This window comes from Kitasatospora kazusensis (assembly GCF_039529945.1).
GTDB lineage: Bacteria > Actinomycetota > Actinomycetes > Streptomycetales > Streptomycetaceae > Kitasatospora > Kitasatospora kazusensis.
Genome location: NZ_BAAANT010000040.1, coordinates 1 through 55,899, shown reverse-complemented (window position 1 = coordinate 55,899; position 55,899 = coordinate 1). Strand labels below are relative to the sequence as shown.

The following is a 55,899-nucleotide window of genomic DNA, read 5'->3' as shown; positions in this document are numbered from 1 at the left end:
CCCACCCATTGCCCCAGCGGCTGGTAGAAGAGGCCGGCGAGGACCGCGACGATCACCGCCACGCCGATCAGCGGAAGAGTGATGTGGAAGTGCTGGTCGCGGCCGGCCTGGTTGAGGTGTGCGTGCTCGCTCGCGCTGGCGTCGAGGCGGAAGCTGACGGTGTCGTCCTGCCAGTGGTCCGGTTCCTGGTCGGGCTGTGGGGGCATCGCTCACCGCCCTGTGATGTGGATGTCCCCGGCGGCCTGGTTGATCCGGCCGTGGCCGGAGGCGCGTGCATTCATCACGACCGACGGGGCCTGGCCCGCTGTCGAGGCGGATGCTGTCAGGGCCTCTACCAGCTGCCGGAGCTGGCCAGCCGCACCGGGGTCGGCCGCGAGCAGCCGTCGCAGTCGGTTCGTCCACTCGTCGAGGACGGCTTGTTCGCTCCGGCCGTCGGACTGCCGGCGGGCCTCGGCGACTTCTTGCCGGGCTTCGTCGAGTTCGGCGAGCACCGTCTCGGCCCGCTCGGGGTGACGGCGACGCCAGAGGTCGCCGACCGTGCTGCGGATCTGTTCCCAGGCACTGGTGGTCAGCTGCTGGACTACCGCCGCGGCAGCGACTCCGGCCAGCGTGCTCAGTTCTGTGTCCACGGTGTTCTCCCCGTTGATGTGGCCCGTGTCGACTCCCCGCGCGGGCCCCCGCATAGCACTTGCTGCGACAGTATGGCCATGCCAGCACCTAAGTGCTTTGCAAGCATACAAAGTTGACGGAAATTCAGGGTGTTTCAAGGGGGGCCAGGGGCAAGCTGCGAGCCCACGATGGTTCCCGAGTCGGTCCGCATGATCCATCCGTCGGTCAGCTCGCCAGCCGCCCACCTCACTCTCGCTGCTCTTCTACCGGGCCGGAAAGGCCGCAGCCATTCAGGCTTCGCGTCTGACAGATCACCGCGCTCGTACGGGTGTCTCCTGAGCGCGAATGATGCGGTGTGCCTCAGCTCCATCCATGCATCGTATGGTGAGGCAACTCGCCAAGGACAACAAGGGAGTTGAGTACTTCTTGAGGTTCCCGAATAAAGGGCGCGCGGCTGTCTGCTCCGGAGCGGCGGCCTCCGCCTCGATGGTGACGGGCCGAATATGCAGACGGGCAATCCAGTTCCTCTGGTTCTGTGGGTCAGTACCGGGTCTCCTGTGGGGCGCTGACGCCGGCACGCCGTAAGATCGGGTGTGCGTGGCGCGGGGCTGCGATCCTGAGGAGTACCCGTGTCCGTCCCGCCGACCGCTGAGCCCACCCTGTGGGAGCTCCAGCGGGCCCTGTCGCAGCTCCGCGAGGACCAGCGCACGGGGATCGCCGGGCTCCGTGAGGACCTCCGTGGTGATCTCCAGGCTCTGGCCGCTCGTTTCGAACAGGTCGTCACCAAGGATGTCTACCAGGCCGACCAGCGGCTTATGACGCAGCGGGTGGCGGTGGTCGAACGGGACCTGGCCGCCGAAGCCCGTGCCCGCCAGGACGCCGAGGCGAAGGCCCTGGCGGGGCGACGGTTGATGGTCGGCGCGTTCCTCGCCCCCTTGGCCGTCACCGCCGTTCAGCTCTGGCTCCTGTCCAAGGGCGCGGGCCCGTAACAACCCTATGAAGTGCAAGAGTTCATACCGCAAGGCGCGGGGGAGAAGCAGGACGCGCCCATGCAGCTCGTCACCCGTGCTCAGCTCGGCTGGCCGGATTCCGCCGCACCCGACCAGCCCACCACCCGGGGCGTCAAGGTGCACTATGAGGGGACCTTCGTCTCCCCGGCCCTCGCCGGTGACCACTCCCTGTGCGTACAGGAGGTCAAGGACATCCGGGCGAGCCACCTCGCCAACAAGACCGAGAACTACTCCGACATCGCATACTCCTACCTCGCATGCGTCCACGGCTACCTCTTCGAAGGCCGGGGCATCGGCAAGCGCACTGCCGCCAACGGCGACCAGCCGCTGAACCGGGCGCACTACGCGGTGTGCGGCCTCATCGGCTCCGAAGGCCTGACAGAGCCGACCGACGCCCTTCTCGGCGCCATCCGCGACGGCATCGACCTCCTCCAGCAGCACGGAGCCGGACCGGAGATCCTCGGGCACTGCGACGGCTACGCCACCGAATGCCCCGGCGGACCGCTGCTCGCCTGGGTGCGGCGCGGAGCACCGCGCCCGGGCGGCGGCTCCGTGCCCGCCCCGCCGCCGACGCAGTCCGCCGGCCCCGCCTGGCCGGGCCAGTACCTGCGCGACTACACCGAGAGCGACGCCGCCCGGACCTGGCAGCAGAAGATGGCCGACCGCGGCTGGAGCATCACCGCCGACGGCGAGTACGGCCCCAAGTCCGCCGCCGTCTGCGCCCAGTTCCAGCGCGAGAAGGGCCTCGACGGGGACGGCGTGGTCGGGCCGCTCACCTGGGCCGCCACCTGGAACACCCCCGTCACCTGACCCGCGCCCACCTTCCCGGAGCCCGGCCCGCGGCTGCCCCGGCTGCTCCGGGAGTCGTGCTACACCGGATCGCGGCCGCCCCGCCGACGGCCGGCAGCCCACCCCTGAACCCCAACTACCCCGCCACCAAGAGGAGATCGTGAACATCTACCTGTCCCTGCTGAGGACCGGCGTGCCCGCACTGGTCGGCTGGCTGGCCGCCCTGGCGGCCCGGTACGGTCTCGACCTCGACCCGTCCGCCCTGTCCGGCGTCCTCGTCCCGCTCGCCGGCTTCGCCTACTACGCACTGTTCCGGTTCGCCGAGGAGAACGTCAGCCCGACGTTTGGCTGGCTCCTCGGCTACGCCCGCCCGCCTCAGTACCCGGGCGGGAAGGCTGAGCTTCCCGCGCGTTGATCGTCCGTACGCGCCGGGCATGCCCGCCGTCATGGCGGCGGCGTTCCGGTTCGGACGGATGTGATGGCTACGTCGCCCATGAGTAACCGGCCCTCCTTCGAGAGGGCGAGCCGAAAGGGGCCGTAAGCATGTAGCTGCCACCGCGCAAAAGGGTGAGGCCCCCACTCATGGAGTGGGGGCCTGACCTCTTGGAGGACTTCAGGCTATCAGCCCGCTCGCCCACCCGCACCAACATCCGTGCGCATAGAATCAAGCCGTAGCCTTGCCGTGTTGACGATGGGATGGTGTTCAGGGTGAAGAAGCCTCTCCTGGCCGGGAAGAGCGAGTTCGGAGCTGTCTACGGGGTGACGGCAGCCCGGGTCTCGGAGTGGGTGACCCGCGGGAACCTGGACTACTCCTACGCCCGCGTGATCTCGGGCTCTCCGTACTGGCTGCTCGACTTCGTGCGCAGGTTCGGTGAGCTGACCACCCGGTCGAAGGCTGTCGACGAAGCCGCTCTCCAGGCGATCGTGGAAGCACAGCAGCCGGCGGCCTGGGTCGCCGCCGTGGGGGAGCTCCCGGTGATCGTAGGCCAGCAGGAGGTCATGCAGATCTTCGGCCTGGAGCACGGCACGTTGGTCGAGCAGGCGCAGAAGCGCGGTGCGTGGCCGGCGGGCGACTGGAGCCTCTCCGGTTCCCATCTGTGGCTGCTGGACACCGTCCTGGAGGCGGCCGCACTCGTGGCGAAGGACCCGACTGCCCGGCCGTGGGCTCCGGCCGAAGCCGAGCGGGTACGGCACCGGGCAGTGGCCCGGATCTGGATGCCCGACGATGAGGTGGTGGACGCGCTGCGTGAGGGTTCGTACGACGGCCCCGGATCGAAGATCCTGCCGCGCGGCCGGGCTGCGAAGAAGGCTGTACCGGCCGAGTAGGCGTTGGACACAACAGCAAAACGCGTATAGAATTAAGTCGTAAAGCGGGAGGGTCCCGCTCGCTGGAGGCGGCTATGCGCATCAACGTCAGGCCGGCCATGGGGCCGGTCGCAACGATCAGGGGGAGGGATCTGCGCGTCGTCATCGACGCGCTCGGCACCCACGTCCGGGGGGGTGGAGGGTTGCACCGTCGCGCCTCCGTCCTCCTGGGTGAACTGCGCGAGGTGGAGCACCGCATCCCGGTCCAGCTGTGCGGCTGCGGCGCCGAGCACCACCCTGCAGACTGCCCCGACGCTGCCCGCCGACGTGGCGCCGGCGCCGATGCGCCTTGATCAATCCCATCCTTTAGGTCAAAGATAGGTGACAACTTAACGCAAGGTTGCCTATCTTCTGAGGGGGGATTCGTCATGCCCAGCGCCCAGCCGCGCCTTCCGGGCCTGGAGGACATCGAGCAACTCGTCTTCCCGGACCACGAGCCGAACGCCTCGATCCAAATCCGGTTCGAAGCCTTCCACGAGCTGAACCCCTGGGTTCTCCGCGAGCTCGAACGCCGAACCGCCGAGTGCGTCAGCGGCGGCTGGAAGCGCATCGGCATCGGGATGCTCTTCGAGCTCCTGCGCTACCGGTACGGCCAGGCCACCAGGGGCGACGAGTTCCGCCTCAACAACAACTGGCGCTCCCGCTACGTCCGGCTGCTCCTTGAGCGCCACCCGGAATGGGAGCCGCTGTTCGAGGTCCGCGCCCTACGCGCGGCCTGACCCACCGACACGACCTCTTGGAGAGAGAACCGTGCCACCCAAGATCAAAAGCCGGAAGCCCACCGGCATCGTGCCCTTCCCCCTCGTCCTCATCGAGGGCGAGGAGGGCGCCGGAAAGACCTATAGCGCCGCCCAGTTCAGCGCCTCCAAGCTCATCGGCCAGATGTACTGGATCGACCTCGCAGAGGGATCCGCCGACGAGTACGCCGCTCTGCCCGGCACCCAGTACGAGATCATCGAGCACGACGGCACGTACCGGGACATCCGGGAACAGATCGAGGCTGTCTACTACGAAGCCCGCACGGCAGCGCAGGCCGGACAGCCCCCGGTGGTGCTGACGATCGACTCGGTCAGCGCCCTGTGGCGGATGCTGACCACCTGGACCCAGGAGCGCGCCCGGCGGACCAAGAAGAACTCCAAGGCCCTCGCCCAGGACCCGGACGCCGACGTCGACGTGCCTATGTTCCTGTGGAACGACGCGGTCGACCGCTGGAACGACGTCATGCACTTCCTGAAGACCTTCCCAGGCATCGTCGTTGTCCTCGCCCGCGGCAAGCAGGTCAGCAGCGTCGACGACAACGGAAACCCCATCACCGGCCGTTGGGAGTGGAAGGTCGTCGGGCACAAGGACCTGGCGTTCGACTGCTCGGTGTGGGTACGAATGCGCCGAGGCCAGGAGGTGGAGGTCGTCAAAGTCCGCTCGCTGCGGATGGCGGTCCCCGACCGGAAGCCTCTCCAGATCCCCGACTTCACCATCGAGGACCTGGTCTTCAACCGAATGGGCTGCTCCGTCAAGTCCCAGCCGCGCGTGATGCCGGAGCTGGCCGCCGACCGGACAAGGCCGTGGCTCGCCCGCGTCGAGGCCGCGATGGACAAGGCCACGCTCAGGAGGCTCTGGGACGCCGCGCACCCCCGGCAGTCCGGCCTCGGCGAACAGGAAGGCGACATCGTCGCCGTCGCCATCCGCCGACGCCTCAGCAAGCTCACCGAGCCGCAGCGCGACATGGACGACGAGCCGCTGACCGAGGCCGAGAAGCTACGCGCCGCCGCTGCCAAGGAGGACGCCGACGCGGAGAAGCTGCGCGCGGCCGCCGCCGCGCTGCAGGACGCCGACGCGGAGTTCGCCGGCGACGAGCCTCCGGCCGAGAGCTGACACCCGCCGGGCCGCCCAAGCGGGCGGCCCGGTCTTCATGACCTCTTGGAGAAGAGACCCCATGTCCACAGCAGTCATACCCAGCTCGCCGTCCATCTGGGCAGCCGTCGAGGCGGCGGACGGCCGCCGGCCCCGCTCCCTGCAAACCCAGCTCGGTGCGAGCGACACCGTGTGCGAGCGCCGAGCCGCCTACATCCTCCACGGACACCCCAAGACCGACACCGTGTTCAGCCGGTCCGCCGCGCTCGGCACCATGGCCCACGAGGGCCTGACCAAGGCCGCGAAGGCGGAGTTCGGCTGGCTCATCGAGCGCAAGGTCGCCGACCCCGCCATCCGGGGAAGCATCGACATCGTCCAGCTCGACGAGGCCACAGCCAAGCGCCTGCCCGCCCGGCTGCGACCCAAGGTGACCGCCGACGTGGTCACCGTCGAGGACATCAAGACCAAGACCGTCTGGAAGTGGGACGACGTCCTGCGCTACGGCCCGACGGAGGCCGAGCTACGGCAAGTCCACCTCTACGCCGACCTGCTGCGGACGGAGGGCTTCGAAGACCGTACGGGGCAGCGCGTCCTGGCCCGGCTCGGACCCGTCGGCGTTCAGCAGATCCGGCTTCGTTACGTGTGCAGGGACAACGGCGACGAGCACGTGTACGAGATCCCTTTCGACCCGCAGCGGGCCGAGGAGGCACGGTGGTGGCTCACCCGGGTTGCTGAGACCAAGAGTCCGGAGGACGGCCGCCGTGACTTCATGGGGCCCAACTTGGACGCCGTGTGCGACTTCTGCCCGTTCGCCACGGCTTGCTGGGGCATACCGGCGCCGGGCCGCCCTGCGCAGACAACGCTGATCCACGACGACAAGGACGTGGAGCAGGCGCTGATCGACTACGTCGAAGCTCACAAGCCCTTCGCCGAGGCCAAGCGGGTCAAGGACTTCGCCCGTAAGAAGCTCGACGGATCCAAGGCCGGCCGGTACGGGCCGAACGTCCTGAAGTGGGGCGGGGAGAACCCCCTGGAGGAACCCGACCTGGCGAAGATGATCGAGCTCTTCGACGACGCCGGCCTGAAGGTCCCGCAGACCGAGGACCTGGCCAGGATGGTCAAGATCCTCAAGGCCGCCGGCCTGCCCGTGCCGATGCGCGACACCGGCAGGTCATCCGCGAGGACCATCCGCATCGTGCCGTACCGGGAGTGATCCCCCATCCGGTCCAGCGCGCACGCCCGAGCACCACCGAGGGGAACCCGCAGTGTCCATCCACCTGATGATCCTGGCCAGCTACCTGCCGAAGGACCTGGTCAACCCGACGCAGAAGCTCATGATGCAGAAGCTCGCCGACTCCGCCGATGACGAGACCCGCCTGTCGCGGCCGGGCATGAACCGGATGGTCGCGTGGGTAGGCGTCGGCGAGAAGCGGTGCACGACGATCATCACCGAGCTGGTCGCCAAGGGCCTGGTGGAGCGGGTCGAGGTCGGGCGCCCGGGAAGGGCAGCGGTGTACCGGGTCTTCCCGCTGGCGGTGCCGGAGATGCCGAAGGCCGACGACCTGAGGGCGCAGCGGCTGGTGGCGAACAAGGCGCCGAAGAACCCGAATCTCGCCCGGAAGGGAGTGAAGAGGGCCGCACCGTCGAAGGCGGCGCGCACCTACCTGGACCTGATGGGCAAGGAGACGCCGGCCGAGATGGTCTCTGCAGCGGATGGGTTCCCCCAGGGGAACCCAGTGCCGGAGGGAGAACAGGTTCCCCCGGGGGAACCCATCAGGTTCCCGCAGGGGAACCCAGCAGGTTCCCCTGCGGGAACCCCTTCCTTTCCTTCCCCTGCCTCTTCCTTTCCTTTCCCCCCTACCCCCGTGGCTGGCGCCACAGGGGGGCCCGCTCCCGCAGCTGGAGATGACGATCCGTCGTCCGCTGCGCAGCTGGAGGGCTGCCCGGCGCACCGAAAGGCCGCGGGGAACTGCCGGGCGTGCGGCACCAGCCCGAGGGCTCAGCTCGCGAAGCAGGACGTGGCGCGGAAGGAGGCTGCACGGGCTCAGGAGGGCCAGTTCTGGCAGGACTGGCACTCGGAGGCGGAGCAGCGTCGCAACCAGGCGCAGAGGGGTGCTCAGGCACTCCAGGCGGCTCGGCAGGAGGCGCGCGCGGTGGTCGCAAAGGCCCGCGGCAGGCTCCAAAAGTAGGTAGCAACTTTATGACGTTCTAGGAGAAGGTGGATCGGATGATCTTAAGCGTATAGAATTAAGACATAAGCGAGAGGGTCTCGCTCGGAAGATCGGAGGAAGCGCATGACGTACCTGCCAACGCTCGGGAGCGGCGTGGGCGGAGTTCTGACACTGGGCCACACTGGCGAGCTCGTACCCTTCCTCCTCGACCTCGCCGAGCGGCTCGACGATGACGAGGCTGTGGGCGAGGCCCTCGCCGAGATCGCCGACCTGCGCGACCGGGTCCGAAGGGAATGCGACCTCGACGACCTCGGGCATGCCGAACGCGCGCTGGACGACAGAGCCGTCCGGCTCATCGAATCGCTCGGCCACGGCGTCACGACGCTCGACAGCCGCCAAGGCGTCCACGCCATCCAGCAGGCCCGCCGGATCGCCGCCGAAGCCCACCGGATCGCCGAGGTCGCCACCGCCTACGCCGACCGCCTCGCCGCCGGCGCCCACCGGGCCGCATAGCACCACCGGGCCGGGCGTACCCGACCCGCCCGACCAAAAGTAGGCGACAACCTAACGCAAGTTGCACCCAGACCGACCTTTTGGAGACCACCGTGAGCCTCGCACCCATGCCCGACCACCGCCGGATCAACGACCCCTACTGGCTCCGCCTGTTCGAGAACTACAGCCACATCATCCGACCCCTGCGCGAGCGCGGCTTCGTCACCGACTTCGAAACCTGCGGTGGCGCGTACTACATCCACGCCGCCCTACCGGACGGCAGCCACCTGTCCATCGCCAGCGACGAGGCTCTGCCCAGCAACCCCCACGACGTGAAGGGCTGGCGCGTCTGCCGCCACCACGACGACAACCCGACCATCTCCGACCTCATCTACGACTCGACGTTCGCCGGCAGCGACCTGCTCAACAGCCAGCTCCGCTCACCGCTCTTCGCCGCCGTCGACGCCTACCTCCTCGCCCGCGGCCTGACGGAGCCGTGGCGCGCCGCCTTCCAGCCGGTCGCGCTCAGGTTCCAGCACATCACGGCCGACGGGACCCCCCGCTCCCCGGTACTGCGCCCGTACGTCGAGCGCGAGTACGCGGCGCAGGCCTACGACGTGCACCACCAGAGCCTGCCCGAGGACGGCTGGCACCGGATCTACATCCACCCCAGCCGCGAGTGGCCCAGGAGCGTCTGGATGCGCGGCGACGCCCTGCTGCACCTCGGTGTGACCGCCGCCGAGTTCGCAACCAGCACGGACACCGACCGTGGCTGACCCCACGACCCCGGCCCGCCGCTGCCACTGCGTGATCGCCCACCCGACCACCGACGCGGAGCGCGCGGAGATCGTGGACGCCATCACCGAAGCGCGCCGCATCAACGACTCGCGCGGCCTGCTGATCAACCTGGCCCGCCTCACCGGCGCCCGGACCTGCCCGGCGAACGCGAGGCGGCCGTGACCGCCGACCTCGCCTTACTCGGCCTTGCCGGACTCGGCGCACTCATCTGGGCGGCACTGGCCATCGACGACTTCCTGACGGAGCGCCGACGCCGCCGAACAGGCCGCCACCGCTGAAACACCCCGCCCGACCCACCACCCGGGCCGGGCACCCCCGACCTCTTGGAGAGAGATCACCACCATGGCCCTGAAAGTCATCGACTTCCTCTGCGGCGCCGGAGGCAGCAGCACCGGCCTCGTCGAGTCCGGGATGGAGCTGCTCCTCGGCGTGAATCACTGGAGCCTCGCCCTCCAGACCCACGCCGCCAACCACCCCAACGCCGACCACCTGCTCAGCGATGTCGCCGACATGCGGATGCGCTACCTGCCGAAGGCCGACGGCCTATGGGCCAGCCCCATCTGCACCGAACTCAGCCCGGCCGGCGGCAACGCCACCGAGCCGCCGGACAACCAGCTTGGACTGTGGGACGAGGACGACGACGGGATCAAGCACCTCCCGAAGGAGGCGTTCGAGAAGACCCGCGTCACAGCCTGGTGCACCGTCAGGGCCGTCGAGGCCCGCGCCGGGAGCTTCAAGTTCGTCGTCATCGAGAACGTGCCGGACTTCGTCACCAGGTGGCCCCTGTTCCGCGCCTACGTCTCCGCAATGGCCGACCTCGGCCTCCAGCACCAGATCGTCAGCCTCAACTCGGCCCACATCGGCGATGACCACAACGCGCCCGCGCCGCAATGGCGCGACCGGGTCTACGTGGTCTTCACTCCCAAGGGAGCCCGCAAACCCGACCTCGCTCCACGCCCGTGGGCCTGGTGCTTCCAGTGCGACAAGAACATCAGGGCCCGCCAGAGCTGGCGCGACCCGAAGACGAAGGCCGGACGCTACGGCGTCCAGTACGACTACCGATGCCCCAACAGCCGGTGCCGGCGGGCGATCGTCGAACCCTACGTGCGCCCAGCCGCCGCAGTCATCAACTGGAACGACATCGGCACCCGGATCGGAGAACGGAGCAGGCCCCTGGCCTCCACCACAACGGCCCGCATCCAGGCCGGACTAGAGATGTACCCCCACCAGCCGAGCGCCCTGACCATCACCCACGGCAAGGACGGCGACGCGCGGGCCTTCGACCCCACCGCTCGCCCCCTACCGACCCGCTCGACCAAGCAGGGAGAAGCCCTGCTGGTGCCAGCCGGCGGCAGCTGGAACACCGACACGGCCCGCACCGACGCTCCGTTCCGCGCGCGGACCACCCGCGAGAGCGAAGCCCTCGTGGCAATGCCCGAGCCGTACATCGTGGAGTACCGCAACCACTCCACCGCAAGCCGGATCAGCTCGCCCCTCGCCAGCGTCACCGCACAGGGCAACCACCACGGCCTGGTCGTGCCAGGGCAGCGGATCGCAGCCCCCTACCGGAACACCCTCGTGATCCCCTACCGCAAGGCGGCCACCCGAACCGCCGGACACCCCTTCCACACGCTGAGCACGAAGGCCTCGGCCGCCGTAGTCCGCTCGGCGCCCGCCATAGAAGACTGCCACTTCCGCATGCTGCAACCCCGTGAACAGCTCCTCGGACAGCGGTTCCCGGCGAACTACATCGTCTTCGGCGACTCAGCGGCCCAGACCATGCAGGCCGGCAACGCCGTCAGTGTGAACGTCGCCCGCTTCATCGGCGAACGCCTCCAGGCGGTGCTGTGATGACCTTCCCCCACATCCTCCGCCGGGCCCAACTGCTGCGGCGGCTGCGCATCGTCACCCTGGACGACCCGCAGCCCGTGCTCATCGTCACCGACAGCCCGGACCGGCACTGCCGACGGTGCCACGGCGACGGCGGATGGCTCAGCGGCTACCACTGGGACGCCTGGACACCGTGCGGCTGCTGGAACCCCGACTGGCACATCCGGCTGGTCCCGCTGCCCCGCCGCCTGGCCGACCGCCGCCACCCGCTCGACCGCCGCTCGCGCCGCTGACATCCCCGCCCGCCCCGCCGAACCTGCGGGGCGGGCCCGAAAGGACCTGATCCATGGCGTACTCCGCGCTGCCTGCCACCGAAGCCTTCATGCCGGTCTGCTACCGCAACCTCGCCTTCGCACCGAGTGAGCGCCGGTACTCGGACCGCAGCAGCCTCCTGAAGCTCTGCCTGAACCTGCTGCCCACCTGCGGGCCCTGCCCGGTCCGTGCCCGCTGCATCTACCAAGTGCGGCCCAGGCCATCGAAGTTCGACGGCGTGGCCGGCGGCCGGATCTGGTTCGGCGGGGATGTCATCGCCACCGTCGACGGTGCCGACGACCGGGAGCTGCCGCTACCACTGAACGCCCGTGACATCTGCGGCACTTCGCGAGGCATCGACGAGCACTACACCCGCGGAGAGCGGTACTGCGACGACTGCCGCGCGCTCAAGAACAGCGGCACCGAGCCCGTCCAACTCCAGCTCACCGCATCAACCTTGACCACCGAAGGATGAGCTTGACCCCACCGCCACTCGAAAGGCCCACCGTGCAGCAGGCCACGCTCAACCGCCCCCTCCCGGACCACCACCACCGAGCCGTCGCAACCCTCCTCACCGCCCACCCCTACCGGACCGCCCCCCGCGATCAAGCCGAATACCTCGTCAACAGCGCCACCATCACGGCCTGGGCCCTGCGCCCCGACGAACTCAACGCCTTCACCCTCACCCAATACGCCGACCTCGTCATGCACGCCTGCTACCCCCTCGCCCTCAAGCACGCGCTCCTCCACCACGGCGACCGCCGCCACCTCCGAACCGTCGCCAACGAGATCACCCGCCGCATCAACCGCCACTTCACCTGACCAAACCCGCCCGGCCGCCACTCGGCGGCCGCGCCCCCCCAACGCACAGGAGCACCAATGCGCCTCCCGATCCGATCCGTCGTCGCCCACCCCACCCCAGACGGCTACACCGGCCGCTACGTCCACTTCGACGGGCTGCCCGTCCTGCGAATCCCCGACCTCATGCACCTCGTCCGCACCACCCACCAAGGCGACGTAGGGGCAGTCACCGACCACCTCATCGACAGCCACCCGGGCGGCTGGCTGACCATCCCCTCCGCCAAGGGAGACCAGGGCGAATGCCTCTGCCACCAGAGCGACATGCCCGCCGAGACCATCACCCACCGCAGCGCCGACCCCGCGCTCCACCCGTGGATCTACATCCTCAACCCCACCCACCTCACCCTCCTCGGCACAGACGGCGACCACTACATCCACAAGGCCGACTACGCCTGGGCCCTTGAGCCAGCCGACGCCGGCGCAGGCCCTCTCCGCACCTGGCGCGTCGTCTACCGAGACCGCGACGCCTCCCCGCTGCTCCTGCTCGCCGCCGTGCCGGAAGAGGAGGAGCAGCCCGAACTCGAAGCGGACATGTGGGCCAGCGGCTTCTTCGATGTGACCGTCGAGTCGCCAACCCTGACCGGGGCACTCCTCACCGCCCGCGCGCTCCTCGCAACCGGAGGTCAGGGGGGAGACAGCTGATGCAGTTCGACCTGTTCAACCAGCCGCCGGAGAATCGGCCGTCCCTCAACATCCGCAAGCGCGTGAAACCGCCAAAGGCCACCCCCGAAGCCGCCACGGCCGACGCCGGCGAATCGGCGCACGCCAACGGAGCAGCCAATGCCCCGCGCACCCCCGGCCGACGCCGCTACATCCACCCCCCGGCAAACCCACACGCCGCAGCCTTGAGACTTGCCGAGGCGGTCACCTCCGCCTGGTGGAAGGCAGGCGGCACCAACCGGTTCGAGATCGCCATCGGAGCCGTCGCAGGCGTCGCCTTGTGGCCTGCGAAGGGCAGCACCGTCGCCCCGTATGTCGCCGACTGGTGGCGTACCCTCAGCGGCACCGACACCCTCAAGGCGCTTGAGGAATCCTTCGCTCGCTCCTGGATCTCCCGCCCCGACCTGATCGAATGCGCACGCCCCGTTCATGAGTGGCTGACCGACGAGAAGACCAGCGGCGACCACGCCACCCCGGTCAGGGCTGTCGTCCGAGCCGCCCTCAATGCCGGACTGCTCGACCTGCTGGGCGACGAAGATCCGTACTTCCGCTCCACCACCGACGTGTTCGGCTTTCTCCTGACCGCCTTCCGCTCCCCAGGTCAGAGCGAAAACCTGGCCGAAATCCACACGCCGCCGGAGCTGGCCGAGCTCATGGCCCGCATGGTGCTCGACGGCACTGACTGGCAGCCGGGCCGGTCCATCGACGACCCGGCAGCAGGCTCCGGCGGCCTGCACCGCGCGGTGGCCCAGGCTCTCCGGGATGCCGGCCGCAGCCCCGCCGACTTCCTCTGGTCCATGACCGACGTCGACCCGATCGCCGCCTCGCTGTGTGCCGTCAACGCCATCGTGTGGGACCTCGGGCCGAACGTCCTGGTCTGGTGCGGCGACACTCTCGCCGAGGGTGACGGCCCCCAACGTGCCGCCAAGCGGCGCGCCCAGGTGATCGAGCATCGGAACCAGTACGTCCGGATAGCGAAGATGGGCGCGGCCATTCAAGGTTTGCAGCGGCAGTCGATCGCTGCTTAGGGGATCTGGCCTGCGGAAACTCTCCGGAGCGAGCGGACCCTTATCCAGAATGCGTATAGAATTAAGTCATAAAGAGTCCCTTTGCGCCCCCGGGCCCGGCGTTGGATCGCCGGGCCCACCCCCGGACCTCTTTGGAGAACAGATGAAGATCCACGCTACCGACCTCCCCGCCCTCTCCCAAGCCACGGCCGCCCTCCTCGGCGACCACTGGACCGTCAACGCAAACCTCGGCACCAACGGCGTCACGCTCAGCGGGCCTGACGGCCGCCGTGCCGGCATCCTCACCCGCACCCACGGCCTCACCCTCCAGCTCTGGGTCACCGGATTCCCCGCCCCCGAACTCCCCGACGACGCCAACCAGGCCGCCCACAACGAACACGCCCAGCACCTCGCCCAGCGCCTCCAAGAAGACCACCACTACCACGCCGTCCTGCGCCTCAACGAGATCACCAATGACGTACCGGCCGCGATCATCGCCCTGCTCGACGAAGCCCTCTTCCCGGCCTGCCACCACAAGCCACTCGCCGTCGGACACCGCCCCTGGCTCGACGCCGCCGAGGCAGCAGAGCAGCCGGGCCCCGAAGCCACGGTCCAGCCAGAAGCCCCCATCACGCTCAACCCCGAAGCGCCGACCGAACCCAACACCCCGGCCGCGCCGAAGAAGCCCGCCCGATCGCCGCGCCAGCGCACGACGAAACCGACAGCAGACGCCACCCCGGCGCCAGCCGAGACCAACCAGGCCCACAAGGCAGCCACCGCGAAGGCCGACCCGCCCAAGCCCAGCGCCAAGCGCACCAAGCAGGCGCCCGCCACCACCTGACAGCACCGCCGGGGCCGCCAGCCGCGTCCCCGGCCCGCCCAAGCGCCGGGCTCATCAGTAGGGCACTAGCGAGCGGTCTCAGGTAGCAGGGCTGTCCAGCGAGGCCACCTGATCGGTACTCTGAAGCCAGACATCGACCCGCCGGTTGCGGGAAGCGGCTCCGTCCCCGAGTAGTGGGGACGGAGCCGCTTTCGTTGGGAAGGGAAATCCCTGTGCCCTACTTCCGCGACATCGCAGAGGCCCAGGTCACGGCCCCGAAAGTGCTTCGGCGCACCTCAAGATGCCGTCTGGTGGAAACGTCAGGTAAACGACGGGGTGGTGCAACCCGGCGCAAGGGGGTGCAGCATGAATCAGCTATCACTCAGCTGACCTGCGGCGGAGTGCAATTCGGTGCAGCCTGAAGCACAGTAGGGCGGGTGACTTGATGACTCATAATCCCTGGGTCGTGGGTTCGAGTCCCACCCGCCCCACTCCGCAGAACAAGGGCCCACCTGCTGAAAACTCTAGAGCAGGCAGCGCCCGGCGAACCGCTGACAGGCCGAGATTCACCCGGATGGGAACGCCCGGTGAACCGGCTGACGGTGCACCGGCCCCAGGGCAGCGCCCGACGCTTCCCGACTCCCGGCCGGACCGAATGCAGGTCCCCGGCCGTCCTCGCGCGACATCCATGCGCCCGTGGCGCCGCAGACCCGCCGGATCGCGGGTCGGATCACTTCCTCCGTCGGCCGCTCCCCGGTGACGACACGTCAGAACACGGCGCCCGAGGCGAATTCCCCCTCATGGGGCGGTGTGCTCGCTCAGCCGGGAAACAGGGGCGCCAGGGCCGCGCGGAGGTCTTCGGGGCCCCGGTAGTGGACGGCGGTCATGCCGGTCTCGCGGGCGGCCGTGACGTTGGCGGGGGTGTCGTCGACGAAGAGGCAGCGCCCGGGGTCGGCTCCGACCAGCTGGGCGGCGGTCAGGTAGGCGCGGGGGTCGGGTTTGGCGACGCCGATCCGGGCGGTGTTCACGACGGTGTGGGCGAGGGTGTCCAGTCCCTGTGCGGCGAGGTCCCGTTCCAGCCGGGTGGTCCCGTTGGAGAGCAGCCCGACCGTGACCGTCGCGCGGGCCAGGGTGAGCAGGCCGGCCGCCTCCGGGTCGACCCGGGGGAGGACCTCGGACCAGGCGGCGACGAGGGCGGCCGCCCGGTCGGCGGACCCGTGCGCGGCGGCGAGGTCCGCCGCCACCCCCGCGCGCCACTCCTCGTCGGCGACCGCGCCGGTGACCGCCGGGAGCAGCCGGGCCGGTGCGAAGGCCGCCGCCGCGAGCGCGCCCGGGTCGAAGCCGTGGGCCTGTTCGATCGCGTCGACGGCGGGCCAGTGCCGCAGCACGCCGTCGATGTCGCAGAGCACGGCGTCGAAGGGGAGGGCTTTGCCCGATGAGTCGTCAGCGGGCCGGCTTGCCGGGGGGACCAGGGGCGTCATCGGAACTCCTCGGCGGAACGGGCACGGAATGTTCGCAGGCCCGCCATCCTCTCTCCGGACAGAAGTGTTGACAAGATCCATTGCCCTGTGGACCCTGTGGGCGGGAGTCAACCCCGCGATCGCAGGTGATCGCCCGGACATGAAATCGAGTCGGGGGCATGAGCACAAACGAACCGTATGGTCAGGGGCAGTCGGACGGCCCGCAGCAGAATCCTTACGGCCAGGCGCCGCAAGGCTCGTACGGTCAGCCGGGCTACGGGCCACCGCCGCCGCAGAGCCCGTACGACCAGCCCTTCCAGCAGCAGCCTCCTCACCAGCAGCAGCCCCCCTACGGGCAGCAGCCCCCGTACGCCCCGCCGCAGCAGCCGCTGCCGCCGTGGCTCGCCCCGGCGTCCCCCTACGGCGGCCCGCCCGCGCCGGGGAGCCGGGTGCTGGCCTCGCCCGGTGACCGGTTCCTGGCCAGGCTGATCGACACCGCGGTGCTGCTGATACCGCTCATCGTGGTCGGCTCGGTCGTCATGGCGGTCAACCCGTTCCTGTACTACGTGGTGGTGGCCGTGCTGATCCTCGGTTACGAGGCCGGCATGACGATCACGCAGAACGGCCAGACCATCGGCAAGAAGGCGATGAAGATCCGGGTCGTCGCGCTCGGCAACGGCGGCCGGCCCACCGACGCGGAGTACTGGACCCGCGCGGCGGTCTTCGCCGGGCCGCAGGCCCTCTACCTGGTGGGCAGCCTGTTCTCGCTGGTCGACGTCCTGTGGCAGCTGTGGGACAAGCCGCTGCAGCAGTGCCTGCACGACAAGGCGGGCAAGACCGTGGTCGTCAAGGAGAGCTGACACCTCGACGACCCGGCACCCGGGACCGCATCAACCGATCGGTTGATCTCCCCTCCACCGCAGTGGCCCGCGACCGTGACCGACCGGTCGATCCCGGGCCCCTGGGCTGGAGGGGAGTCTTGTCTCACGGCGGAAGAAGCCGTGGCAGGCAAGCGGCAAGCGGGCAGGGGAGTCGGTCGAAGTGGTCACACCGGTCATCGAGGTAGCGGATCTGCGGAAGGCGTACGGGCGGCGGAGCGTCCTGGAGGGCGTGTCGTTCCAGGTCGCGGAGGGCGAGATCTTCGGGCTGCTCGGGCCGAACGGCGCCGGGAAGACCACCACCGTCGAGTGCTGCGAGGGGCTGCGGCGGGCCGACGGCGGAAGCGTCCGGGTGCTGGGCCTGGACCCGGTGCGGCAGGCGGCCCAACTGCGGTCGCGGATCGGCGTCCAGCTCCAGCAGGCGCAGTTGCAGGACGCGCTGCGGGTCGGCGAGGCGCTGGAGCTGTACGCCTCCTTCTACCCCCGGCCGTGTGACCGGCGGGAGTTGCTGGCCCAGTGGGGCCTGGCCGACCACCGGGAGACGCCGTTCGGCAAGCTGTCCGGCGGCCTGCGCCAGCGGCTGTTCATCGCCCTCGCCCTGGTGGGCAACCCCGAGGTGGCCTTCCTGGACGAGCTGACCACCGGGCTGGACCCGCAGGGCCGCCGGGACACCTGGGAGCTGGTCCGCCAGGTGCGCGACAGCGGGGTGACGGTCGTCCTGGTCTCGCACTTCATGGACGAGGTCGAGGCGCTCTGCGACCGGGCGGCCGTGCTGGACGGCGGCCGGATCGTCGCCTCGGGTACGCCGCGCGAGCTGATCGCCCGCTCCGGGATCGGCGGCACGCTCAGCTTCCGCCCCGGCGGCCCGCTGGACCCGGCCGAGTTGGCGGGCCTGCCGGGCGTCACCGGCGTCGAGGAGTCCGACGGACGCGTCGTGGTGTCGGGCACCGGCGGCTACGCGGACGAGGTCACCGGGCTGCTGGCCCGCCGGGGGATGGTCGTCACCGGCCTGCGGATCAAGGAACACAGCCTGGACGACGCCTACGTCGCGCTGACCGGCCACCGGAACTGACCGCGGCTCCGCGCCGGGGACCACAGGGACCACAGGGACCACAGGGACCACAGAGACCATGGGAAAAGGAACAGTTGAGATGAGTACGTCCCGCAACGCCCTGCGCCGGCTGACCGCGACCGAGGCGAAGCTCTTCCTGCGCGACCCCGTGACGGCGTTTTTCAGCCTGGCCTTCCCGGTCGTGCTGATGGGGATCCTCGGTTCGATCCCCGCGCTGCGCAGGACCTCGGCCGCCCTGCACGGGCTCAGCACCATCGACCTCTACGCGCCGATCATGGCCGTCTTCACCCTGCTGATGCTGGCGATGAACGGCCTGCCGCCGGTGCTGGCCGGCTACCGGGAGAAGGGGGTGCTGCGGCGGTTGTCGGCGAGCCCGGTGCGGCCGGTGCTGCTGCTCGGGGCGCTGCTGCCGCTCTACCTCGCCGTCGCGGTGGTGTCGCTGCTGCTGGTCGGGGTGGCCGGGGTGCTCTGCGGGGTGTCACTGCCGAAGCAGGTGGCGGGCTTCGTGGTGGCCTTCGCGTTCTCGGCGGCCGCGCTCTTCGCCCTCGGCCTGCTGGTCGCCGCCCTCGCGCCGTCGGCCAAGGCGGGCAACGCGATCGGTGCGACGCTGTTCTTCCCGCTGATGTTCTTCTCGGGCGTCTGGATCCCGCGCGACATGATGCCCGGGATGCTGCGCCGGATCGGTGACTTCACTCCCAGCGGAGCGGCCGTGCAGTCCGTGCAGGACGCCTGGACGGGTCACTTCCCGCACGGAGTGGATCTTGTCACACTGGCGGTGTTCGCCCTGGTCGCCGGGGGAGCCGCTGCCAAGCTGTTCCGGTGGGAGTGACCCGAGGGGCTGATGTGACGGGTGTGACGGAAGTGACCGGTGCCGACGCAGGGGAGGGGACGGCCGTGGACGGGGAGACCAGCCTCGGTGACTGGCAGGACCGGCTGGACCGCGCGCTCGGCCCGATCGGCTACGCCGCACTGCTGGTCTCGCTGGCCCTCGCGCTGCTGATCCCCTCCCCGGCCGCCCGGCCGCCCGCCGTCATCCTGCCCGCCGCTGCCGCCGCCCTGGTCTGCCTGCTGCTGCGCACCGCCCTCGACCGGCGGCCGGCCGCCGCCGAGCGGCCGCTGTACTGCGTGCCGCTGTTCGCGGCGCTGCTGGCCCTGATCACGCTGCTGGTGCTGTGCGACCCGTGGTTCGGCTTCTTCGCCTTCTCCGGCTACCTCCAGGCCGCCCGCCATCTCCGCGGATTCGTCCGGGTGCTGGGCGTGGCGGCGCCCGCCGTGCCGAGTTCGCTCTCGCAGATCGGCGGGGTGCTGCCGACCACCGGGCGGCAGATCGCCAGCTTCCTCACCATCCTCGCCTTCAACCTGCTGGTGGTCGGTGTGATCATCACGCTGAGCGAGGTCACCGACCGGCTGAGCCGCCGCCGCCAGCAGGCCAACGCCGAACTCGCCGAGGCGAACGCCAAGTTGACCGCCACCCTGGCCGAGAACGCCGGGCTGCACGCCCAACTGCTGGTCCAGGCCCGGGAGGCGGGCGTCGCCGACGAACGCCGGCGGATGGCCCGGGAGATGCACGACACCGTCGCCCAGGGCCTCGCCGGCATCGTCACCCAGCTCCAGGCGGCCGACCAGGCCCGCGAGCAGCGGGAGCCCGCCGAGGTCTGGCACCGCCACCTGGACAGCGCCGCCCGACTGGCCCGGGAGAGCCTGGACCAGGCCCGCCGGGCCGTCCACGCGCTGCGCCCGGAGGAGTTGGAGCGGGCCGGCCTGCCGGACGCCCTCGCCGAGGTGCTCACGCAGTGGCAGGAGCGGCACACCCGGGACGGCGCCCCGGCCGCCGCGCTCACCGTCACCGGGGACGCCCGCCCGCTGCACCCCGAGGTCGAGGTCACCCTGCTGCGCACGGCCCAGGAGTCGCTGGCCAACGTGGCCAAGCACGCGGCGGCCTCCCGGGTCGGGCTCACCCTCTCGTACATGACCGACCTGGTGACCCTGGACGTCCGCGACGACGGGGTCGGCTTCGACCCCGACCGGGAGCCCGAGTCGCGCGGTACGGGCGGGGGTTACGGTCTCTCGGTGATGCGGCAGCGCGTCCAGCGGCTGTCCGGCCGGCTGGAGATCGAGACCGAGCCCGGCGTGGGAACGACCGTGTCGGCCGCCGTCCCGGCGATCGGCCGGGGCGCGTGACGGTGCCGGGGCGCACGACGAAGGAGGAATCCGTGGCGGACCTGATCAGACTGCTCATCGTGGACGACCACCCGGTGGTCCGGGACGGGCTGCGCGGGATGTTCGCCGCCGCCCCGGGCTTCGAGGTGGTGGGCGAGGCCGGGGACGGGGCCGAGGCCCTGGTGCTGGCCGAGTCGCTGCGGCCCGACGTGGTGCTGATGGACCTCCGGATGCCCCGGATGGACGGGGTCTCGGCGATCCGGGCGATGGCCGAACGGGGCCTGCCCTGCCGGGTGTTGGTGCTCACCACGTACGACACGGACGGCGACGTGCTGCCGGCCGTGAAGGCGGGGGCCACCGGCTACCTGCTCAAGGACACCGCCCGCGAGGAGCTGTTCCACGCGGTGCGCTCGGCGGCGGCCGGGGCGTCGGTGATCTCGCCGACGGTGGCCGCCCGGCTGCTCGGCCAGGTCCGCAAGCCTGCCGAGGAGCCGCTCAGCCAACGGGAGTTGGAGGTGCTGGGGCTGGTGGCGAGCGGCGCCACCAACCGGGAGGCGGCCGCCCGGCTGTTCATCAGCGAGGCCACCGTGAAGACGCACCTCCTGCACATCTACGCCAAGTTGGAGGCCAAGGACCGGGCCTCGGCGGTCGCCGCCGGCTACGAGCTGGGGCTGCTCACCCCGGGCGGCCGTAGGTAGTGCGCGCCGGTGCGCGGTGAGCAGCCCCGGCCGGGCGGTTCACCGGGGCGCGGTGAACAGGTAGCCGTCGTCGATCAGTACCGGCAGGTAGGCGCGCATGGCCGCGATGGTCTGCGAGCGGTCGCCGCCGCCGTCGTGGTTGAGGACGATCGAACCCGGCCGGACGGCCTTCAGCACCCGGCTGGTGATCTTGGAGGTGCCCGGGCGGGCCCAGTCCCGGGGGTCGACCGACCAGCCCATCGGCCGCATGCCCAGCTCGCTGCACGTCCGCAGCGCCACGTTCGACCAGTCCCCGCCGGGGGCGCGGAACCAGGTCGGCGGTTTGCCGGAGGCCTTCTGCAGGACGTCGGAGGTGCGCTCCAGTTCGTCCCGCACCTGGGCCTCGGGGAGGTGGCGCAGGTCCGGGTGCGTCCAGGTGTGGTTGGCGAGGTGGTGGCCCTGCTGGGAGATCTCGCGGACCAGCTCGGGGTGCTCGGTGGCGTTCTCCCCGACCAGGAAGAAGGTGGCCCGGATCCCGAACTGCTTGAGGATGCCCAGCACGATGGGGGTGTGGGTGGGGTCCGGCCCGTCGTCGATGGTCAGCGCCACCAGCTTGTCGGCGGTGGCGCCGGCGGCGGCGGGGAGCGAGAAGAGCGGGTCGGTCATCGGGCGCGGCGCCGCCGTGGCGGGGCCGAGGGCCGGGCTCGGCACGTTCAGGGCCGGACTCGGCACGTTCACCGGCGAGGCGGCCGGGCTCGGGGGTGGGGTGGGCGGAGCGGAGTTGGGTGGCAGTGGACCGGGGGAGCCGGCGCGGTGTTCGGCGCTGCTCCCGTTCGACAGCGGGGCCCCGCAGGCTTCGACGGACAGCAGGGTGAGTCCGGCGGCGCTCAGGAGGAGTCGGCGGGACATGATCTGATGATGTGACAACATGGGCCCATTTGTCCCCCGTGCTCTCCGTCCGACGCGGTCGAGTGCCGCACTGGGGCCCAGTGCCACTCCGACGGCCCAACGGGCCTCCGCCATTGGAGCGGGCCGTGGCGCTGCCCGGAGGGGCGGGCGCCGCCACGGGGAACGTTCCGTCGGCAGGGCACGAACGACCTGGCTCTCACCCGGATGCGAGCCGCCGGTGGCGCACGGTCGGTCTGTGACCGACGGTGATTGAGGCGTGACCACGATTCCATGAGCCGACGGATGGTCGGCGGTCGTCCGGGAGCGTCGGAAGGATCAGTCTCATGCGTGTTGAACGCACCCTCCTCGCCGGAGCGGCCGTCGCCGCCGTCCTGGCCCTCGGCTCTCCGATCGCCTACGCGGACACCGCGCCGGCGCCGAAGTCCGCCACGGTCGACGACCAGAAGGTCTGGCAGGACCAGCCCTCGGCGGCCGACGAGCAGAAGGCCGGGGCCGACAAGCCGGGCGCCGACAAGCCCGCGGCGGACAAGCCTCCGGCGGAGAAGCCCGCGGCGGACAAGCCCGCGACCGACAAGAAGGTCGTCAAGGAGGACGCCAAGAAGGACGACGGCAAGAAAGAGGAAGTGAACAAGGACGACGCGAAGAAGGACGACGGCAAGAAGGAAGACGACAGCGCGAAGGGCGGCAAGGAGACCTCCGACGAGGCGGACGCCCCCTGGCAGGAGGACCAGAAGCCGCACGGCGGCGTCCACACCGGTGGCGGCGCACTGTCCGTCTCCGGCGGCGGACTGGCCTCCGGCGCGGCCCTGCTGGCCGGCGGCATCGGAGTCGGCGCGTACGCCCTGCGCCGCCGCGGCTCGGCCACCGGTTCGGCCTGAGCCGACGGCGCCGCTCACCGTCCTGCCGTGGTCGCCGCCGCCGGGTGTCGGCCACGGCAGCGCGTCCGGCCGTGGCCGCCGCCCACGAGCACGCGCACGCGCATACGAACCAGTACCAGTACGAGGAGAGGTCGCCGTCACGATGGACAGTCAGTCACCGGCGGACGGCGGCCCCGCGCCGGACGGCAGCCTCCGGCTCTTCCGCTGGGCGATGGGGGCGGCCGCGATCGGACTGCTGGTGATCTACCAGTCCGTGGACGGCGCTCCGGCGGTGCTGCCGCCGCCGGCCGCCGCGGCCGGAGTGGCGGCCCCGGCAGCCCGGGCGGGTGCGGCGGCCCCGGCGGGTGCGGCCCGGGTACCGGCCGCCGCCAAGCCCTCCCGGGTCGCTCCGGTCGGCCCCGCGCTGCCCAGGTCCCGGCCGACCAGGCTGAGGATTCCGCAGCTGTTCCTGGACGCGCCGTTCACCGAGCTGGGCCTGAACGCCGCCGGGTCCCTGGAGGCCCCCGCCCCGGAGGACCGGAACCTGGTGGGCTGGTACCGCGGCGGAGCCTCGCCCGGCGAGCGCGGCAGCGCGGTGGTCGCCGGTCACGTCGACACCAGGACCGGCCCGGCCGTCTTCCTGATGCTGCACCTGCTGGCCCCCGGCAGCACCGTCGACATCACCCGCGAGGACGGCACCGTCGCGACCTTCGTCGTCGACTCGACCCAGACCTTCGCCAAGAACGCCTTCCCGGACGCCCAGGTGTACGCCGACACCGGCAGCGCGCAGCTGCGCCTCATCACCTGCGGCGGCTCGTACGACCGCAAGCTCAAGGACTACACCGAGAACGTGGTGGTCTTCGCCCATCTCCAGTCCTCCACGGAGGCGTGACCGCCCGCCGCGCACCCGCCGGGCGCCCTCCGTATGCTGGGCCGATGCCGCCGCCCGCCGTCCTCTCGCCCGCCGCCCTGCCGACTCCGCTGACGGCCGTGGACGTCCCGGTGCTGGCCCGGGCCGGGGTGCGGCTGCGGCTCAAGCGGGACGACCTCGCGCATCCGACGGTGCCCGGCAACAAGTGGCGCAAGCTCGCGCCCAACCTGGCCCTGGCGGTGGAGCAGGGGCGCACCGGGCTGCTCACCTTCGGCGGCGCCTACTCCACCCACATCCGTGCGACGGCCGCTGCCGCACGGGAGTTGGGGCTGTCCAGCGTCGGGGTGATCCGGGGCGACGAGCTGGCCGCGCGGCCGCGCAACTGGTCGCTGCGGGCGGCTGAGGCGGACGGGATGGAACTGCGGTTCGTCTCGCGGGAGCGCTACCGGGAGCTGGTCCGGGGCGCGGACGGGCGCCCCGAGGAGCGCGGTGCGGGCGGTGCGCATGGCGACGGGCGGCGGCTGGTCCTGCCCGAGGGCGGCTCCAACGCCCTGGCCGTGACCGGCGCCGCCGGGATTCCGGCCGAGATCCCGGATCTCGGGGAGCAGGACGTGCTCTGCTGCCCGGTCGGCACCGGCGGCACGCTGGCCGGTGTGGCGGCCGGCCTGCCGCCGGGCGCGCGGGCCCTCGGGGTGGCGGTGCTGCGGGGCGAGGGGTATCTGGAACGCGAGGTCTCGGCGCTCCACCAGGCCGCCTACGGAAGGCAGTTCGCCAACTGGCGGATCCACCACGGCCACCACGGGGGCGGCTACGGACGGGTCCCGGCCGAACTGGAGGCATTCGCGGCCCGGTTCGAGCAGCGGCACGGGGTCGCGGTGGAGCGCCGGTACGTGGCGAAGGCGCTGCTGGCCGTCCACGAGCTGGCCGCCGCCGGGGAGTTCCGCCCCGGCACCCGGGTGACGGTGGTGGTCACCGGTCTCCCGGACCCGGTGCGGGCGTAGCCGTCCGGGTCCGGGTCCGGGAGGTTCCCCGGGCGGGGCCGGTCAGCCGAAGCTCAGGTCGGAGCAGAGGTCGCTGCCCGCGTTGCGGGTGTTCGAGGTGATGCCGCTCGGCAGGCTGGTCGGGAGGGCCGTCGAGTCGGCCCCCGAGGCACCCGAGCCGTCCGAGGCACCCGAGCCGTCCGGGGCGTAGTCCCGGCCGAGGGTGACGGTGACGCCGTCGCTCGACGGGTCGGCCCGGAGCTCGGCGCCGGGGAAGTCCGCGGCGATCTGCTGGGCGGCGGCGTACTGGTCGGCGGCGTAGCCGATCACGGTGGTGCGGCCGCCGGGGGTGTCGGCGCCGAGGGTGATGTTCTGGTAGCCCTTGGCCTTGAGTGCGTTGGCGGCCTGACGGGCGAGGCCGCCCGTCCCGGCGCCGTTGACGATCACCACCGGGGTGTCGGGGTTGATCGTGGCGGACGCCGACGGAGTGGGTGCCGGGGTGGGGCCGGAGCTGGAGCCCGCGCCGGGGGCGGGGCTGCTCAGGTTGTCGAGCGTGCGGTCCTGCCGCAGCAGGTTCCAGAGCACCCCCGCGTCCGGCTGGACCAGCCGGATGCGCTCGCCCTCGTACTGCCACGGCGCGGTGACGAAGCTGATGTCGTTCAGCTTGATGTTGCGCAGCGACTGCGCGAAGTCGGCCAGCTTGAGTGCGCTGCCGAGACCGGGGTCGACGGTCAGCGACTTGGTCGCGGCGTCGGCGAGCGGCAGCAGCGTGGTCAGGTCGAAGCCCTGGCCCTGCACCTTCTTGAAGAGCGAGGAGAGGAAGGCCTGTTGGCGCTTGACCCGGCCGATGTCGGAGCCGTCGCCGAAGCCGTGCCGGGCGCGGACGTAGTCCAGTGCCTGCTGCCCGGAGACGGTCTGCCGGCCCTTGGCGAGCTTGATCCCGTACGCGTCGACGTCGTTCGGCACGCAGACGTCGACGCCGTGCACGGCGTCCGTCATCGCGGCGAAGCCCCTGAAGTCGACCACCACGGTGTGGTCCACCCGGAGGCCGGTGAGGGTCTCCACGGTGTTCTGGGTGCAGGCCGGGTTGCCGGCGGCGTACTCGCCCACGCTGAAGGCCGAGTTGAACATCTGGTCGGTGTGCGGGGAGGTCCAGTGCCCGCTGGGCAGCCGGCAGGGCGGGATGGTGACCAGAGTGTCGCGGGGGATCGAGACGGCTACGGCGTGCCGGTGGTCGCCGTAGACGTGCACCAGGATCGCGGTGTCGGAGTTGCCGACGCCCACATCGCCGCCGCCGAGGCTGTTGTTGCCGTTGGACCGTGAGTCGGAGCCGAGCACCAGGACGTTGACGGGCGGTCCGCTGCTGTTGCCGGTGCCGCCGCTGGGCGCGGGCGCCGGGAGGGCGGCCGGCGGGCGGCTGCTGGCGATGCCGCTGGGGTCGAAGGTGGTGATGTTGTTGTTGAGGTGCTGGTAGAACCAGGCCCCGGCCCCGCCGGCGGCCAGCAGGGCCACCGCGGCCGTCGCACCGGCGGCCCGTGCCAGCCGCGCCCGCGGAGAACGGCCGGAGCCGGTGGCGGGCGGGCTCTTGACGTCGGTCATCATCAGCACTCTCTGTACGGCCGCTCGGGTGAAGCCCGGTTGGCTGGTGCGGGTCTCACCAGTTAGACGGTTCGCAGCGGCATTCGGTCACACGTGTGTGCGACTCGATACAGAATTATGTTCGACCGATGATGGTCGACGGTACCTCAGGTGCGGTCGGTCTCCGGGCCGGCGCCTTCGAGCATCCGGCGCAGCAGGTCCCGCAGCGTCGTCCGCTCCTGATCGTCGAGCGTGGCCAGCGGCTCGCGGGCGAAGTTGAGCGACTCGCGCAGCTCCTCGCTCGCGGAGCCGCCCGCCTCGGTCGCGGCCACCAGCTTGACCCGGCGGTCCTGGGGGTCCGCCTGGCGGGTGACGAAGCCGCGGGCCTCCAGGCGGTCGACGATCCCGGTGATGTTGGAGGGCTCGCAGCTCAGCGTCTGGGCGATGTGCCGCATCGGCATCGGGCCGCGCCGCAGCAGCGCGAGCACCTTGGCCTGCGCGCCGGTGAGCGAGCGGGCGGCGGCGGCCTCCTCGTACTCGCGGTGGAAGAGGGCGACCAGGCCCGCCATGAGATCCACGACCTCGCGGGTGATCGCGTCGGCGGGCGGCCGGCCGGCCGGGGCCGGCGTGCTCTCCGCGGCGGGGGTCTCCGTGCTGGGGGTCTCCACGGCAGTCTGCTCCATGGCAGTCAGTCTAGCTGAACATTTGACAACGTGAACCTTTCATGTCCACGATTGCTTTATATGGTCAACCTTTCAGGTGGGCCGCTGCTACGGAGAACGTCCCGAGGGAGCAGAACGATGTCGGAGCACGCAACGCCCGCAGTCGGCCGCGAGTGGCACCTGGCGGCGCGTCCGCAGGGCTGGCCCACAACCGAGGACTTCGCCCTGGTCGAGGCCCCCGTCCGGCAGCCGGGCCCGGGGGAGATCCTGGTCCGCAACGAGTACCTGTCCGTCGACCCGTACATGCGCGGACGGATGTCGGCGCGCAAGTCCTACGCGGACCCGTACGAACTGGACAAGCCGATGCTGGGCGGCGCGGTCGGCCGCGTCGTCGCCTCGCAGGCGGAGGGCTTCGCCGAGGGCGACCACGTCCTGCACTACTTCGGCTGGCGCGAGTACGCGACGTTCGACGCCAGGACGGCCGTCAAGGTGGATCCGGACGCCGCGCCGCTCTCCGCCTTCCTGGGCGTGCTGGGCATGCCGGGCCTGACCGCCTACGCGGGGCTGACCCGGATCGCGGAGGTCAAGGCCGGCGACGTGGTGTTCGTGTCCGGCGCGGCCGGTGCCGTGGGCGGCATCGTCGGGCAGATCGCCAAGCTGAAGGGCGCGGCACGGGTGATCGGCTCGGCCGGTTCCGACGACAAGGTCAAGCTCCTGGTGGAGGAGTACGGCTTCGACGCCGCGTTCAACTACAAGAACGGCCCGGTCGCCGAGCAGCTCCGGGCGGCCGCGCCCGACGGCATCGACGTGTACTTCGACAACGTGGGCGGCGACCACCTCGAAGCGGCCATCGACGTGCTGAACCTGCACGGCCGCATCGTGGCCTGCGGCATGATCTCGCAGTACAACGCCACCGAGCCCACCCCGGCCCCGCGCAACCTCGCGCAGATCATCGCCAAGCGCTTCCGGATGGAGGGGCTGCTCGTCGGTGACCACTACGACCTCCAGCCGAAGTTCGTCGAGGAGGTCTCGGCGTGGGTGCGCTCGGGCGAGCTGAAGTACCGCGAGACGGTGACCCAGGGCGTCGACAGCGCGGTGGACGCCTTCCTCGGCCTGCTGCGCGGTGACAACACCGGCAAGATGGTCATCCGGCTCGCCTCCTGACCACCGCCCCGCCGGCCCCCTCCCGGGCGGCGTCGGCACGGTGCCCCGCCCGGACCTGATGCACCGTCATCGGCCGTACCGGGCCGACAGCCCCCGCAGATCCGTCTGCGGGGGCTGTTCGCGTACGGGCGTGCGTGGAGGTGAATTCTGGCCTTTCCGACGGACCGTCATGTGACCTCCCGGCGCGGCCGCTACGGTGGGTCCGTCCTCGATGGGGCCGTTCGGGGGAGAGATCCGGGTGAGGGGTGGACCCTGCCGGGGATCCGACTAGCATGGGGTGAAAGCTTGTCCGTTTTGCTCAACTTGATGACCTAATGTCGAATAAGTTGGGTCCCACAGGGGCACTGGGTAGTCAGACAGCAGGACACGACCGGCAACGCGTACGAGGCAGCTGGGGAAGGCGACCCTCGTCCACAGCCTGGAGGTCCCGGTGACGACACGTGGTGTCCTGTACATCCACTCCGCGCCCCGCGCGCTGTGCCCGCACGTCGAGTGGGCGGTGGCGGGCGTGCTCGGCGTGCGGGTCAGCCTCGACTGGATCCGCCAGCCGGCCGCGCCCGGCCACTGGCGCTCCGAGCTCTCCTGGCAGGGAGAGCCCGGCACCGCCTCGAAGCTCGCCTCCGCCCTGCGCGGCTGGCAGTTGATGCGCTACGAGGTGACCAGCGAGCCCTGCCCGACGGCCGAGGGCGAGCGCTACAGCAGCACGCCCACGCTGGGGATCTTCCACGCCGTCACCGGCATGCACGGCGACATCCTGATCCCCGAGGACCGGCTGCGGGCCGTCCTGCTGCGGGCCAAGACCGAGGGCACCGACCTGGAGGCCGACCTGGCCCGCCTGCTCGGCAAGCCCTGGGACGACGAGCTCGAACCCTTCCGCTACGCCGGCGAGGGTGCGCCGGTGCGGTGGCTCCACCAGGTGGTCTGAGCGGTACGAGTCGGGGCGCGGGGAACGTTTCGTGCAGTTCCCCGCGCCCCTGTCGTGGCCGACGTCGGCTAGACGGTGCGGAAGGCCAGCACCACGTTGTGGCCGCCGAAGCCGAACGAGTTGTTCAGCGCCGCGATCCGGCCCTCCTGGGCCAGCTTGCGGGGCTCGACGCGGACGATGTCCGCGTCCACCTCGTCGTCCAGGTCGTCCAGGTTGACGGTCGGCGGGGCCAGGCGGTGGTAGAGCGCCAGCACGGTGGCGACGGTCTCGATGCCGCCGGCGCCGCCCAGCAGGTGGCCGGTCATCGACTTGGTCGCGGAGACCGCGATGTGATCGAGGTGCTCGCCGAGCTCCTTGCGCAGGGCCTTCAGCTCCGCGACGTCACCCTGCGGGGTGGAGGTGGCGTGCGCGTTGACGTGCACGACCTCGGCCTTGTCGAGCTCGTTGCGCTCGAACAGGTCGGCGATCGCACGGGCGACACCGGCGCCGGTCGGCTCGGGCTGGGCGATGTGGTGGGCGTCGGAGGAGAGGCCCTGGCCGACGGCCTCGCAGTAGACCCGTGCGCCGCGTGCGGCGGCGTGCGCCTCGGACTCCAGCACGACCACGCCGGCGCCCTCGCCGAGCACGAAGCCGTCGCGGGCCTTGTCGTACGGGCGGGAGGCGTGCTGCGGGTCGTCGTTCTTCTTGGACATCGCCATCATGTTGGCGAAGGCCACGATCGGCAGCGGGTGGATGGCCGCCTCGGTGCCACCGGCGACCACCACGTCGGCGCGGCCGGTACGGATCATCTCGATCGCGTAGCCGATCGCCTCGGCGCCGGAGGCGCAGGCGGAGACGGGGGTGTGCACACCCGCGCGGGCGCCGACCTCCAGGCCGACGTTGGCCGCCGGGGAGTTGGGCATCAGCATCGGGACGGTGTGCGGGGAGACCTTGCGGACGCCCTTCTCCTTCAGCACGTCGTACTGGTCGAGCAGGGTGGTCACGCCGCCGATGCCGGAGGCGATCACGGCGCCCAGCCGCTCGGGGGCGAGCTTGGAGGACTCGTCGGTGGCGGACACCTCGAAGCCGGCGTCGGCCCAGGCCTCGCGAGCGGCGATCAGCGCGAACTGCGCCGACCGGTCCAGCTTGCGGGTCAGCGGACGCGGCAGGATCTCGCCCGGCTCGACGGCCACGCGGGCGGCGATCCGGACGGGCAGGTCTGCGGCCCACTCCTCGGTCAGCGGGCCCACGCCGGAACGGCCGTCGAGCAGGCCCTCCCAGAACGAGGCGGCGTCGCCGCCCAGCGGCGTGAAGGCGCCGATACCTGTGACGACCACGGTGCGATTTTCAGCGGTCACTGGTTCTTCTTCTTTCACGTGTGGCAGGGGTGGTGGCGAAAGGCCGAGGGTGGTGCGGGTAGTGCGGGAGTGAGTGGTGCGGGTGGCCGGCCGGGGAGCGGGAAGCCCCCCGGCCGGACCGGCCGGCCACGGAGGCCGGCGAGTCGTCGGACGGGGTCCGACGGACGCTGACTGTCAGACGTCGGCGTTGGCGAGGATGAAGTCCACGGCGTCGCCGACGGTCTTGAGGTTCTTGACCTCGTCGTCCGGGATCTTCACCTCGAAGCGCTCCTCGGCGGCCACGACGACCTCGACCATGGACAGCGAGTCGACGTCCAGGTCGTCGGTGAAGGACTTGTCGAGCTCGACGTCCTCGGCCGGGATACCGGCGATCTCGTTGACGATCTCAGCGAGACCTTCCAGGACCTCTGCCTTGGTAGCCATAGTGGCTGCTCCTCTTCACTGTTGGTCGCCCACTGCCCGGGTGGGCAGTCGGCAGGTTTTCTGCCCCGCGCCCGCGGGTGCGGGGCACGGTGGTCTTGCAGGCGGTGACGCCTAGGGGAGAGTAACGACTGTCGCGGCGTAGACCAGACCCGCCCCGAAGCCGATGATCAGCGCGAGGTCCCCGCTTCTCGCTTCGCCGCTCTCCAACATGCGCTCCATCGCCAGCGGGATGGACGCCGCGGAGGTGTTGCCGGTCTCGGTGATGTCGCGGGCGACGGGCACCGAGTCGGGCAGCTGCAGCTTCTTGATCATCGCGTCGGTGATGCGCATGTTCGCTTGGTGGGGGATGAAGGCGCCGAGCTGGTCGGCGGTGATACCGGCGGCGTCCAGCGCCTGCTGGGCCACCTTCGCCATCTCCCAGACGGCCCAGCGGAAGACCGCCTGGCCCTCCATCCGGAGCGCGGGCCACTTGATCTCGGTGCCCGTGCCGTTGACGGCGTCCTCCTTGGCGAAGGCGGTGTCCCAGGCCTGGGTCTGCGAGATCACGTCCTTCTGCGAACCGTCCGAACCCCAGATCACCTTGCCGATGCCGGGGGTGTCGGACGGGCCGACGATCGCGGCGCCCGCGCCGTCGCCGAAGATGAAGGCCGTCGAACGGTCCGTCACATCGGTGAGGTCGCTGAGCCGTTCCACGCCGATCACCAGCACGTACTCGGCGCTGCCGCCGCGCACCATGCCGTCGGCCAGGCTCAGACCGTAGCCGAAGCCCGCGCAGGCCGCCGAGATGTCGAAGGCCGGCGCGGTGCCGCAGCCGAGCCGCTGGGCGATCTCGGTGGCGATGGCCGGAGTCTGCTTGAGGTGCGAGACGGTCGCGACGATCACGCCGCCGATCCGCTCGGGGGCGATCCCGGCCTGCGCGATCGCCTTGCCGGCGGCCTGCACCGACATCTCGGCGACGGTCTCCTCCGGGCCCGCCCAGCGGCGCTCGGCGATGCCGCTGCGGCTGCGGATCCACTCGTCCGAGGAGTCGATCCACTCCAGCACCTCGGTGTTCGGGATCACCCGGACGGGACGGTAGCCGCCCACGCCGTGGATCCGCGCGTACGCGGCGCCGGAGCTCGGCCGGATCCGCGGGGCACCAGAGGCGGCGGGTGTCTCGGGGTTGCTCATGCGACGCGCTCCTGACCGCCGTGCTCCTCGACCAGCGCACGCGCCTTGTCGAGGTCGGCGGGGGTCTTGAGGGCAAGCGTCGCCACACCCTTGAGGTTGCGCTTGACCAGGCCGGTGAGAGTGCCGGCCGGAGCCAGCTCGATCACTGCGGTGGCACCCAGCTGCTGGAGCGTCTCCATGCACAGGTCCCAGCGGACCGGGTTGGAGACCTGCGACACCAGGCGGCTGAGCACCTCGGCACCGGACGCGACGACCTCGCCGTCCTTGTTCGAGACGTAGGCGACCTGCGGGTCGGCGACGGTCAGGCTCGGCGCCAGGTTGGCGAGCCGTTCGACGCCGGGGGTCATGTGCTGGGTGTGGAACGCACCGGCGACCTTCAGCGCGATCACCCGGGAGCCGGCCGGCGGGTCGGCCCGGAGCGCCGCCAGCTGGTCCAGCGTGCCGGCCGCGACGATCTGGCCGCCGCCGTTGTTGTTCGCCGCCGTCAGGCCGTGTTCGGCCAGCTTGGCCGCGACGGCCTCCGGGTCGCCGCCCAGCAGGGCGGCCATCCCGGTCGGGGTGAGGGCGGCGGCGTCGGCCATCGCGAGGCTGCGCTCGCGGACGAAGGTGAGGGCGTCGTGTGCGCTGAGCACACCGGCACCGGCGGCGGCGGTGATCTCACCGACGCTGTGGCCGGCGACCGCGCCGACCAGCTTGCGGGCCTCCGCCTCGTCCGGGAACAGGGCGCGCGCGGTGAGCAGACCGGCCGCCACCAGCAGGGGCTGGGCGACGGCGGTGTCCTTGATCTCCTCCTCGCTGCCCTCGGTACCGAAGCGGACAAGGTCGAGCCCGGCGACGGCGGACCAGCGCTGGAGCTGGTCGTCCGTGCCGGGCAGCTCCAGCCAGGAGCTGAGGAAGCCGGGGGTCTGGGCACCCTGTCCGGGGGCAACGATTACGAGCACGGTTCAACCCTCTCTCGCCGGGCGCCCGGGGGCGGGTAGGCGACGGTAACGAAGAAAAGCACGTCGGTTTGTGGATTCCCTACAGCCCGGTCATCCCTGTTCGACGACCGATCCGAGACGGCCCAGCGCAAGTGCGATGCGCAGGGTGAAGGCCGAACGCACGTCGGAGGGAGCATAGCCCGTGACGTCAGTCACACGTCTCAGCCGGTAGCGCACGGTGTTCGGGTGCACAAAGAGCATCCGGGCCGCACCCTCCAGGGAGGAGGCCTGTTCCAGGTAGACGCTCAGCGTCTCCAGGAGTGCCGAACCGGCCTCGTCCAGCGGTGTGTAGATCTCCTCCACCAGCTGGCGCCGGGCGGCCTGGTCGCCCGCCAGGGCGCGTTCGGGCAGCAGATCGTCCGCCAGGACCGGGCGCGGTGCGTCCGGCCAGGCGGCGCACGCCTTGAGGCCCGCCGCGGCGGCGTGGGCGGACCTGGTCGCCGACAGCAGGTCGCCGACGGTCGGGCCGACCACCACCGGGCCGGGGGCGAACTGGCCGATCAGGGCCCGCGCGGCGTGCACCGGCTCCTTGTCGCCGCCCACCACGACCACCAGCCGCTTGCCCAACACGCCGGTGAGGACGTGGAGTTTGGCGTACCGGGAGGCCCGCCGGATCGCCTCGACCACCAACTCGCTGTCCCCGTCCGGGGCGCTGCCCATGATCACCAGCACCTTGCTCGGCTGGCCCCAGCCGAGCGCGGCGGCGCGCGAGAGCACGCCCTCGTCCGCGTCGCCGGACAGCAGCGAGTTGACGACCAGCGCCTCCAGCCGGGCGTCCCAGGCACCGCGCGCCTCGGCGGCCTGGGCATAGACCTGGGCGGTCGCGAAGGCGATCTCCCGGGCGTAGACCAGCACCGACTCGCGCATCCCGGCCTCGTCGCCCGGGGCGGCCACCTCCTCGATGGCCTCCTCCATCACCTCGATCGTGGTGCGGATCAGCTCGACGGTCTGCCGCAGGGTGATCGCCCGGGTCAGCTCGCGCGGCGCGGTGCCGAACACGTCCGTGCTGATCGCCTGCGGCGCGTCCGGGCGCCGGTACCACTCGGTGAAGGCGGCGATACCGGCCTGCGCGACCAGTCCGATCCAGGAGCGGTGCTCCGGCGGCATCCGCCGGTACCAGCCCAACTGGTCGTCCATCCTGGCGATCGCGGCGGTGGCGAGTTTGCCCGAGGACTTCTCCAGCCGTTTGAGCGTCGCGGCACGGAGTTCGGCCCGCTCGGTGGCGAGCCGGCGCTCCTGGGCCGTGAGGCGTCCGCGCCGGGCGGGGGCCTTCGCCTCCGGGCCCTTGCCGTCCGGGGCTCCGCCGCCCGCCGGGCTCGCGGACGCGGCCTCGCCGGGCGCGGCCTTCTTGGCGGCGGTCCTCTTGGCTGCGGTCTTCTTGTCGGAATTCGCTGAAGCGGCTGGCACAGGACAAGACTGCCTCACCGCGGCCGGTGCTCGCGCACGCCCCCACCGGATAGGCCCGGTGGCCCCGGTCACACCCGATACGGTGGTGGCCGTGACCGACGCTTCCACCCGGCCCCGGGCCGACCTCCGCCGCGCCGCCGAACGCTACCGCTCCGAGCCCGCCGAGGGCATCGAGACCCGGCACGCGTTCTCCTTCGCGGGGCACTACGACCCGAAGAACACCCACTTCGGAGCCCTGCTGGCCTGCAACGAGGAGACCCTGGCCCCCGGCGCGGGCTTCGACGAGCACAAGCACCGGGACACCGAGATCCTCACCTGGGTGGTCGAGGGCGCACTCGCCCACCGCGACGGCGACGGCCACGCGGGCGTCGTCCGCCCGGGCATGCTCCAGCACCTCGGCGCCGGCTCCGGTGTCACCCACACGGAGCGCAACGTGGGCGGCGCCCAGGTGCCGGTGCGCTTCCTCCAGCTGTGGCTCCAGCCCGACACCTTCGACGCACCACCCGTGTACGGGCTGCGCCGGGTCGAGCCCGAGCCCGACGGCCTGACCCTGCTGGCCTCCGGGCTGCCCCGGCACGCCGGGTCCGCCGCACTGCGGCTGCGCCGCAGCGACGCGGCGCTGTACCTGGTCACGGCCGGCCCCTGGGAGCAGCTGCCGACGCTGCCGGAGGCGCCGTACCGCTACCTCCACCTGACGGCGGGCGGCCTCGGCTACCGCACCGTGCCCGGCCCGCACGGCGCCGGCCACTCCATGTCGCCCGGCGACAGCGTCCGCGCCACCGGCCCCGCGTTCGCCGACCCGATGGCGGGGCCGGAGGGGGCGGAGCTGCTGCTCCTTGAGATGCACTCGGCGGTCTCGTACGGCTGAGGGCAACCCCCCAGGGGCGCGGGGTGCGCGTACGCAACCGGTCAACCACAGCAGGGGCGCCGCGTGATCTGTGGGCACACGGGCAACCACAGCAGGGGCGCGGGGAACTGCGCGATCAACCGTCGACGTACGTTGTGCCTCGGTCGCGCAGTTCCCCGCGCCCCTGGGGGGACCCGTCAGCCGCCGAGTTCGGCGAGCACCGCGTCGGTGAAGGGCGGCCAGGCCTCCGCCGCCCAGGGGCCGAAGTCGAGGTCGGTCAGGGCGATGCAGGCCGCGTCCGCGACCGGGTCGACCCAGAGGAAGGTGCCGGACTGGCCGAAGTGCCCGAAGGTCTGCGGCGAGCTGCTCGCGCCGGTCCAGTGCGGGGACTTGTCGCCGCGGATCTCGAAGCCGAGGCCCCAGTCGTTGGGGCGGCGGTGTCCGAAACCGGGCAGGACGCCGCTGAGGCCGGGGAAGGCGACCTCGCGGGTGGCGGACCGGACGGTCGACGGGTCCAGCAGCTTGGGTGCCTGGAGCTCGGCGGCGAACCGCGCGAGGTCGGCCACCGTGGAGAGACCGCCCGCACCCGCCGGGGAGCGGTGCGCGGTGTTGAGCAGCGTCGCCCGCATCCCCAGCGGTTCGAACACCGCCTCCGCCGCGTACTGCGCGAAGTGGATGCCGGACGCGGTGGTGAGCGTCTCGGCCAGCACGTCGAACCCGGCGTTCGAGTACAGCCGCCGGGTGCCGGGCGCGGCCATCACCCGGTGCTCGTCGAAGGCCAGTCCCGAGGTGTGCGCCAGCAGGTGCCGTACGGTCGACCCCTCCGGACCCGCCGGGTCGTCCAGCTCGAACACGCCCTCCTCGACCGCCACCAGCACGGTGTACGCGGTGAGCAGCTTGGTCACCGACGCCAGCGGGAACAGCCGCTCCTGCGGCCCGTTCTCCCCCAGCAGCGCGCCGTCCGCGCCTCGTACCACCGCGGTCGCCGCGTTCGGCGCGGGCCAGTCCTCGATCATCCGCAAGCTCTGCATGGGGCGACTTTAGTCATTCGGCCCGACACGCCCCGAGTGGGAGGCTTGCTTGGAGTGCGCTCTAGGTCAGTAGCTTCTTGTTCACCGCAGACAACCGGGGGTACCACGATGGCAACGCTCGCACCGATCCGCGTCGACCTGCTCACCTGCGGCGAGGTGTTCGACGCACCGGACACCGATCCGGACCGGTCGCCCCGCCACAGCATCGGCGAGGTGGCCACGGCCAGCGGCCTGAGTGTCCACACCCTGCGCTGGTACGAGCGGATCGGCCTGCTCGACCCGGTCGACCGCTCGTACTCCGGCCGGCGGCTCTACAGCGACGCGGACCTGGCCAGGCTCGCCTTCCTCGGACGGCTGCGGCTGACCGGCATGCCGGTCGCCCAGATGCTCCGCTATGTGGAGCTGGTCCGGGCCGGCGAGCAGACCTTCGACGCGCGGCGCGACCTGCTGGTCGAGCACCGTGAGGAGGTCCGGCAGAAGCTCGCCGACCTGCACGCGACCCTCGCGGTGCTCGACTACAAGATCGATCTGTACTCCCAACTCCAGGCCCGCAGTCCGGCAGGCAGTCAGCCGGACGGTCAGACAGACAGGAAACTGAGCGCATGAGCCTTCCCACCGCCGCCCTCGGCACCAACGGTCCCACCGTCGGCATCCAGGGCCTCGGCTGCATGGGCATGAGCGAGTTCTACGGCCCGACCGACGCCGACGAGGCGCTGGCGACGCTGGACTCCGCCCTGGAGCTGGGCGTCACCCTCTTCGACACCGCCGACATCTACGGCGCCGGCGCCAACGAGGAGCTGATCGGCCCGTTCGTCCGGGCCAACCGCGAGCGGGTCGTGCTGGCCACCAAGTTCGCCATCGAGCGCCGCGCGGACGACCCGGCCTACCGGGGGATCCGGAACGAGCCGGCCTACATCCGCACCGCGGTGGACGCCTCGCTGCGCCGCCTGGGCGTGGACGTCATCGACGTGTACTACATGCACCGCCGCAACCCCGCCGTCCCGCTGGCCGAGTCGGTCGGGGCGATGGCGGAGCTGGTGCAGGCCGGCAAGGTCCGTCACCTGGGGCTCTCCGAGGTGACCGGGGACGAGCTGCGCGAGGCGTACGCGGTGCACCCGATCGCCGCCGTGCAGTCCGAGTGGTCGATCTTCTCCCGGGACGTCGAGGACACCGCCGTCCCGGCCGCCGCCGAACTCGGTGTCGCGTTCGTCCCGTACTCGCCGCTCGGGCGGGGCTTCCTCACCGGGGCCTTCGCCGCCGCCGAGGAGCTCAGCAAGGACGACTACCGCCGCCAGCACCCGCAGTTCAGCGGCCCCAACGCCGCCGCGAACGCCGCCCTGGTGGCCCCGATCCAGAAGATCGCCGCCGGCCGGGGCGTCAGCGCCGCACAGGTCGCGCTCGCCTGGGTGCAGCAGCGCGCCGAGGTGCACGGCCTGACGGTCGTGCCGATCCCCGGCACCCGCAAGCGCACCCGCCTCGCCGAGAACACCGCCGCCGCGACCCTGCGGCTCACCGCCGAGGAGCTCGCCGCCCTGGAGCCGATCGCCGGCCAGGTCACCGGCAACCGCTACGCCGACATGACCTTCACCTCGGCGGGGCGCGAGTAACCTCCGCCGACCGCCCGGCGGGGGCGCCGGAACCACGCGGACGGTACGCGGTTCCGGCGCCCCCGCCGGGCCGGCCGTTATGCCCGGCCCAGCCAGGCGGCCAGCCGGGTGGTGGGGTCGGCGTCGGCCGGGGCCGGGCGGACGGGGCCGAACGGCACCCCCGGGCCGCGCCGTTCGGCGGGCAGCGCCTGCTCGGCGAACGCGAGCGCGACGCGGCCCAGTTCCTCGTCCAGGACGGTGCCGGGGGCGACCGCCTGCGCCAGGTCCCAGGAGTGGGTGACCAGCTCCATGAAGTAGCCGCCCAGCGCGGCCCGCCCGGGCACCGTGCCCCACGGCACCGCCGTCGGGCGCTCCAGCGTGGCGTCGTCCGCCCAGGCGGCGGCCATCCGGGCCCGGGCCCGGCCGAGCACGGCCGGCCAGGCGTCGTCGGCGGCCTCGCCGACCAGCGCGGCCACGTCCGTGGGGTGCCCGCCCTCGCCGATGTACGCGGCGCGGTGCATCCCGCCGACGGTGTGGCTGAGCAGCGCCCGCACGTCGAACTCCTCGCAGGGAGTGGGCAGTCCGAGCTGCTCCGGCGTGACGGCGTCGATCAGCTTCGCCAGCTGGTCGGCGGCGTCCTGGTACAGCGGGCGGAGGTCGGTGGTGGCGTCCATGGGGGCAACTCCTCGGCTTTGTACGGGATTTCCTGCGTGCTGTCCTACGAGGAGCACTCTCCCGGAGATACCTGACATCTTGTGTCAGGTATTACTCTTCGGTCCGTGAAAGCCGACCGTCTGCTCTCGATCCTGCTGCTGCTCCAGACCCGGGGGCAGGTCCCGGCGGCCGAGCTCGCCGAGCGGCTGGAGGTCTCCGTCCGGACCGTCTACCGGGACGTCGACGCGCTCTCGGCGGCCGGGGTGCCGGTCTGGGCCGAGCGTGGACGGCACGGCGGGATCAACCTGCTGCCCGGCTACCGCACCGACGTCACCGGGCTGACGAGCGACGAGGCCCGCGCACTGTTCGTCCTCGCCTCGCAGGGCGCGCACGACGCGCTCGGGCTCGGCAGCGCGATCGGCTCGGCCCTGCGCAAGGTGATGGCCGCGCTGCCGGCCCCGCACCGCCCGGCCGCCGAACGGACCAGCGAGCGCATCCTGGTCGACCCGCACCGCTGGCAGCGCCCGGCACCCTCCGGCGCCGTCGAACTGGGCGAACTGCAGCACGCCGTACTCACCGACCGGCGGTTGGCGCTGCGCTACCGGCACAGCGGCGCGCCCGCGCCGAGCGAGTACCTGGTCGACCCGTACGGACTGGTGAGCAAGGCGGGTGTCTGGTACCTGGTGGCGGATCTGGCGGCCGAGCCGAGGCTGTTCCGGGTGGAGCGGATCCTGACGGCGGTGGCCCGGGAGGAGCCGGTCCGGCGCCGGGACGGGGCCGGCCTGGCCGAGGTCTGGGCGGTGCTGCGCGAGCAGGTCGAACGGCGGGCGGTCGGGGTCCGGGTGTCGGCCCGGGTCCACAGCCGGCGGCTGGAGATGCTGCTGCGGATCCACGCGGGCCTGCTGGTCTCGGAGCCGGGGCCGGCCGAAGACGGTTGGACGGAGCTGGAGTTCGGCTTCGAGGTGCTCGGTGCCGTCCGGGTGCTGCTGCCGTACGGGGCCGACCTGGAGGTGCTCGCACCGCCGGAGGCCCGCGCCGAACTGGCCCGGGTGGCGGCGGAGATCACCGAGTTGTACGCGGACTGACGGCACTGCGGGCCGGCCGGGGCGGCCGGCCCGCAGGAGGGTGGGTCAGACCGGGCCGCCGGTCTTGCACATCTGCCGGGTGGTCACCGAGGTCTGCGACCCGGTGGCGTCGGTGATGGTGGCGGTGATCGTGACGGGGTACCAGGAGCTCCCGCAGGTGACCATGAAGTCGTCCGGGTAGTTGGCGACGATCTTGTAGTAGTTGTCGGCCGACCAGCTCACCGTGAACGGCGAGACGGCGGAGGTCGTGAGACCGCACTCGATGTCACCGGAGTTCCCGCCGGTGCCCTCCGCGAAGCAGGAGAGCGAGGCGCTGATGGTGGCCGGCGCGGCCTGGGCGGCCGGCGCGGCGACGAGTGCGGCGGAGCAGGCCAGCGCGGCGCCGGCGCCGGTCAGTGCGACGCGGCCGGTCTTCGTGCGTATGGAGCGAAGGCTCATGTGAACTCCCGATGCCAGATGGGCGGTTGACGTGGGGGTGTACGTCGGGTGCCTGGGTCGCGTCCCTGGTGGGTTTCGCTGTGCCGACTCTGACAGTTGGTCAGTTCGTCGTACAGGGGTGTCGGACCGATCGGCGCCCGGGGGAGCGGAATGGCCGGATCCGGCCCGGGCCGCCCTTCGGCCTCGCCCGGGAGAGTCAACGAACTCGCTGGTCAGGGGCCTGATGCCGGGCCGGGCGAGGGGTTCTCGGGCGGCCCCGCCGAGGTGTCCTGCGAGGCGGGGCGGCGGCGGTGGGGCGCCGTGGCGGGTGGCCGGGGCCGGCGTCGTCGGTGCGGGCCGGGGAGGTTCGACCAGGCCCGTCGGGTGTACGAACGCCTCGGGCGGGCGGCCATGACCGCTCCGAGGCCCGGAGCGGCTCCGGATTTCAGCTGAGATGAATTTTAGCCAGTCCCCGCATCATGAAAGCCTATGCCGGACCCCTGCCCACTCCGCCGGACAGGCTCTTGCTGGGCCCCGGCCGGGCTCCGCACAGGCTCCGTACAAGCCCCGGACTAGCCGGCCGACGGGTGGCTGACGCTCTGGTAGAGCCCGAGCGCGATGGCGCCGAAGTTGTGCAGGCTGGCGGTGTTGGCGGCCAGGTAGCCGGTGTGGCCGGCGGCTCCGGCGGAGGAGATCTCCTCGGCGCCGAAGTCCGCGCCGGTCGGGTCGGCGCCGTGGCCGAGGCCGCCGACCTCCAGGTACGGGACGTTGCCGATCCAGTCGCTGGGGTTGCGGGTCGCCCAGACCCGGACGCCGCTGCCCAGTTCGGAGGCGTCCTGGACGCCCATGCCCGGGCTGCCGAAGACGACCAGGTCGGTGGCGCCCGCGCCGTCGTGGATCTTCGGGGCGGCCACGCCGCAGACCACCGAGCCGTAGCTGTGGCAGAACAGGGTGGGCGGGGAGTCCGGCGCGCTGGTGACGGCGAGCCCGCCGAGCAGGCGCTCCAGGCGGGGGGCCGCGACGTCGGCCAGTCGCGAGGTGACGGCGTCCGGGCCGAGGCCGGAGGGGGTGACGTACCCCGTCCAGGCGATGACGGCCGTGTGGCCGTCCGGGGACTGCCGGTGCTCCTCGGCGACCAGGGCGCGGGCCATCCCGGCGGGGGAGCGCAGCGGGTCGGCGGACTGGTCGAAGTGGGCCAGGTCGGCGTCGGAGCCGGGCACCAGGACGGCGACCCGCTGGGCGGTGCCGAGGTCGCCGTACACCTCGCTGACCAGGCCGCGTCCGCGCGGGTCGAAGGCCAGGATCTGGCGGCCCTTGGCCAGCAGCGCGGTGCTGTCGTTGACGCGGGACTCGGCCAGCGCGCGGGTGGTGGAGTCCAGCGTGCGGTCGTTGGCCTGGGCGCGGACGCGGTCGATCTCGGCGGCGATGGCGACCCGGTTGGCCTGGTAGCGCAGCGCGAGCGGCGCGCCGTCGAGGTTGCCGACGACCAGCGGGTACTCGGCGATCAGCCGGGTGGCCTGCTCGGGGGTGATCGAGGCGAAGAAGGCGGCGACCGTCCGGGCGTCGGCGGTGGCCGGGTCCGGCAGGGACCGGCCGAGCGAGTGGTCCGCCGTCCAGGCGGCGCTGCCGGCCGGCGGGGTGGTGATGGCGACCTGCTCGTTGGCGGCGGCGGCCTGGGCCGCGGCCGCACCGGCGTCCACCAGGACGGCAGAGGCCGCGAAGACACCTATCAGGATGCGCTTGACCCGCCTGCGCTGCATGGCGCCAACTCCCTCGGACCCTTGATCTTCACAGCGGGCCGGGCCCGATGGCGGTTCGACTGCTAACTGCCTACTGCTCGTCAGCCAGCGTAGGTGCTGGGAGCAGTGGGCGAGCAGAGTCTAAACTGTGGGAAGCCTCACAGGCCGGTTCCGGCCTGTTCGGCGCCCGTCCGCAGTAACGGAACCCTGGCATCCGGGCTCCGCTGTAGCGGATCTTGCTGTACTGGATCTTGCCGTACCGGTCCCGATCGCGTCGAGCCCTCCGGGCGTTTGCGGAGGCTTCCCTCGGGTTTCCGGAGGATTCCCCCCCCAGGTGGCGGCCTGCCGCCCGGCGGCCGGACGGCCTCTAGACGGCGGGCCGCCAGTCGCCCGCCAGGGCGGGGCCGAGCTGGTCGAAGTGCCGCTCGATCAGGTTGATCATGCCTTCGGAGCCCGAGCTCTCGACCTCGGCACTCCAGGACAGGTGCGCCGAGCGCAGGACGCCGCCGAAGACGGCCGCCATCACCCGGGGACGCAGGTCGACGGCGGGGTCGAGGCCCTCGCGCTCGGCCAGGATCCCGGCCACGATCTGCTCCTGCTCGGTGATCCGGCGCAGGTGCGCGGCGAGCAGGGTGGGGGTGCTCTCGATCAGCTGGATCAGTTCCAGGGCCGCCGTGATGCTGCTCGGCCGGCCGTCCGGGGAGCCGCCGAGCTCGCGCCAGGTCCGGACGATGGCGTGCCGCAAGGCCTGGAGGGGATTCTCGGCGGCGGGGCGCTCGCGCAGGTTGGCCACGAAGTGGTCCTCGGCGTCGGCCAGGATCGCGAGCGCGACCTCGTCCTTGTTGGCGAAGTACCGGAAGAAGGTCCGCTGTGAGACGTCCACGGCGGCGGCGATCTCGTCCACGGTGGTGCGGGCGTAGCCCTGCTCCAGGAAGAGCCGGTGGGCGGACTCGACCAGGGCGTCCCGGGTGCGCTGCTTCTTGCGTTCGCGCAGGCCGGGGACCCGGTGGGGCTGGGCGGGGTCCGTGAGCTGCACGGCCATGGGGAGAGCCTTCCGACGTCCGGTGATGGGCACAACGATAGCCGCCTGACATATGTCAGCCGTTAGCACAAGACAGCGTTTGCCGAATGGCAGAGGCTGACATAATCTCCGTGAGGTGGCGCCGCCGGGCCGGAGGACTCGTGGGGACGGGTGCGGGCCGGGGCGCCACCCCGTGTCCCACAGCTCCCGGAGGCGCCGAAGATGAGCCAGTCCACCACCAGGACCGAGCGGACGGACGCCCCGCCGCCGGCCGAGGCGCCGCCCGCCGGGCCGCGCGGGCTGCGGGGCCACCCGTGGCTGACCCTGCTCACGGTCGCCGTGGGCGTGATGATGGTGGCCCTCGACGGCACCGTCGTCGCCATCGCCAACCCCGTCATCCAGACCGACCTGGGCGCCTCGCCCGCCGACATCCAGTGGGTGACCAGCGGCTACCTGCTGGCCCTCGCCGTCTTCCTGATCACCGCGGGCAAGATCGGCGACCGGTTCGGCCACCGGACCACCTTCCTGGTCGGCGCGGCCGGCTTCGCCGCCACCTCGGCCGCGATCGGCTTCGCCACCAACATCCAGACCGTGATCGCCTTCCGCGTCCTCCAGGGCCTGTTCGGCGCGCTGCTCCAGCCCGCCGCCCTGGGCCTGCTGCGCGGCGCCTTCCCGGCCGAGAAGCTGAACATGGCGATCGGCATCTGGGCCGGCGTCATCGGCGCCTCCACGGCGGCCGGCCCGATCGTCGGCGGCCTGCTGGTCGAGCACGTCAGCTGGCAGTCGGTCTTCTTCATCAACATCCCGGTCGGCCTGGCCGCCGTGGCGCTCGGGCTGTGGATCCTGCGGGACGTACGGGCCGCGAACGCCGCCAAGTCCTTCGACGTCCCGGGCATAGCGCTGCTCTCGGCCGCGATGTTCCTGCTGGTCTGGGGCATCATCAAGGCCCCGGCCTGGGGCTGGGGCGCCGGGACCACCTGGCTCTTCCTCGGCGGCGCGCTGGTCGCCCTGGTGGCCTTCGCCCTCTGGCAGACCCGGGCACAGGAGCCGCTGATCCCGCTCACCCTGTTCCGCTCGGTGCCGCTCTCGGCGGGCGCCCTGCTGATGGTCCTGATGGCGTTCGCGTTCTTCGGTGCGATCTTCTTCGTGACCTTCTACCTGCAGAACGTGCACGGCATGACGCCGGTCCAGGCCGGTGTCCACCTGCTGCCGATGACCGGCATGATGATCATCGGAGCCCCGGCCGCCGGAGCCGCCATCGGCAAGGTCGGCCCGCGCATCCCGATCGTGGTCGGCATGCTGCTCACCACCACCGCCATGTACGGGATGTCCACCCTGGACACCGGCTCCGGCACCGGCGTGATGTCGCTCTGGTTCGTCCTGATGGGCCTCGGCATCAGCCCGGTCATGGTCGGTGCCACCGAGGTGATCGTCGGCAACGCCCCGCTGGAGCTGTCCGGTGTGGCCGGCGGGCTCCAGCAGGCCGCGATGCAGGTCGGCGGCAGCCTCGGCACCGCCGTACTGGGCGCGGTGATGGCCTCCAAGGTCGGCTCCGTCCTGCCGGGCAACCTGGCCGGGGCCGGTCTGGCCCTGCCGCCGGGCCCGCAGGGCGACGGGCTCAAGCAGGCCGCCCAGCTCGGCATCACCCCGCCGATGCCGCCCGGCACCCCGCAGCAGGCCGTCCAGGGGATGGCCACCGCCATCCACCACTCCTTCGTCAGCGGGATGTCGATGGCCTTCGCCGTCGCCGCGGTGGTCGCCTTCGCGGCGGCCGTCCTGGGGCTGCTCACCAAGCGCGGCACCGCTGCCGCTGGGCCCTCCGTCCACATTTGAGGCACGTACGCACTTGGGCAACCACAACAGGGGCGCGGGGAACTGCGCACGCAACCGTGCACCTTCGTGGGTGCCTGGTCGCGCAGTTCCCCGCGCCCCTGGGAGGTGCGTGGCTGATCGCCGAGCGCACAGTTCGCCCGGGGCGGGGAGGGGTCGCAGACTTTGGAGTATGGGCTCACAGGACGAGGGACGCCTGCTCGCGGGTCGGTACCTGCTCGGCGCGCGGCTCGGCAGTGGCGGGATGGGCACGGTCTGGCTGGCCCGGGACCGGATGCTGGACCGCGAGGTGGCGGTCAAGGAACTGTCCGTCAGTGGCGTGCCGGAGTCGGAGCTGCCCGGTCTGCAGTCCAGGATGCAGCAGGAGGCCCGGGCGGCGGCGCGGGTCAAGCACCCGGGTGTCGTCACCGTCCACGACGTGCTGGAGCAGGACGGCCGCCCGTGGATCGTGATGGAGCTGATCGACGGGCGTTCGCTCGCCGAGGTGGTCGCCACGGAAGGCACCCTGCTGCCGCGCGACGCGGCCCGGGTCGGGGCTCAGGTGGTGTCCGCGCTGGACGCCGCCCACCGGCTCGGCGTGCTGCACCGGGACGTCAAACCCGCCAACGTCCTGTTGGAGCGCGGTGGCCGCGCGGTGCTCACCGACTTCGGCATCGCGATGCTGGAGGGCTCGCCCGGCCTCACCCGGACGGGTGACATCGTCGGCTCGCCCGACTACATCGCCCCCGAGCGTGTGATGGGCCACCGGCCGGGCCCGGAGTCCGACCTGTGGTCGCTCGGCGCCACGCTGTACGCGGCGGTGGAGGGGCAGTCGCCGTTCCACCGCACGACGACCATGAGCACCCTGCAGGCGGTGATCACCGACCCGTTGCCGCCGCCGCGGCACGCGGGCCTGCTCGCCCCGGTCATCGAGGAGCTGCTCCGCAAGGACCCGGCGGAGCGGCCGACGGCGGACCAGGCGCTGGCCATGCTCCAGGAGGTGGCCACGGCCCGGACCTCGGGCACGGCGCTGCACCCGCCGACGGAGGCGGCCGGCCCGGGCGACCCGTACCGGACCGGGTTCTCCCGGACGCCGACCCGGGCCACTCCGCCCACCCCGCTGCCCGGCCCGTCGATGCCGGCGGTACCGCCGCCGCCGGCCGCGACGCCGGTGCCGTTCCAGGACACGGGCGCGGGCGGGCGGCGGACCTGGCTGGTGGTGGCGGCCGCCGTTCTGGCGGTGCTGCTGGTCGGCGGTGTGGTCTTCGCGGTGGTCAACGGCAGCTCGCACAAGGGCAACCCGGCCGCCGCCACCGCCCCGGCCCAGAGCGGCCCCGCAGCGGTCACCGTGACGGCGACCACGACCCCCACGCCCGCCTCCACCGCTCCCGCCGCCACGGTCACGGCCACCGCCACGCAGCCGGCCCAGACCGTCCCGGCGGCTCCCGCCGGATACAGCTGGGCCGACGACCCGGCCGGATTCCGCTTCGCGGTGCCGCAGGGCTGGACGCGCAGCGAGACGAACGGGCAGATCGACTACTCGCCGGACGGCGGTGTGCACCTGCTCCGGTTCGGCCTGACGCCGGGCGCGGCGCAGAGCTCGCAGGCGCACTTCCTCCAGCTGGAACAGACGGTCGGCACGCTGCCCGGCTACTCCCGGATCGGCCTCCAGGCCGACGTCTACCAGGGCCGCGACGGCGCCCTCTGGGAGTTCAGCTGGACGGACTCCCAGCTCGGCCCCCGGCACGCGGCCGACCAGGCGTTCATCGCCGCGAACGGGACGGAGTACGCGATCTACATCGGGTCCCCGGCCCAGGACTGGTCGAACGGCCAGCAGGTGTTCAGCACCGTGCTGAACACCTTCACGCTCAGCTGAGCTCCGCCGCCGAGGCCCGTTGCGCCAGCTCCCGGGCCTCCCGGACGTACCGGACGCGCTCCTCCAGTTCGAGGTCGGGGAAGTAGTCCTTGAGCCGCAGTTGGGCGTCGGGGGGCGGCAGGTGCAGATCCCCGAGCAGGAACCCGGCCCTCGCGATGATCTCGTCCCGCATGCTCTTCTCCTTGCCGTGCGGGGATGACTCGTATACGGATTCTTGCGCCCGCCGCGCGCCGCTGTCCCGCCGGACTGCTCCTGCCGTGCGCACCGGGCCCGGCCCGCCTTAGACCGACCGGCACATGGTGGGCGGCGTCGCGACGCCCGGGCTGTCGCCTGGACGGCTTCTCCTCAGTCGCCGCAGCTCCGCTGCTACTTCCTCGTCGGCACCGCCCAGACTCGGCCCGGACGCCGCTCCTTCCTCCACCCACCATGTGCCGGTCGGTCTTAGTGACCCCGGCCCTGCTGGAAGCGGCCGACCGCCAGGTCCACGATCGGCCCGGGGTAGTCCGGGCGCCGGTCCAGCAGCCACGGGCGGTGCACGGCGGAGCCGGGTACGTGGGCGAGTTCGGGGACCCAGCGGCGCACGTACGCCCCGTCCGGGTCGAAGCGCCTGGCCTGGGCGAGCGGGTTGAGCACCCGGTTCGGGCGGGTGTCGGTGCCGGTGCCGGCCACCCACTGCCAGTTGAGCTGGTTGTTCGCGATGTCGCCGTCGACCAGCAGCGAGAGGAAGTGCGCGGCGCCCGCCCGCCAGTCCTGGTAGAGCGTCTTGGCGAGGAAGCTCGCCGTCAGCAGCCGGGCCCGGTTGTGCATCCAGCCTTCGTGGGCCAGCTGCCGCATCCCGGCGTCCACGATCGGGTAGCCGGTGCGGCCGGCCTTCCAGGCGTCGAGTTCGGCGGTGTCCCGGTGCCAGCCGTCGTTCCTGGGGCGGTAGTCGGCCCGGGCGCACTCCGGGCGGGCCGCCAGCACCTGGTGGTGGAAGTCCCGCCAGACCAGCTGCCGGACGAAGGCCTCGGCGCCCGCGCCGCCGCGCTGCCCGGCGAGGTGCGCCAGTTCGGTCGCCGAGAGGCAGCCGAAGTGCAGGTAGGGGGAGAGCCGTGACGTCCCGTCGCCCGCGAGGTCGTCGTGCAGCTCCTCGTACCGGTCCACCGACCAGCGCTGCCAGAGCCGCCGGCCCACGCTCTCGCCGCCCTCGGCCAGCCCGGGGGAGGAGGCGGCGGTGGCGGGTACGGCGACGCCCTCGACCCCGGCCGGGACGCGGACGGTGCGCGGCGCCGCCACCGGGCCCCGGCGCTCCGCCCGCTGCCAGGCGCGCAGGTACGGGGTGAAGACCGCGTAGTGGTCCTTCCCGGCGGGTACGACCGCGCCGGGGGCCAGCGCGGTCAGCACCGCGTCGTGCACCCGCAACCGCCCGCCGAGCGCCTCCCGGAGGCGGGTCTCCCGGCGTTGGGCGAAGGCGCTCACCCCGGCCGCGACGTGCACCTCGGCGGCGCCGGTCAGCGCCGCCAGCCGGGCGGTCTCGGCGACGGCCTCGCCGCGCCGGACCACCAGCCGGCCGCCGCGGGCCCGCAGTCCGGCGTCCAGGTCGGCCAGGCAGCCGGCCAGGAAGGCGGCCCGGTTGGGGACGGCGAACCCGGTGGCCTCGACGGACTCGTCGAGCACGAACAGCGGGACGACCTCCTCGGCCGAGGCGAGGGCGGCGCGCAGCACCGGGTTGTCGTGCAGGCGGAGGTCCTGGGTGAACAGGGCGATGGAGACGGTCACCCGTCATGGCTACCGGCTGCCGTCCGGCGGCCGGGTGAGCCACGCCCGCCCTTCACCCGTCGAACACAAGCCCGAGGGCCGGACTCCTCGAAAGGAGTCCGGCCCTCGGTCACTCATGCGATGCGGCGGCCGATCAGGCCTCGCCGCCCGCGGCGCCCGGGTCGGCGGCGGCCACGTCCAGCAGCTGGTAGCGGTCGATCGCCTCCTTCAGCGCGTGCCGCTCGACCTTGCCCTGCTTGGCGAGCTCGGTGAGCACACCCAGGACCACCGACTGCGCGTCGATGTGGAAGAAGCGGCGGGCAGCGCCACGGGTGTCGGCGAAGCCGAAGCCGTCCGCACCCAGCGACTGCCAGGCACCCGGCACCCAGCGGGAGATCTGGTCCGGCACCGCGCGCATCCAGTCGGACACGGCGACGAACGGGCCCTCGGAGTCCTGGAGCTTGGCCGTCACGTACGGGACGCGCTGCGGCTCCTCCGGGTGCAGCAGGTTGAACTCCTCGACCTCCACCGCGTCGCGGCGCAGCTCGTTCCAGGAGGTCGCCGACCAGACGTCGGCCGCCACGTTCCACTCCTCGGCGAGGATGCGCTGGGCCTCCAGGGCCCACGGCACCGCCACGCCCGAGGCGAGGATCTGCGCCTTGATCTGGCCCGCCGTGGCCGGCGCGTACTTGTGCAGACCCTTGAGGATGCCCTCGACGTCGACGTTCTCGGGCTCGGCCGGCATCTTGATCGGCTCGTTGTAGACCGTCATGTAGTAGAAGACGTCTTCGCCGTGCGGGTGTTCGGCAGTGGCGCCGTACATCCGCTTGATGCCGTCCTGCATGATGTGCGCGATCTCGAACCCGTACGCGGGGTCGTACGCGACGACGCCCGGGTTGGTCGAGGCGAGCAGCTGCGAGTGGCCGTCCGCGTGCTGCAGGCCCTCACCCGTCAGCGTCGTACGGCCGGCGGTCGCGCCGATCACGAAGCCGCGCGAGAGCTGGTCGGCCATCTGCCAGAACTGGTCACCGGTGCGCTGGAACCCGAACATCGAGTAGAAGACGTAGACCGGGATCAGCGGCTCGCCGTGCGTGGCGTAGGACGAGCCGGCGGCGATCAGCGAGGCGGTGCAGCCGGCCTCGGAGATGCCGTCGTGCAGCATCTGGCCGGTCGGGGACTCCTTGTACGCCAGCAGCAGATCGCGGTCGACCGACTCGTAGGTCTGGCCGAGCGGGTTGTAGATCTTCGCCGACGGGAAGAGCGAGTCCATGCCGAAGGTGCGGTACTCGTCGGGCGCGATCGGCACGAAGCGGTTGCCGATGCCCTTGTCCCGCATCAGGTCCTTGAGCACCCGGACGAACGCCATGGTGGTGGCGATGGTCTGGTTGCCGGAACCCTTCTTGACCGCCTTGTAGGCGTCGTCGCCCGGGAGTTCCAGCATGCGCGGCCGCACCTTGCGGGTCGGCATGTAGCCGCCCAGCTCCTTGCGGCGGTCGTGCATGTACTGGATCTCTTCGGAGTCCTTGCCCGGGTGGTAGTAGGGCGGGTAGCCCTCGTCGAGCTGCTTGTCCGTGATCGGCAGGTGCAGCCGGTCGCGGAAGCGCTTGAGGTCCTCGGTCGTCAGCTTCTTCATCTGGTGGGTCGCGTTGCGGCCCTCGAAGTTCGGGCCGAGCGTCCAGCCCTTGACGGTCTGGGCGAGGATCACGGTCGGCTGGCCGACGTGCTCGCGGGCCGCCTTGAACGCCGCGTAGACCTTGGCGTGGTCGTGACCGCCGCGGCCCAGGTGCTGGATCTGCTTGTCGGTCATGTTCTCGACCATCGCGCGCAGGCGCAGGTCGCCGCCGAAGAAGTGGTCGCGGATGTACGCGCCGGTCTCGGTGGCGTACGTCTGGAACTGGCCGTCGACGGTGGTGTTCATCTTGTTCACCAGCACGCCGTCGCGGTCCTGGGCGAGCAGCGGGTCCCAGCTGCGGTCCCAGATCAGCTTGATGACGTTCCAGCCGGCGCCGCGGAACTGCGACTCCAGCTCCTGGATGATCTTGCCATTGCCGCGGACCGGGCCGTCGAGGCGCTGCAGGTTGCAGTTGACCACGAAGGTGAGGTTGTCCAGGCCCTCGCGCGCGGCCAGCGACAGCTGGCCCAGCGACTCGGGCTCGTCCATCTCGCCGTCGCCCAGGAAGGCGTACACGTGCGAGTCGGAGGTGTCCTTGATGCCCCGGTGCTCCAGGTAGCGGTTCATCCGCGCCTGGTAGATCGCGCCGAGCGGACCGAGGCCCATCGAGACGGTCGGGAACTCCCAGAAGTCCGGCATCAGCCGGGGGTGCGGGTAGCTCGACAGGCCGTACGGCGCCTTCGACTTCTCCTGGCGGAACGAGTCGAGCTGGCGCTCGCTCAGCCGGTCCAGCAGGAACGCGCGGGCGTAGATGCCGGGGGAGGCATGGCCCTGGAAGAAGATCTGGTCGCCGGACTCGCCGTCCGCGTCCTTGCCCCGGAAGAAGTAGTTGAAGCCCACGTCGTACAGCGACGCGGACGAGGCGAAGGTGGCGATGTGGCCACCGACGCCGATCCCCGGGCGCTGCGCCCGGGACACCATCACGGCCGCGTTCCAGCGGGTCGCGTTGAGGACCTTGCGCTCGATCTCCTCGTTGCCGGGGAAGAACGGCTCGTCCTTGGTGGCGATGGTGTTGACGTAGTCCGTGCTGCGCATCTCGGGCACGGCGACACGCTTCTCGCGGGCGCGCTCGATCAGGCGGAGCATCAGGTAACGGGCGCGCTCACGCCCCCGCTCGTCGATGGCCGCGTCGAGCGACTCCAGCCATTCCGCGGTCTCCTCGGGATCGAAGTCCGGGACCTGACTCGGAAGGCCGCCAATGATGATCGGGTTGCGATCGGATCCGGAAGCCACGCTGTTCCTTCACTGTCGGTCTGAGGTGTGTCGCGCCGCCTCCATCGTGTACCGCAACTCGGAGATCCGTCATCTCTACCGATGGGTAACCGTTCCGCCCATTGGGATTCCATGGGTGGACCGGCTGGATGGCGCACTTCGGGCGACTCTGCCGTCCGCTCGCCACCGGGTGTTTACGAAGAGGTGGTCCGACCTGTACCTGAGGTTTTTCAGGCTCTCGACCGTCCGATGGCGGCCGGTCGAGGTGAGGGCCAACAGGAGACTCTACGCCCGCCGGGAGGCGTAGCCCGAATGCCGTTCGCATCTCGGTCAGGTGCTCGGCCCGGTCGGTCCCCGCCGGTGGTCCGGCCGGCGGCCCCGGACGGAGGTCTCCGATCGGTCGGCCCGTGCAGCATCATGGGGACGTACGGAACAGGGCAAATCGGTGTGATTCCTGACACACCCAGCGGCGTGTCTTGGTGTGAGACGTCAACCTTTGGGTGGGATCGGGGGGCGGGTACTTGCGCGAACCGCCTGTCCCGTGTGGACTACGGCCACAGACTCGGCATGGATGCCGAGCCGAATACTGGAGGTTATTCCCGTGAGCGCGACCGCGGACCCCGCGGACAAGTCCAACCCGGCGCACCGTCTCGGCTTCGCAGAGGGCCAGATCGTCCAGGAGCTCGGGTACGACGAAGACTGTGACCAGGAGCTCCGTGAGGGCATCGAGGAGGTCACTGGCACCGAACTCGTCGACGAGGACTACGACGACGTCGCCGACGCCGTCCTGCTGTGGCACCGCGAAGATGACGGGGATCTCACCGACTCCCTCGTCGATGCCCTTGAGTACCTGGCGGACGGCGGCCTGGTGTGGCTGCTGACCCCCAAGACGGGCCGTGACGGGCACGTCGAGGCGCACGAGATCGCCGATGCCGCCAGCACGGCCGGTCTCGCCCAGACCAGCTCGGCGTCCCTCGCCAAGGACTGGATGGGCACCCGCCTGGCCTCCCCGAAGGCGGCCAAGACCGGCAAGCGCTGAGCCTCCCCCAAGTCCACCCCCGGCCCCGTTGGAGCTTCCTCCAGCGGGGCCGGGGCGTTTCCCCGGCCGACCTGGAGGAGCCGCCCGCTGAACTGTTCACCCAGGGCGAAATCATGGGGGTGTGGAGCCATCAGTCTCACTCGTTCGGCGTAACCACCCCGAACGGATGCAAGGATGCCTAGGACCGACCGGCCGACGACGGGCGATGCCGCCCGCCAGGTGCCGTTCGGTCCCGGCCGTGCGGCAGCGGCGGGAACCGCGGCGTCGCCGCGCCCCTCGCCGGCCTCCTGCGCGGCCGTCCGTACGTCCGTACGTCCGCCGCCGATGTCCCGGGCGGTGCCCGTACGGCCGATCGCATCCGATTGCACCCGTTCAGGAAGGTCCCACCATGGCCATCGAGGTCGGCACCCAGGCTCCGGACTTCGAGCTGAAGAACCAGCACGGCGAGCTGGTCAAGCTCTCCGACTTCCAGGGCGAGAAGAACGTCGTCCTGGTCTTCTACCCGTTCGCCTTTACCGGTGTCTGCACGGGCGAGGTGTGCGCGATCCAGAAGGAGCTGCCGCGCCTGCAGAACGACTCCGTCCAGGTGCTCGCGGTCTCCGTCGACTCGCCGTTCACCCTCCGGGTCTTCGCCGAGCAGGAGGAGCTGGCGTACCCGCTGCTCTCCGACTTCTGGCCGCACGGCGGGGTCGCCCAGGCGTACGGCGTCTTCGACGAGGAGAAGGGCTGCGCGGTGCGTGGCACCTTCGTGATCGACAAGACCGGCGTGGTGCGCTGGTCGATCGTCAACGGCCTCCCGGACGCCCGCGACGAGCAGGCCTACCTCGAGGCCGTCGACGCGCTCTGAGCAGCGCTCCGACCGCCCGTAGGGCACCCCCCGGCCCGGCCCCGCCGTGACCGCGTACCGATCGACTCCGCCAGGTGTCGGACGTACGGGTCGCGGCCGCGCCGGGCCGGGGCCGTCTCCGGCGCCCCCGCACAGGCGAGGCGGACTGCCCCTGCCGCCCGACTGCCCCTGCCGCCGCGGGCCGGGTCCCTCCGGCGGCCCATGGCCGAGGGCCGGTCCGACGCGAACCGCCGGATACGGCCCCGTCACGTTCGAACCGGGGAACCCGGTACTACGATCGGGCCGTTGACAGGAGACAGTCACCGGGGCGTCCGTCCGAGCGGACGGCCGGGCGGCTGGGACCGCACCACCGGGGGCACCAGGGCGTGCCTCCCGATTCTTGGAGGACAAGTGGGTGTCAGCCTTAGCAAGGGCGGCAATGTCTCGCTCACCAAGGAGGCGCCCGGTCTGACGGCCGTGCTCGTCGGCCTCGGCTGGGACGTCCGCACCACCACCGGATCCGACTTCGACCTCGACGCCAGCGCGCTGCTCTGCAACGAGGCCGGCAAGGTCGGCTCGGACGGCAACTTCGTCTTCTTCAACAACCTCACCAGCCCGGACGGCTCCGTCCAGCACACCGGGGACAACCTCACCGGCGAGGGCGAGGGCGACGACGAGGCGATCAAGGTCAACCTGGCGACGGTGCCCCGGGACGTCACGAAGATCGTCTTCCCGGTCTCGATCTACGACGCCGAGAACCGCCAGCAGAACTTCGGCCAGGTCCGGAACGCGTTCATCCGTGTGGTGAACCAGGCCGACAACGTCGAGATCGCCCGCTACGACCTCTCCGAGGACGCTTCCACCGAGACCGCGATGGTCTTCGGCGAGCTGTACCGCAACGGCGAGGAGTGGAAGTTCCGGGCCATCGGCCAGGGCTACGCCTCCGGCCTGCGCGGCATCGCGCAGGACTTCGGGGTGAATGTCTGACCCCGGGGCCTGACGCATAGTCTGGTGGGCCGGGGCCGGCCGGAGCGCATCACGTGCTCCGGCCGGCCCCGGCCCTCTGCTGTCTCCGGGCCCTCGCCGGCCTGCCGCCGGCCCGCCGCCGGGCTGGTTACCGGTCGGTTCCCGGGGCTCTGAGGTGCGGAGTTCAGCAAGTTCAGCGGGTCGGTAAGTACCCGTCACGGACCGCGATGGCATACACCTTGGTGAGCCCGACCGCGGCACCGTGGGGCACGCGAGAGTCGCGTGCCGTGATGACGGAGCCCCGGCGACGGGGGAACTGGAGGAAGTACAGCCATGAGTGTCACGCTCGCGAAGGGCGGGAACGTCTCGCTCACCAAGGCCGCGCCGAACCTGACGCAGGTCCAGATCGGCCTGGGCTGGGACGCCCGCTCGACCACCGGTGCCCCCTTCGACCTCGACGCCAGCGCCCTGCTCTGCAGCGGCGGGCGGGTGATGGGCGACGAGTACTTCGTGTTCTACAACAACCTGAAGAGCCCGGAGGGCTCGGTCGAGCATCTGGGTGACAACCTCACCGGCGGTGACGAGGGCGACGACGAGGTGGTCGTGGTCCGGCTGGAGCAGGTGCCGGTGCAGGTCGACAAGGTGGTCTTCGCCGTCTCGATCTACGATGCCGAGGCCCGCCTGCAGAGCTTCGGGCAGGTCGCCAACGCCTACATCCGGGTCGTCAACGTCACCGACGGCCAGGAGATCGCCCGCTACGACCTCACCGAGGACGCCTCCAGTGAGACGGCGATGATCTTCGGCGAGCTCTACCGATACCAGGGCGAGTGGAAGTTCCGCGCGGTCGGCCAGGGTTACGCCTCCGGCTTGCGTGGTATCGCTCTGGACTTCGGGGTAAACGTACAGTAAAGCCCCTGTCATGGGTGGTTCCGGGCGCCGGATCGTCCTGGTCGGGAATCCATCCCGGCCGGGGCGCGCGGGGCCGGGCCGCCTGAAATTCGAAAGGTAACTGACTCCGTGTTCCTCCGCACATTCGGATGGTCCTTCGCCATCACGGTCGTCGGCTTGATCGCCGCAGGACTGATCTGGGGAGCCCAGGGATTCGGCGTCGTCCTGATCCTCTCCGTCCTTGAGATCTCGCTGTCGTTCGACAATGCGGTCGTCAATGCCACCGTCCTGAAGCGGATGAACCCGTTCTGGCAGAAGATCTTTCTGACCGTCGGCGTCCTGATCGCCGTTTTCGGTATGCGGCTGGTCTTCCCGCTGTTGGTGGTGGGCCTGACGGCACATCTGAATCCGGCCACCGTGATCGACCTGGCGCTGGACTCCTCCAAGACGCACGACGGCCACACCTACGGTGAATTCCTGGCACTGGCCAACCCGGCGATCGCCGCCTTCGGCGGGATCTTCCTGCTGATGATCTTCCTCGACTTCATACTGGAGGAGAAGGAGTTCAACTGGCTCGGCTGGCTGGAGCGGCCGCTGGAGCGGATCGGCAAGCTGGACGCGCTCTCCTCGGTGATCGCCCTGGTGCTGCTGGCCCTGTCGGCCAACCTGTTCGCCGGTGAGCACGCCGAAACGGTTCTGCTGGCCGGCCTGCTCGGCCTCGCCACCTACCTCGCCGTCAACGGCCTCTCCGGCGTCTTCGAGTCCGGCCTGGAGGACGAGGAGGCCGCCGAGGAGGAGGCCGCCAAGAGCGGCAAGCCGATCGTCCTGGTGGCCGGGAAGGCCGCGTTCTTCCTGTTCCTGTACCTGGAGGTGCTCGACGCCTCGTTCTCCTTCGACGGCGTGGTCGGCGCCTTCGCGATCTCCCAGAACATCTTCCAGATCACCCTGGGCCTGGGCATCGGCGCCATGTACATCCGCTCCCTGACGGTCTACCTGGTCCGCAAGGGCACCCTGGACGACTACGTCTACCTGGAGCACGGCGCCCACTACGCGATCGGCGCGCTGGCGCTGATCCTGCTCGCCTCGATCAAGTACCACGTCCCGGAGATCGTCACCGGCCTGATCGGCGTCGCCTTCATCGGCGCGGCCCTGGCGACCTCGATGGTCCGCAACAAGCGGGAGCAGGAGCTGGAGCCCGACTCCGCCTGACCGGCGCCGTCCGACCGGCGCGGCCGGTGGCGCCCGGGGCGGAACGGCCCCGGGCCGGGCATGCGAACGGCGCGGGTACGCGAACGGCCCCCGCACACCAGCTGGCAGGTTCTAGCGATCCCCGCAACACCCTGGATTCAGGGAGTTGCGGGGATCGTGGATTTTGAGGGCTTGAAGGCGAGGTTCTTCGAGGCGTTGGA

General features: G+C 71.4%; 58 protein-coding genes. 40 read left to right on the top strand and 18 right to left on the bottom strand.

Annotated elements, in window-relative coordinates; all coding sequences use genetic code 11:
• Positions 1 to 209: 209 nt before the first annotated feature.
• Positions 210 to 629 carry a hypothetical protein gene (locus ABD330_RS26145; protein ID WP_344468453.1) on the bottom strand — a complete coding sequence of 140 codons (420 nt, stop codon included), beginning with the start codon at positions 627 to 629 and terminating at the stop codon, positions 210 to 212.
• A 609-nt stretch (positions 630 to 1,238) separates the two neighbouring features.
• Here ABD330_RS26145 and ABD330_RS26140 point away from each other — a divergent pair.
• The 19 genes from ABD330_RS26140 (at position 1,239) to ABD330_RS26050 (ending at position 14,596) form a co-directional block, all read left to right on the top strand.
• A complete protein-coding gene (locus ABD330_RS26140; RefSeq protein WP_344468452.1) occupies positions 1,239 to 1,598 on the top strand; it encodes a hypothetical protein in 360 nt (119 codons plus the stop codon).
• A 60-nt stretch (positions 1,599 to 1,658) separates the two neighbouring features.
• A complete protein-coding gene (locus ABD330_RS26135) occupies positions 1,659 to 2,429 on the top strand; it encodes a peptidoglycan recognition protein family protein (RefSeq protein ID WP_344468451.1) in 771 nt (256 codons plus the stop codon).
• A gap of 139 nt (positions 2,430 to 2,568) precedes the next feature.
• On the top strand, positions 2,569 to 2,823 hold the full coding sequence (locus tag ABD330_RS26130) for a hypothetical protein (protein WP_344468450.1): 255 nt from the start codon (positions 2,569 to 2,571) through the stop codon (positions 2,821 to 2,823).
• Between the two features lie 293 nt (positions 2,824 to 3,116).
• Positions 3,117 to 3,734, top strand: coding sequence for a hypothetical protein (locus ABD330_RS26125; RefSeq protein ID WP_344468449.1), 618 nt, complete (start codon positions 3,117 to 3,119; stop codon positions 3,732 to 3,734).
• Positions 3,735 to 3,808: 74 nt separating this feature from the next.
• Positions 3,809 to 4,066 carry a hypothetical protein gene (locus tag ABD330_RS26120; RefSeq protein WP_344468448.1) on the top strand — a complete coding sequence of 86 codons (258 nt, stop codon included), beginning with the start codon at positions 3,809 to 3,811 and terminating at the stop codon, positions 4,064 to 4,066.
• A 75-nt stretch (positions 4,067 to 4,141) separates the two neighbouring features.
• Positions 4,142 to 4,492, top strand: coding sequence for a hypothetical protein (locus ABD330_RS26115; protein ID WP_344468447.1), 351 nt, complete (start codon positions 4,142 to 4,144; stop codon positions 4,490 to 4,492).
• A 31-nt stretch (positions 4,493 to 4,523) separates the two neighbouring features.
• Positions 4,524 to 5,645: an AAA family ATPase gene (locus ABD330_RS26110; RefSeq protein WP_344468446.1), complete on the top strand. Its 1,122-nt coding sequence runs from the start codon at positions 4,524 to 4,526 to the stop codon at positions 5,643 to 5,645.
• Positions 5,646 to 5,706: 61 nt separating this feature from the next.
• Complete coding sequence (locus ABD330_RS26105; protein ID WP_344468445.1) at positions 5,707 to 6,837, top strand: PD-(D/E)XK nuclease family protein; 1,131 nt, start codon at positions 5,707 to 5,709, stop codon at positions 6,835 to 6,837.
• A 52-nt stretch (positions 6,838 to 6,889) separates the two neighbouring features.
• Positions 6,890 to 7,813: a hypothetical protein gene (locus tag ABD330_RS26100; protein ID WP_344468444.1), complete on the top strand. Its 924-nt coding sequence runs from the start codon at positions 6,890 to 6,892 to the stop codon at positions 7,811 to 7,813.
• A gap of 105 nt (positions 7,814 to 7,918) precedes the next feature.
• A complete protein-coding gene (locus tag ABD330_RS26095) occupies positions 7,919 to 8,308 on the top strand; it encodes a hypothetical protein (RefSeq protein ID WP_344468443.1) in 390 nt (129 codons plus the stop codon).
• A gap of 92 nt (positions 8,309 to 8,400) precedes the next feature.
• Positions 8,401 to 9,063: a hypothetical protein gene (locus ABD330_RS26090; protein ID WP_344468442.1), complete on the top strand. Its 663-nt coding sequence runs from the start codon at positions 8,401 to 8,403 to the stop codon at positions 9,061 to 9,063.
• Positions 9,056 to 9,247, top strand: coding sequence for a hypothetical protein (locus ABD330_RS26085; protein WP_344468441.1), 192 nt, complete (start codon positions 9,056 to 9,058; stop codon positions 9,245 to 9,247). Before ABD330_RS26090 ends, ABD330_RS26085 begins: the two co-directional genes overlap by 8 nt.
• A gap of 180 nt (positions 9,248 to 9,427) precedes the next feature.
• Positions 9,428 to 10,936 (top strand): DNA cytosine methyltransferase, encoded by a 1,509-nt coding sequence (locus ABD330_RS26080; protein ID WP_344468440.1) that lies wholly within the window; start codon positions 9,428 to 9,430, stop codon positions 10,934 to 10,936.
• Complete coding sequence (locus tag ABD330_RS26075; protein WP_344468439.1) at positions 10,936 to 11,208, top strand: hypothetical protein; 273 nt, start codon at positions 10,936 to 10,938, stop codon at positions 11,206 to 11,208. Before ABD330_RS26080 ends, ABD330_RS26075 begins: the two co-directional genes overlap by 1 nt.
• 53 nt (positions 11,209 to 11,261) lie before the next feature.
• Entirely contained in the window at positions 11,262 to 11,702 is a 441-nt protein-coding gene (locus tag ABD330_RS26070) for a hypothetical protein (RefSeq protein WP_344468438.1), read from the top strand.
• Positions 11,703 to 11,704: 2 nt separating this feature from the next.
• Entirely contained in the window at positions 11,705 to 12,049 is a 345-nt protein-coding gene (locus tag ABD330_RS26065) for a hypothetical protein (protein WP_344468437.1), read from the top strand.
• A gap of 57 nt (positions 12,050 to 12,106) precedes the next feature.
• Positions 12,107 to 12,730 carry a hypothetical protein gene (locus tag ABD330_RS26060; RefSeq protein WP_344468436.1) on the top strand — a complete coding sequence of 208 codons (624 nt, stop codon included), beginning with the start codon at positions 12,107 to 12,109 and terminating at the stop codon, positions 12,728 to 12,730.
• A complete protein-coding gene (locus ABD330_RS26055) occupies positions 12,730 to 13,776 on the top strand; it encodes an N-6 DNA methylase (RefSeq protein WP_344468435.1) in 1,047 nt (348 codons plus the stop codon). The genes ABD330_RS26060 and ABD330_RS26055 overlap by 1 nt, the downstream gene beginning before the upstream one ends.
• Positions 13,777 to 13,918: 142 nt before the next feature.
• On the top strand, positions 13,919 to 14,596 hold the full coding sequence (locus tag ABD330_RS26050) for a hypothetical protein (protein ID WP_344468434.1): 678 nt from the start codon (positions 13,919 to 13,921) through the stop codon (positions 14,594 to 14,596).
• Between the two features lie 797 nt (positions 14,597 to 15,393).
• On the opposite strand, the gene ABD330_RS26045 is transcribed toward ABD330_RS26050, so the two are convergent.
• Complete coding sequence (locus ABD330_RS26045; protein ID WP_344468433.1) at positions 15,394 to 16,056, bottom strand: HAD-IA family hydrolase; 663 nt, start codon at positions 16,054 to 16,056, stop codon at positions 15,394 to 15,396.
• A 158-nt stretch (positions 16,057 to 16,214) separates the two neighbouring features.
• On the opposite strand from ABD330_RS26045, the gene ABD330_RS26040 reads away from it, so the two are divergent.
• The 5 genes from ABD330_RS26040 to ABD330_RS26020 all read left to right on the top strand — a co-directional run bounded on the left by ABD330_RS26040 (position 16,215) and on the right by ABD330_RS26020 (position 20,843).
• On the top strand, positions 16,215 to 16,895 hold the full coding sequence (locus ABD330_RS26040; RefSeq protein ID WP_344468432.1) for an RDD family protein: 681 nt from the start codon (positions 16,215 to 16,217) through the stop codon (positions 16,893 to 16,895).
• Between the two features lie 181 nt (positions 16,896 to 17,076).
• The gene (locus ABD330_RS26035; RefSeq protein ID WP_344468431.1) at positions 17,077 to 17,985 is read left to right on the top strand and encodes an ABC transporter ATP-binding protein; all 909 of its coding nucleotides are present in this window, start codon (positions 17,077 to 17,079) and stop codon (positions 17,983 to 17,985) included.
• Between the two features lie 79 nt (positions 17,986 to 18,064).
• On the top strand, positions 18,065 to 18,814 hold the full coding sequence (locus ABD330_RS26030; RefSeq protein ID WP_344468430.1) for an ABC transporter permease: 750 nt from the start codon (positions 18,065 to 18,067) through the stop codon (positions 18,812 to 18,814).
• 23 nt (positions 18,815 to 18,837) lie between these two features.
• Positions 18,838 to 20,166 (top strand): sensor histidine kinase, encoded by a 1,329-nt coding sequence (locus ABD330_RS26025; RefSeq protein ID WP_344468429.1) that lies wholly within the window; start codon positions 18,838 to 18,840, stop codon positions 20,164 to 20,166.
• Between the two features lie 32 nt (positions 20,167 to 20,198).
• On the top strand, positions 20,199 to 20,843 hold the full coding sequence (locus ABD330_RS26020; RefSeq protein WP_344468428.1) for a response regulator: 645 nt from the start codon (positions 20,199 to 20,201) through the stop codon (positions 20,841 to 20,843).
• A 39-nt stretch (positions 20,844 to 20,882) separates the two neighbouring features.
• On the opposite strand, the gene ABD330_RS26015 is transcribed toward ABD330_RS26020, so the two are convergent.
• Positions 20,883 to 21,731, bottom strand: coding sequence for a polysaccharide deacetylase family protein (locus ABD330_RS26015; protein ID WP_344468427.1), 849 nt, complete (start codon positions 21,729 to 21,731; stop codon positions 20,883 to 20,885).
• A 323-nt stretch (positions 21,732 to 22,054) separates the two neighbouring features.
• Here ABD330_RS26015 and ABD330_RS26010 point away from each other — a divergent pair, with 323 nt between their 5' ends.
• The 3 genes from ABD330_RS26010 to ABD330_RS26000 all read left to right on the top strand — a co-directional run bounded on the left by ABD330_RS26010 (position 22,055) and on the right by ABD330_RS26000 (position 24,460).
• Entirely contained in the window at positions 22,055 to 22,609 is a 555-nt protein-coding gene (locus tag ABD330_RS26010) for a hypothetical protein (protein WP_344468426.1), read from the top strand.
• A gap of 142 nt (positions 22,610 to 22,751) precedes the next feature.
• On the top strand, positions 22,752 to 23,480 hold the full coding sequence (locus tag ABD330_RS26005) for a class F sortase (RefSeq protein WP_344468425.1): 729 nt from the start codon (positions 22,752 to 22,754) through the stop codon (positions 23,478 to 23,480).
• Between the two features lie 44 nt (positions 23,481 to 23,524).
• A complete protein-coding gene (locus ABD330_RS26000) occupies positions 23,525 to 24,460 on the top strand; it encodes a 1-aminocyclopropane-1-carboxylate deaminase/D-cysteine desulfhydrase (RefSeq protein WP_344468424.1) in 936 nt (311 codons plus the stop codon).
• Between the two features lie 42 nt (positions 24,461 to 24,502).
• On the opposite strand, the gene ABD330_RS25995 is transcribed toward ABD330_RS26000, so the two are convergent.
• Together ABD330_RS25995 and ABD330_RS25990 are read right to left on the bottom strand one after the other, a co-directional pair.
• Positions 24,503 to 26,038 (bottom strand): LCP family protein, encoded by a 1,536-nt coding sequence (locus ABD330_RS25995; RefSeq protein ID WP_344468423.1) that lies wholly within the window; start codon positions 26,036 to 26,038, stop codon positions 24,503 to 24,505.
• A 146-nt stretch (positions 26,039 to 26,184) separates the two neighbouring features.
• Positions 26,185 to 26,700, bottom strand: a complete 516-nt coding sequence (locus ABD330_RS25990) for a MarR family winged helix-turn-helix transcriptional regulator (protein WP_425555639.1) — start codon at positions 26,698 to 26,700, stop codon at positions 26,185 to 26,187.
• A 117-nt stretch (positions 26,701 to 26,817) separates the two neighbouring features.
• Between ABD330_RS25990 and ABD330_RS25985 the strand changes: the two genes are divergently transcribed.
• Together ABD330_RS25985 and ABD330_RS25980 are read left to right on the top strand one after the other, a co-directional pair.
• On the top strand, positions 26,818 to 27,843 hold the full coding sequence (locus ABD330_RS25985) for an NADP-dependent oxidoreductase (protein WP_344468422.1): 1,026 nt from the start codon (positions 26,818 to 26,820) through the stop codon (positions 27,841 to 27,843).
• A gap of 430 nt (positions 27,844 to 28,273) precedes the next feature.
• Complete coding sequence (locus tag ABD330_RS25980) at positions 28,274 to 28,768, top strand: DUF3145 domain-containing protein (RefSeq protein WP_344468421.1); 495 nt, start codon at positions 28,274 to 28,276, stop codon at positions 28,766 to 28,768.
• Between the two features lie 68 nt (positions 28,769 to 28,836).
• On the opposite strand, the gene fabF is transcribed toward ABD330_RS25980, so the two are convergent.
• From fabF to ABD330_RS25955, 5 genes are all read right to left on the bottom strand, one after another.
• Positions 28,837 to 30,105: a beta-ketoacyl-ACP synthase II gene (fabF, locus tag ABD330_RS25975; protein ID WP_344468420.1), complete on the bottom strand. Its 1,269-nt coding sequence runs from the start codon at positions 30,103 to 30,105 to the stop codon at positions 28,837 to 28,839.
• 174 nt (positions 30,106 to 30,279) lie between these two features.
• Positions 30,280 to 30,528, bottom strand: coding sequence for an acyl carrier protein (locus tag ABD330_RS25970; RefSeq protein ID WP_280714534.1), 249 nt, complete (start codon positions 30,526 to 30,528; stop codon positions 30,280 to 30,282).
• Between the two features lie 111 nt (positions 30,529 to 30,639).
• A complete protein-coding gene (locus ABD330_RS25965) occupies positions 30,640 to 31,698 on the bottom strand; it encodes a beta-ketoacyl-ACP synthase III (RefSeq protein WP_344468419.1) in 1,059 nt (352 codons plus the stop codon).
• Entirely contained in the window at positions 31,695 to 32,639 is a 945-nt protein-coding gene (locus ABD330_RS25960) for an ACP S-malonyltransferase (protein WP_344468418.1), read from the bottom strand. Before ABD330_RS25960 ends, ABD330_RS25965 begins: the two co-directional genes overlap by 4 nt.
• A gap of 90 nt (positions 32,640 to 32,729) precedes the next feature.
• On the bottom strand, positions 32,730 to 33,860 hold the full coding sequence (locus tag ABD330_RS25955; RefSeq protein WP_344468456.1) for a PucR family transcriptional regulator: 1,131 nt from the start codon (positions 33,858 to 33,860) through the stop codon (positions 32,730 to 32,732).
• Positions 33,861 to 34,176: 316 nt separating this feature from the next.
• Between ABD330_RS25955 and ABD330_RS25950 the strand changes: the two genes are divergently transcribed.
• Positions 34,177 to 34,953 (top strand): pirin family protein, encoded by a 777-nt coding sequence (locus ABD330_RS25950; protein ID WP_344468417.1) that lies wholly within the window; start codon positions 34,177 to 34,179, stop codon positions 34,951 to 34,953.
• Between the two features lie 176 nt (positions 34,954 to 35,129).
• Here the strand turns inward: ABD330_RS25950 and ABD330_RS25945 are convergent, their stop codons facing one another.
• Positions 35,130 to 35,963: a serine hydrolase domain-containing protein gene (locus tag ABD330_RS25945; protein ID WP_344468416.1), complete on the bottom strand. Its 834-nt coding sequence runs from the start codon at positions 35,961 to 35,963 to the stop codon at positions 35,130 to 35,132.
• A 108-nt stretch (positions 35,964 to 36,071) separates the two neighbouring features.
• On the opposite strand from ABD330_RS25945, the gene ABD330_RS25940 reads away from it, so the two are divergent.
• Entirely contained in the window at positions 36,072 to 36,569 is a 498-nt protein-coding gene (locus ABD330_RS25940; RefSeq protein ID WP_344468415.1) for a MerR family transcriptional regulator, read from the top strand.
• The gene (locus ABD330_RS25935) at positions 36,566 to 37,570 is read left to right on the top strand and encodes an aldo/keto reductase (RefSeq protein WP_344468414.1); all 1,005 of its coding nucleotides are present in this window, start codon (positions 36,566 to 36,568) and stop codon (positions 37,568 to 37,570) included. Before ABD330_RS25940 ends, ABD330_RS25935 begins: the two co-directional genes overlap by 4 nt.
• 77 nt (positions 37,571 to 37,647) lie before the next feature.
• Here the strand turns inward: ABD330_RS25935 and ABD330_RS25930 are convergent, their stop codons facing one another.
• The gene (locus tag ABD330_RS25930; RefSeq protein WP_344468413.1) at positions 37,648 to 38,223 is read right to left on the bottom strand and encodes a TIGR03086 family metal-binding protein; all 576 of its coding nucleotides are present in this window, start codon (positions 38,221 to 38,223) and stop codon (positions 37,648 to 37,650) included.
• Positions 38,224 to 38,328: 105 nt separating this feature from the next.
• Between ABD330_RS25930 and ABD330_RS25925 the strand changes: the two genes are divergently transcribed.
• Positions 38,329 to 39,288: a helix-turn-helix transcriptional regulator gene (locus ABD330_RS25925; protein WP_344468412.1), complete on the top strand. Its 960-nt coding sequence runs from the start codon at positions 38,329 to 38,331 to the stop codon at positions 39,286 to 39,288.
• Positions 39,289 to 39,333: 45 nt separating this feature from the next.
• Here the strand turns inward: ABD330_RS25925 and ABD330_RS25920 are convergent, their stop codons facing one another.
• From ABD330_RS25920 to ABD330_RS25910, 3 genes are all read right to left on the bottom strand, one after another.
• Positions 39,334 to 39,726 carry a hypothetical protein gene (locus tag ABD330_RS25920; RefSeq protein WP_344468411.1) on the bottom strand — a complete coding sequence of 131 codons (393 nt, stop codon included), beginning with the start codon at positions 39,724 to 39,726 and terminating at the stop codon, positions 39,334 to 39,336.
• 551 nt (positions 39,727 to 40,277) lie between these two features.
• A complete protein-coding gene (locus tag ABD330_RS25915; RefSeq protein WP_344468410.1) occupies positions 40,278 to 41,465 on the bottom strand; it encodes an alpha/beta hydrolase in 1,188 nt (395 codons plus the stop codon).
• 346 nt (positions 41,466 to 41,811) lie between these two features.
• A complete protein-coding gene (locus ABD330_RS25910; protein WP_344468409.1) occupies positions 41,812 to 42,486 on the bottom strand; it encodes a TetR/AcrR family transcriptional regulator in 675 nt (224 codons plus the stop codon).
• Positions 42,487 to 42,687: 201 nt separating this feature from the next.
• Between ABD330_RS25910 and ABD330_RS25905 the strand changes: the two genes are divergently transcribed.
• On the top strand, positions 42,688 to 44,298 hold the full coding sequence (locus tag ABD330_RS25905; protein WP_344468408.1) for an MFS transporter: 1,611 nt from the start codon (positions 42,688 to 42,690) through the stop codon (positions 44,296 to 44,298).
• 169 nt (positions 44,299 to 44,467) lie between these two features.
• Entirely contained in the window at positions 44,468 to 46,150 is a 1,683-nt protein-coding gene (locus tag ABD330_RS25900; RefSeq protein ID WP_344468407.1) for a serine/threonine-protein kinase, read from the top strand.
• Here the strand turns inward: ABD330_RS25900 and ABD330_RS25895 are convergent.
• The 3 genes from ABD330_RS25895 to aceE all read right to left on the bottom strand — a co-directional run bounded on the left by ABD330_RS25895 (position 46,143) and on the right by aceE (position 50,792).
• Positions 46,143 to 46,322, bottom strand: a complete 180-nt coding sequence (locus ABD330_RS25895; protein ID WP_344468406.1) for a hypothetical protein — start codon at positions 46,320 to 46,322, stop codon at positions 46,143 to 46,145. The two genes, ABD330_RS25900 and ABD330_RS25895, sit on opposite strands and share 8 nt — an antisense overlap.
• Before the next feature lie 269 nt (positions 46,323 to 46,591).
• Positions 46,592 to 47,908, bottom strand: coding sequence for a cryptochrome/photolyase family protein (locus ABD330_RS25890; protein ID WP_344468405.1), 1,317 nt, complete (start codon positions 47,906 to 47,908; stop codon positions 46,592 to 46,594).
• 133 nt (positions 47,909 to 48,041) lie between these two features.
• Entirely contained in the window at positions 48,042 to 50,792 is a 2,751-nt protein-coding gene (aceE, locus tag ABD330_RS25885) for a pyruvate dehydrogenase (acetyl-transferring), homodimeric type (protein WP_344468404.1), read from the bottom strand.
• Between the two features lie 580 nt (positions 50,793 to 51,372).
• Here aceE and ABD330_RS25880 point away from each other — a divergent pair.
• From ABD330_RS25880 to ABD330_RS25860, 5 genes are all read left to right on the top strand, one after another.
• Entirely contained in the window at positions 51,373 to 51,810 is a 438-nt protein-coding gene (locus tag ABD330_RS25880) for a DUF3052 domain-containing protein (RefSeq protein ID WP_280714548.1), read from the top strand.
• A 388-nt stretch (positions 51,811 to 52,198) separates the two neighbouring features.
• Positions 52,199 to 52,657, top strand: a complete 459-nt coding sequence (locus ABD330_RS25875; protein ID WP_344468403.1) for a peroxiredoxin — start codon at positions 52,199 to 52,201, stop codon at positions 52,655 to 52,657.
• Positions 52,658 to 53,047: 390 nt separating this feature from the next.
• Positions 53,048 to 53,623 (top strand): TerD family protein, encoded by a 576-nt coding sequence (locus ABD330_RS25870; protein WP_344468402.1) that lies wholly within the window; start codon positions 53,048 to 53,050, stop codon positions 53,621 to 53,623.
• A 312-nt stretch (positions 53,624 to 53,935) separates the two neighbouring features.
• Entirely contained in the window at positions 53,936 to 54,511 is a 576-nt protein-coding gene (locus ABD330_RS25865; RefSeq protein ID WP_344468401.1) for a TerD family protein, read from the top strand.
• 108 nt (positions 54,512 to 54,619) lie between these two features.
• Complete coding sequence (locus ABD330_RS25860) at positions 54,620 to 55,699, top strand: DUF475 domain-containing protein (protein ID WP_344468400.1); 1,080 nt, start codon at positions 54,620 to 54,622, stop codon at positions 55,697 to 55,699.
• The last annotated feature ends 200 nt before the right edge of the window (positions 55,700 to 55,899 follow it).

Bases quoted from the DNA above. Each gene is read 5' to 3' on its own strand.
- ABD330_RS26135 (WP_344468451.1), top strand. From the start codon at position 1,659: ATGCAGCTCGTCACCCGTGCTCAGCTCGGCTGGCCGGATTCCGCCGCA.
- ABD330_RS26120 (WP_344468448.1), top strand. From the start codon at position 3,809: ATGCGCATCAACGTCAGGCCGGCCATGGGGCCGGTCGCAACGATCAGG.
- ABD330_RS26115 (WP_344468447.1), top strand. From the start codon at position 4,142: ATGCCCAGCGCCCAGCCGCGCCTTCCGGGCCTGGAGGACATCGAGCAA.
- ABD330_RS26105 (WP_344468445.1), top strand. From the start codon at position 5,707: ATGTCCACAGCAGTCATACCCAGCTCGCCGTCCATCTGGGCAGCCGTC.
- ABD330_RS26095 (WP_344468443.1), top strand. From the start codon at position 7,919: ATGACGTACCTGCCAACGCTCGGGAGCGGCGTGGGCGGAGTTCTGACA.
- ABD330_RS26080 (WP_344468440.1), top strand. From the start codon at position 9,428: ATGGCCCTGAAAGTCATCGACTTCCTCTGCGGCGCCGGAGGCAGCAGC.
- ABD330_RS26075 (WP_344468439.1), top strand. From the start codon at position 10,936: ATGACCTTCCCCCACATCCTCCGCCGGGCCCAACTGCTGCGGCGGCTG.
- ABD330_RS26070 (WP_344468438.1), top strand. From the start codon at position 11,262: ATGGCGTACTCCGCGCTGCCTGCCACCGAAGCCTTCATGCCGGTCTGC.
- ABD330_RS26060 (WP_344468436.1), top strand. From the start codon at position 12,107: ATGCGCCTCCCGATCCGATCCGTCGTCGCCCACCCCACCCCAGACGGC.
- ABD330_RS26055 (WP_344468435.1), top strand. From the start codon at position 12,730: ATGCAGTTCGACCTGTTCAACCAGCCGCCGGAGAATCGGCCGTCCCTC.
- ABD330_RS26050 (WP_344468434.1), top strand. From the start codon at position 13,919: ATGAAGATCCACGCTACCGACCTCCCCGCCCTCTCCCAAGCCACGGCC.
- ABD330_RS26045 (WP_344468433.1), bottom strand. From the start codon at position 16,056: ATGACGCCCCTGGTCCCCCCGGCAAGCCGGCCCGCTGACGACTCATCG.
- ABD330_RS26040 (WP_344468432.1), top strand. From the start codon at position 16,215: ATGAGCACAAACGAACCGTATGGTCAGGGGCAGTCGGACGGCCCGCAG.
- ABD330_RS26030 (WP_344468430.1), top strand. From the start codon at position 18,065: ATGAGTACGTCCCGCAACGCCCTGCGCCGGCTGACCGCGACCGAGGCG.
- ABD330_RS26015 (WP_344468427.1), bottom strand. From the start codon at position 21,731: ATGTCCCGCCGACTCCTCCTGAGCGCCGCCGGACTCACCCTGCTGTCC.
- ABD330_RS26010 (WP_344468426.1), top strand. From the start codon at position 22,055: ATGCGTGTTGAACGCACCCTCCTCGCCGGAGCGGCCGTCGCCGCCGTC.
- ABD330_RS26005 (WP_344468425.1), top strand. From the start codon at position 22,752: ATGGACAGTCAGTCACCGGCGGACGGCGGCCCCGCGCCGGACGGCAGC.
- ABD330_RS26000 (WP_344468424.1), top strand. From the start codon at position 23,525: ATGCCGCCGCCCGCCGTCCTCTCGCCCGCCGCCCTGCCGACTCCGCTG.
- ABD330_RS25995 (WP_344468423.1), bottom strand. From the start codon at position 26,038: ATGACCGACGTCAAGAGCCCGCCCGCCACCGGCTCCGGCCGTTCTCCG.
- ABD330_RS25990 (WP_425555639.1), bottom strand. From the start codon at position 26,700: ATGGAGCAGACTGCCGTGGAGACCCCCAGCACGGAGACCCCCGCCGCG.
- ABD330_RS25985 (WP_344468422.1), top strand. From the start codon at position 26,818: ATGTCGGAGCACGCAACGCCCGCAGTCGGCCGCGAGTGGCACCTGGCG.
- ABD330_RS25970 (WP_280714534.1), bottom strand. From the start codon at position 30,528: ATGGCTACCAAGGCAGAGGTCCTGGAAGGTCTCGCTGAGATCGTCAAC.
- ABD330_RS25965 (WP_344468419.1), bottom strand. From the start codon at position 31,698: ATGAGCAACCCCGAGACACCCGCCGCCTCTGGTGCCCCGCGGATCCGG.
- ABD330_RS25945 (WP_344468416.1), bottom strand. From the start codon at position 35,963: ATGCAGAGCTTGCGGATGATCGAGGACTGGCCCGCGCCGAACGCGGCG.
- ABD330_RS25940 (WP_344468415.1), top strand. From the start codon at position 36,072: ATGGCAACGCTCGCACCGATCCGCGTCGACCTGCTCACCTGCGGCGAG.
- ABD330_RS25935 (WP_344468414.1), top strand. From the start codon at position 36,566: ATGAGCCTTCCCACCGCCGCCCTCGGCACCAACGGTCCCACCGTCGGC.
- ABD330_RS25930 (WP_344468413.1), bottom strand. From the start codon at position 38,223: ATGGACGCCACCACCGACCTCCGCCCGCTGTACCAGGACGCCGCCGAC.
- ABD330_RS25920 (WP_344468411.1), bottom strand. From the start codon at position 39,726: ATGAGCCTTCGCTCCATACGCACGAAGACCGGCCGCGTCGCACTGACC.
- ABD330_RS25915 (WP_344468410.1), bottom strand. From the start codon at position 41,465: ATGCAGCGCAGGCGGGTCAAGCGCATCCTGATAGGTGTCTTCGCGGCC.
- ABD330_RS25910 (WP_344468409.1), bottom strand. From the start codon at position 42,486: ATGGCCGTGCAGCTCACGGACCCCGCCCAGCCCCACCGGGTCCCCGGC.
- ABD330_RS25905 (WP_344468408.1), top strand. From the start codon at position 42,688: ATGAGCCAGTCCACCACCAGGACCGAGCGGACGGACGCCCCGCCGCCG.
- ABD330_RS25900 (WP_344468407.1), top strand. From the start codon at position 44,468: ATGGGCTCACAGGACGAGGGACGCCTGCTCGCGGGTCGGTACCTGCTC.
- ABD330_RS25895 (WP_344468406.1), bottom strand. From the start codon at position 46,322: ATGCGGGACGAGATCATCGCGAGGGCCGGGTTCCTGCTCGGGGATCTG.
- ABD330_RS25875 (WP_344468403.1), top strand. From the start codon at position 52,199: ATGGCCATCGAGGTCGGCACCCAGGCTCCGGACTTCGAGCTGAAGAAC.
- ABD330_RS25865 (WP_344468401.1), top strand. From the start codon at position 53,936: ATGAGTGTCACGCTCGCGAAGGGCGGGAACGTCTCGCTCACCAAGGCC.